Below are 57,671 nucleotides of genomic sequence, written 5' to 3'. Positions count from 1 at the left end.
AGCACCTTCTCCTGGATTTGCCCAGCGTCGACCGGGAGGAGGATGGGGGCCAGCTGCTGGCTCACCACGCGTTCTGGCAGTATCCCCAGGCCACCCGCCAGGTGGCTACCATCACCGAGCTGATTTTCGTGCCCGATGAGGTAGAGGATGGCCTATACCTGCTGAACCTGCAAGTAACCAGCCTGCAACTGGACGCCAGCCCCAGCAAGCCGGTACTCTACGCACTGCGGCAGGGGTAACCAGGAGTTCAGACACAAACCCACAGAATACAGAACGTCATGCTGAGCAGTTAGTGCTCAGGCATAAAACAACAGTCCCTCGCCTATCCAATAGGCGAGGGGCTGTTGTTTTATGTCGGATGCGTCAGATTCCGCGCGTTGCTCGGAAAGACAAACGGGCTAGTTCAGCCACACAGTCAGGAGCATTTCGAAGCGGTGGGGGCCGTAGGCGTTGTAATAGGGCGCTTCACCCTCGAAACCCAGCACGTGCACCAGTGGCATGCCCTCAGTACGGGAGTCTACTACGCGCACGGGATAGAAGTGCCCTTCTTCGGGCCAGTCGCCTACGTGGTTGTAGGGGCGCTGGCTGGCATCTACGCAACGGGCGTAATCAATGAAAGGAGCGTGACGGGTGGCTTCCGCCAGTGTAAGGTTGGCTACTTCGAATTTAGGCATGATGGACAGTTCTACAAAAACACTACCAGGATGATTCCCGGCAGGCGCGGAAAGCGTCAGCTTCAGGCGCTTACAGCAAGGTTAGAGCTTGAATTGTAGGCTCACTTTTACCCCAAAGGTACGGGCTCCGGGCGAGTTTCGGTACGTGAGGCGGTGCAGGAAATCAACACGCGCTACTTTGAAAATGTTCTCTATGCCGTAGCCAACTTCCGCGTACGGTAACCGGCCCAACGACTGAAATGAGGGCAGCAGCCCGCCATTTACGGGGTCTTCGAGGGGAATGATGCGGCGGTTGGCCTGGCTCACGCTGCCCCAGAGCACGTTGCCGGTAGCCACCAGCCGCCAGTTGAGCTGCTTGATGGCCGGCAGGGAGTTCAGCAAAAAGCCGTCGAACTGGTTTTCGGCCCGCAATGCCACGTACCGGTCACTCACAAATTCGAAATAGCGCATCAGGTTGAAGGCTCCGGAGTTGTAGAACGGCGACTGGTTGCCCAAGTGGGTTTTGAGCACCGGGTAAGGCACCGTGCTCGGAATGTAGCCCGCATCCAGGCGGTAATCCAGGCGGCCCAGCTGGCCCATCCGGATGCTTTGATCGATGAGCAAGTTGAGCTTGTGGTAGCGAAAATCGGCGCCCAGCAACTCGTCCACACCCAAGGTATAGCGCACCGTAACCACCGGCCAGCGCTTCAGCCCGATGGCCGTACGCCGGTTCTGGTTGTTCTGCACCAGCACTTCGTCGCGGGCGTAGCGCGACTCCAGCACTACTTCCGACAAATCAAACTGGTCGGCGGTGGGGGCACCGGGCTGGGCCTCGCCGGTGTAGTAGGCAAAGGGGTACAGCGGCCGGAACTGCTGATGCCGTAGTACCACACGCTGGGTAAAGCCCCGAAATAAGTCAGATTGTAGGCTCAGCGTAGTCAGGTCGCGTAGCAGAAGGCGGCTGCCGCTGATGTTGCCCAAGCGGGCCGAGGCCTCAAACAGCGGGTTATCCAGCGCGTAGTCGTTGTCCAGAAACGCTACCTGGTCCAGGTCGCGGCGGTGCTCGAAGTTAGCCACCGTCCAGTGGCGGCGGTCCAGCACACGCTGCACCCGCAGGCCGTACTTGAAGCGCCCGTCGCGGGTGCCGTAGGCCAGGTAAGTGCGCAGCAGCCAGTCACGGCTCCACTCCGGGGTAGTCCGGAAGCCCAAACGGACCCGGTGACCCTCAATGTTGTTGAAGCTGTAGGTAGAAAGCAGAGGGCCCAGATCCAGCTTGCCAGTACGGTAGTAGCCGTTCACGGCCACATCGGCCAGTTCCAGCACGGAGCGCACGGCCGGCAGCTGGCGTACGGTATCCAGCACGGCCAGCGTGGCGCGCTCCTGCTGGCTGAGCGTATCGGGGCGGTTCTGCTCAAAAAAGCCCTTGGGCACCTCAAACGCATCCGGGGCCGTTTCCAGGGGCCGGTCGTAGAAGGGCAGGGGCTTGGGCTGATTTACCTGGAAGCCGGAGTTGATGATGGTGAGGCGGGCCAGAATGCCGGTACTGCCCTTGGTAGGCTTGATGCCGATAACTACTCGGGTTTGCCGGGGCAGCCACTGGCCGGCGGGCGTGGGGGCCATTTCCTGGCGCACCCGCACCTGCTCCACAAAGTTCAGGTTAGCCTCGGGGCTCACCGCCAGTTCCAGCTTGCGCAGAGCGTAGGTGTCGGTGGTAATCCAGATGGTGCCGGTGAAGGCCAGGTCCTGGGCGCGGCGGGGCTGCACGCCAATCTGGTAGCAGAAATCCGGGCCCACCTGCACCGAATCCTGCAGCTCGTACTCGTAGGTAAACTTCCAGCCGTCGGCAATGGGCGAAATGAAATCCTTGCCCAGCAGTTGTTGCCAGTTGCGGTAAAAGTCCCAGTCCTGAAAAGAAGAGCCCATAATCTGCGACACTACCGAACCCTCCCGGGGCGTGGCCCCGCGCATCTGCGTCCGCCGGATTTCCTCCCGTTTGCGCAGGGGCTCATTGAGCTGGTAGAAGCGCGACAGTACCTCAGAGGCGAAAATGGGTACCACGGCCTTGCCATTGGCGTCGCGGGCAATGCCCAGGCTGTCGGCCACCTGCGTGAGCTGGCGCAGAGCCTTGCGGCGGCTCACCACATCGGGCAGGTTGTTCAGGGCTACTTCCGTGCGGCTGTAGCTGTCAAACTCGAAGGCCTTAAGCCGAAACTTGTCGTTGCGTGGTTTCTGCTCCTGCACGCGCCGCAGAATGCGGTAAGCCGGGTTTTCGCGGGGCCGTACCACTACTTCGCCCAGGGAAACCGAACCGCTGCTCAAAGCAAAATTCACGGCTTGTCGCTCCGTCAGGCTACTGACGCGCTTTTTGAGGGTGCCGAAGCCAATGGCCGAGGCCGCCAGCGTATCAACCGGGCCGGCTACCGTGAGCTGGTAGCGGCCGGCCTCGTCGGCGGTGGCGCCCTGGCTGGTGCCGCGCACAAATACCGAGGCAAAAGGAACCGGCTTGCCCGAGGCGGCTTCCGTTATCTGGCCACTGAAGGTGATGCGCTGTGCCCAAGCTTGTGGTACCCCCGGGACGAGCAATAGGAGTGCGCACAAGGAATAGAGAAAACGCATAAGCGAAACCGAAGCGAAAAGGGGCATACCTGGGCAAGGTAGCTGCAGTAAGATACCACGAGGGGCAGTCAGTTCCTAGTGGGGCAGAGTAGGTAGGGTAGAAGAGTTGGGTTGAACATCAGCAATGGCTAGTTGGCGTCAAGAATTAATAATTACGCAGAGGTGGGGCCGAAATATTGCGCTTGGCTGACGGCAGCAAGTACCAGGCTGGCTGAACGCAGGTAGCGCATTCCTCCCACTTCGTTCCACTGATTAAAGGTAGCCAGCGGTGAAGATGCGTCGTGGGGTAGCGCTTGAGGTTCTTATTTCAACAATATCAGTGCGCGAGATGCTTCGCTCTGCCGGATCAGTGAATCCCTCATTCACAGCTCTTCATGCAGCGCTCTACTTCGGGCACTCCTCGCGGGTCAGCGTTTCGTTGATGTTGATGGCTGCGGCACTACCCTCAGCCGCCGCCAATAGGGCTTGTTGGGTACCGGGCGTGGTGTCGCCGGCAGCATAAAGGCCCGCTATGGTCGTTTGGAGCTTTTTGTCTACCCACACCGCGCCTTTCTTGGTAAGACGGCAACCCACCTGCTCAGCCAGGGTAGTGCGCTGGTGCTGATGAGCGTGCACGAAAACCGCCGTGCGTGCCAGCTTCTCCCCCGATTCGAACACCAGGTGGCGCAGTTCCCCGCTGCGCGTGCCTTCCAGGCGTATTACTGGCTCGTCACGGACTCGGATTTTCTGTTGGCGGAGCCGGCGGCGGGCATTGGCTGTGAGGTAGGCGGGGTCTTCCACGCACACTACCACGTCGGGGCTCCAGCGGCTCACCAGTAGGGCCAGGCCGGTAACCAGTTTGGCCCGGCCATACACGGCCAGCGGCTGGTTACGCACTTCCCAGCCATGGCAATACGGGCAGTGTAATACCCCCCGTCCCCATAGGTCGCGCATCCCGTCAATAGGTGGCAGCTCGTCCTCTACACCAGTAGCTAGCAGTACTTTGCGGGCTGTAACGGCCGATATACGGCCGGATTCCCCTTCCAGCATCAGCTCAAAATAGCTCCCTACCTGCTGAATGGCTGTTACCCGCCCCGCCCGGATTTCTACGGTAGTGTAAGGAGCCAACTGCTCCCGACCCAGGCGTAGGAGCTCGGCCGGCTTGGTCCCGTCGCGGGTGAGAAAGCCTTGCACAGCCGGAGAAGGAGCGTTGCGCGGCGCACCCCCATCCAACACCAGTACCCGGCGCAGGCAGCGGCCCAGCGTCAGGGCCGCGCTCAGCCCCGCTGCGCCGGCCCCAATAATGGCAACGTCAATGTCGGTAGAGGGTTGGCTGGGAACAGAGTGGCGCATGAGGTGTAGGGGAAAAGGTGTGACAAGCCTATACCTAAAAAACTGGGTGCAGGTTGGCGGCACTGCCCGAACGACCGGGGTGGACAATAAAAAACCCCTTCTCACAAGAGAAGGGGTTTTTTGAACAAACCAAACTAAGAAGCTGGCTATTCTTTGATCAGACGCTTGGTGAAGGTCTGGTCGTTGCCGCGCACCTGCACAAGGTAGCTGCCGGTGGGCAACTGCGTTACCTGCAGGTAGTCGTTGCTGCCACCGTTCCGGGAAAGGGTGCGCACCGTGCGGCCAGCCATGTCCGTAATGGTTACCTGGTAGCTACCGGCGGGGGCACCCGTCAGGTCAAGGCGAGCATCCTGCAGGCTGGAAGCCGGGTTGGGATACACCTCAACTGCGGCCTGAGCGGCAACTGGGAAGCTCACGCTCTGTACCGCACTGAAAGACTCGGTGCCATCAGTATCTACTTGGCGCAGGCGGTAGTACACTACGCGGCCCTGAGCTTTGGCGGCTACCTGAGCATCCACTTCGGCGTATACCGTGGTAGTAGCCTTAGTACCCTGGCCTTTCACCTGCTTCACCGTAGTGAAGGCCTGGCCGTCGAAGCTGCGCTCTACCACAAAGTGGTCGTTGTTCACTTCCTGGGCCGTGGTCCAGGTTAGCTTGGCATCCTGACCGGCAGCCTGAGCCGTAAAGCTTACCAGCGTTACCGGCAGCGGGCTAGCGCCTACTGGGATAGTTACGCTCTGGGTCGTAACGCCCCCGTAGATATCGGTGGTCGTGATGCTCACCGTGTACGAACCTTGCTTGAGCAACAGGCGGTTGGCTACAAACACCTGACCGGTAATCGGGTTCAGGGCCAGACCCACGGCGCTGAGCGTATTCTGATCAGCCGTGGAAATGGTAGCGTTGGTACCCGAGGTAGGCAGACCGTTGGCAACCGACGTATTTACAAGTGCACCGGTAGTGGCATCATAAATAGTACCCGTGCTGCTGTATACTGCCCCATTGATATCTACCACGTAGGCCAGCACGTCATTGTTCTGGTACTGGTTAGCGCCACCTTTGGTAGGCGTAGTAGCGTAGCGCGAAGCATTATCGGAGGCAACCGGAATGGTGTACACGGCCGTGTTGCCCGATACAGCGTTGTCGTTATCCGTGGCCGTGTAGTTGAAGAAGGCATTGCCAACAAACGAGCTTACGGGGCGGAAGGACAGCTTGTTGGCATCAGCCAGCAGCACTACCTGATTTTCCGTAGCGGCCACTCCATTCACGAACAGCGTGCCTTGGGTGGTCGTGTTCGGGAGGTTGGTGAGCGTGAAGGACCTGATGGTACCGTCTGCATCGGTGGCGGCCAGCGTAGAAATCGGTTGAGCAACCACGGCGCTGTTTCCATCAGGAGCCGTTACGCTGTTAACCACGTTGCGGACTACCGGAGCCTGGTTGGCAATATTGGTAGTGAAAGGGTCCGTGTTGTTAGCCGTTACGCCGCCTTCCGCAGTAGTAGTCGATACGTTGGCTACCAGACGGTAAGAAGCCGCCGGGAACGGGAAGCTGATGGTGTTGGTAACGGCTTGCGCAGTGCCCGAGTAGAGGGTATTAAAATTTGGGAAAGTGACTACTCCACTACCACTATCGTAGCTGCCGCCACCTGATATTATTACGCCGGACAGGCCCACAGGCAGCTGCACCGTTTGCTGTACGTTACTAGCGGGAGAGGCACCATTATTACGAGTGATAACCGTGTATGAAACCTGGCTGCCAGCTGTAGCTGTACCCACACCATCCAGCACCGTTTGAACGTCGGCCAGCGTGTTAATTGTCACACTGTTCTGGTTGATGTTATTTGTCGTCACATTATCGGTGTTGTCAGAGGAAGTGCTGGCAACTGCTACTACTGGGCCAGCGCCCGGGGCATTCACGCTGAAAGTGTAGGTGAGCGAAGCGCCGCTGGCTAACGATACGTTCGCCGTGTTCGAGGTTACCAGAACCAGACCAGAGCCTGAGCTATAAGAAGCACCTGTCGGGCCCGAGAAGCCGGTTAGGTCGCCGGGCAAGGCTACCCGCGTCCGCACGTCGGTGGCCGTAGCCGTACCGTTGTTGGTGACCGTTACTGTATACGTGATAGGCGAGCCGGCCGCGTACGAAGTAGCGTTAGAACTAATGGTTACAGCTAGGTCGCTGATAGTCGTAGTAGGCTGGCTAATGTTAATACTCGACAGGTCTACGTTGTTGCCCAGGTTCAGGTCGTTGGTGGCGTTGGTCACGTTGGCCGTAGCTGTAGCTGTCAGGCGCTCTATGTCAGGAGCCAAGAAGCTAATGGTATTGGTTATGGTACCATCAGGGCCGGCCGGTACTTCCGTGCGGGCGGCAAACGTCACCACACCGGTAGCGGCATCATAAGTACCCCCACCCGAAACCGTCACGCCCGTCAGGCCCGTAGGCAGTTGTACCGTTGTAGTTACCGAGGCCGCTGGAGCTTCTCCATTGTTTACAGTTGTAACCGAGTATACTACTGGTGTACCCGTTACAATGGGGCTAGCTGGAGATGCCAAGTACACTTGCACATCAGAGGAACGCTGGCTAGTGGTCGTAACCGTAGCCGTATTGTTTGTCACGCTGGTTTCCGGCGTGCCGGTAGCCACCGATGACACAACGCTAATCTGCGTTTCGGTGGGCATAAAGAAGCTAATAGTGTTCTGTACCTGAGTGCCAGCATTTACCGTGCTCAGGTCAAAGGTCACCTCCCCAGTACCGTTGTTATATACGCCGTTACCCGTGATGGTCACGTTGGGAGCACCCAAGTAAGCCGGAATCCGAACCACTTGCGTGGTGCCGACAGCAGCAGCAGCACCGCTGTTAACCGCCGTAGCATTGTAGGTTACCAATTGGCCAGCTACCGCAGTGCTCGGGCCAGAAACAGTAGTCAACAAATCGGTGCGGGGCGTTACCGTTACCGACGCTTCTGCCTGGTTGTTGCCAGGTACCGGGTCAATGGTAGTACCGGCAATGGAAGAGGTAGCCAGAACTGTACCTGCAACCGGAGCCGTTACGTTGAAGGTGAAGTTTGCGGAGAAGCCGCTGGCCATAGTAGCCGTTACGGCCGAAGGCGTAACCTCACCCGTGGTTGAGTTGTATGAGTAGCCCGAGGGCAGGCCGGTAACGGTCAGGCCGGGAGCCAGCAAGATGCGCAGGCTGGTGTTCGTAGCCGTAGCGGGGCCGTTGTTGCCGTAAGTTACCGTGTAAGTATATACATCACCCGGAGCCGGTGAGGTCGTCGACGCGGTAATGGTCGAGAACAGGTTGGCCTGGTTGGTGGTAGCAGCTGCGTTAACCGTTAGCGAAGCCGTAGCCTGGTTGTTGGTAGTAGGCGTTTCGTTGCCGGTGCCGGAAATGTTAGCTACCGCCGAAAGGGTGCTGGCTGCCGGGGCTACAAAGCTGACCACGTGGTTCACGTTCTGTCCGCTGGGCAGGGTAGCCAGAGTCGGGAACGTAACAACACCGCTGGCAGCATCATAGGTGCCGTTGTTAGATACGTAGACGTTCGTCAGGTTTTGCGGCAGCGTTACGGTTTGCGCTACTGCCGTGGCCAAACCAGTACCCAGGTTCAGGGACGTAACGCTGAAGGTTACCGGCTGACCCGTTACCACCGTTGCCGGCCCGCTGATGCGGGTAGTCAAGTCGTAAGTTGGAGTCACGTTCACCGAGGCCGACATCAGGTTGTTGGTCAGCACGGTTTCGTTGCTGGCCGTGGTTACCTGGGCAGTGCCCACAATCGGGCCGCTGGCCGGAGCCGTGAAGGTGATGCCGTACGTGTTAGTGGCACCCAGGGCCAGCGTGCCATTGCTCAGCAGCGTTACCAGGCCCGTAGTGTTGTTATAAGAGCCCCCATTGGAGAAGGTAGGAGTACCCAAACCGGCGGGCAGCTGCAGGGTTTGCGTTACGCCTGTAGCAGGCGTGTTACCAGCTGTATTTACGTTAGTAGTCGTTACCGTGAAGGTAACCGACTGGCCCGCTGATACCGTGCTGGCACTGGCGCTAACAGTGGTAGCAACATCAGCCAGCGCCCGAACCGTTACAGCAATGTTAGCTTGGTTGGAAACTGCACCCGAAGTACCATTGATGGTGTAGGGAATAACGGCCGTACCAGTGAAGCCGTTTACCGGAGTGAAGGTTACTAAGCCAGTGTTGTCCACTGTAAAAGTACCCTGGCCCGTTACCGTCTTCGTAGTTTGAAGTCCAGCTGTGTTGGGGTCAAGGTCAACCGTGGCGACGTTTTTGGGGTTGCCGTCGTTGTCGGCTACGTTGAACGATACCGGCGTGTTAGGAGCAGTAAAGTTCTGGTCGTTCGCCGCAAGTGGGGCATTGCCTACTGGGATAGTATAGGTAGCCGTGTTTGACGTGGTACCGCTGTTGTCAGTAGCCTGATACGTAAAGCTGGCAGTAGTAGCACCTACTGCGGGGTCGAAGCGCAGGTTACCGGCGTTGGCAGTCGGAATTACCTGACCCACCGTAACGGCCGTCAGCGTAGCACCCGAGGTCAGGTACAGAATGCCGGCTGAAGAAGCTGGCAGCGTTAGAATGGTATAGCTGTCAACCTGCCCATCAGGATCAGTGGCGCTCAGGGCCGCAATGGCCGTGGGGCCATAGTTGTCCGGCAGAGTGGGCGAGTTGGTCACGTTGTTGGCAACCGGTGGTTGCGAAGCGCTGGCGCATAGCACCGAGTTCGGAATGATTTGACGAGCAACGTTAGCCGTGGCGCTGGCATACTCCAGCGTCAGCACATTGCCGCCGTTATTCTCCCCATAGATTACTAGCAGGTTGTGCGTACCGGCCGACAGATTGAGGGTTGCCGTACGTTCTACGGTACCGTGCAAGTTCCCATTGTTGATGGTAGCGTTGCCAATGGAGGGAGCCAGGGCAGCACCATCCAGCCACAGGTAAGAGGCGTCGTCGGAGTTCAGGTAGAACGTGTAGAAGCCAGCTGTGGCAATGTTGATGCTGCCACTGTAGCGTGCGGTAAACGTTTCCGGATTGCTGGCGCTACCCCCGGCCGTGGGCGTCAGGTTGCCCCAGCTGTTGTTGGCGGGAAAGTTCAGCGTAGCATCGTAGCGGGTTAGGCCGGCTGTTTTGTTCGTGAAGAACCCTAGGTTATCGGCGAAATAACCGTTGAAGTACTCGGCGTACAAACCGCTGCTGCGGGTGGGGCCGTACTGGGCACCGGCGCAGCCGTTGGCGGGCAGCGTCACAACCGTAGTTACGTTGGCATTGGCCAGGCTACCGTTGTTATTGGTAGCGGTGAGGTCGGTAGTGGCCGAGGTGCTGGCCGCCTTACCCGTGATAGTCGTGCTGTAGTTTGGAGCCGGGAATACGATGCGATAAGTCGGAGAGGCTCCGCTGTTTATCGTCGTGCTGGGGAAGGTCACCAGGCCGTTGTCGTTGTTATAGCTGCCGCCGTCGGGCAGGTTCGTGGCCGTCAGATTAAGTCCGGTTGGCAGTTGTACTGTGGGTACCACTGCAGTAGCCGTCGATGGGCCGTTGTTGGTTACCTGCGCCGTGTACGTAATGGAAGCGCCGGGCGCTACTGCCGTCTGCGAGGTGCTTAAGGTAGTAGCAATATCGGCTACCGGCGTAACGGCCGTAGTCGTGCTAGCCGAGTTGGCACCCGTATCTGCACCTTGACCAGTGGACGTGGTGGTATTGCTCGTAACCGTAATGTTGGCTACGTTGAGTGGCGTCAGGCTGAAAGTGTAGTTGACCGAGTTGCCCGAAGCGAAAGAGCCGCCTGGGTAAGTGATGGTCCAGCCAGTAGACTGGCTGCCAGTAACTGTGCCACTAGCCGAGGTAACTGCCGAGGCCGTGTTAGCCGGAATAGAAACCGTACGGGTTACGCTATTGGCTACGTCCGGGCCGTTGTTGGCGTATGTTACGGTGTAGTTGCCCGAGGGCTGGCCTACCAACAGGCTACCGGGAGCTGTGAGAGTGGTAGCTACATCAGCCTCTGCGCACCAAGCAAGTGAATGAATTCCCACAAATTGGTTGCCGGGGTCCGCTACTGTGGTTTGAGTGTTCCGATAGGTTAAAACAATTCTGCTTACAGCCTGCGGAAAAGTAATTACAACGTTAGCATCTGGACCAACACTATTGAAATTACCTTGTCCATTGATTAAGTTGCTGCCAGCGTATACGTTGGCCCCATTGCTAGCGGCGGCTACATCTGCAGCAGCTAGAGTAATTAGCGCGTTGGAAGTAGTATAACCATCTACCTGAAGTTGGTCTCTCCAGCCAGTATTAGCTCCGGTGCTGTTCAACTGGTCAATGTCAGAAACTGTCATTGAAAAATTGTACAGAGGTCGACTGAACGTCAGAGTAACTGTGGCAGTTTGATTAGTACCAGTGCCGTAATCAGTTTGCCAAATAAGCCCCTGGCCTGGTAAAGCAAGGTTATCCGCAATAGTAAGGTTAGTACCAGCGGGAGCAGCATAGTTGCTTGATGTAACCGTTACGCCCTGGGAAGTTGCACTAGCCCCCGTAGCCCAGTTAGTGCCAAGTGTCTGAGTAGCGAAATTCAATAAGGAGGTTTCACCACAGCCTGCCTTGCTAACAGGAATACCGTAAATCTGCTCCTCCGAGGAAGCCCCTTGGTTGTCCACGGCTACATATGCAAATGTTGCCGTGCCAAAGAAGGACGTGTTGGGAGTAAATGCAAGGTTGCCGGCCTGAACTGCTGGAATTGACTGGTTAACTGTAACAGCTGTGCCGTTCAGCGAAAGTACGCCGGATGATGCAGGCGGTAATGAGCGGACTGTGTAAGAGGCTACAGAGCCGTTGGCATCAGTAGCCGTCAGGGCCTGCGTTAATGCTGATAGTCCGCCGTTGCGTGATAGAATACCAGCAGTTAGAAGCCTTGCAACCGGCGAAACGTTGCCTACTTGCAGGGTATAAGTAGCTGTATTCGATACAGCGCCCGTGTTGTCTGTAGCAGTATAGGTAAAAGGAACGTTACCTGTATTAGCCGTCGAGATATATATGAGGTTCGGATACGTTACAGCACTATAAGTAACGTTGTTGGCTGTAATCTGCTGGTTGGCACCTGATACAGCGTTGTAAGCATACAACGCGCCTGTCGCGGGACGCGTAACAATGGTGTAGCTGGTTACAGATGTACTGTTAGTAAGCGTGGTGGAGAAGTCAGCTATCTGCGTTTGCGAGCTAACCGGCGCCCCAAACGTGATGTTGTTTGCTGAAACCGCCATTGGCCGTGCCCCAACCCCAGTAGCAGCAGGACGCACTACTGCGCTATTCAAAGGAAACCCTTTGTCAAGCAAAAGCCAGCCTCGAGGTGGGCCAGCTTCGGTGCGCCCATCACTGAGACGGAGCTGCTGCCCCCAAGTAGATGACGCACTGGTAATAAGCGCAGTGAACAACACTGCCGCTAATCGTAAGTGTGTTTTCATTTAAAAAGAGTTAGAAGAGAAAGCAAATGAAGTGTTGTCCCGGAGTGGGAAAGGTGCCTCAAAGTTACAGGGATAACTCCACAATATATCCGTACTTTATCTACAATAAAGGCGTGTTCAGCTAGTTAAAAGGCGCGTTCAGCTCTGCTCCATTCTGAAACTGAGCAGTAAAGCTGTCTGTACGCAAAAAGGTCCAACCCCGGATTTGGGATCGGACCTTTGCTGATAAAAGGTAATGGAATCGTAAAGCCCTTACTCGGCTTTGGTGAGGCGCTTGGTAATTACCTGGCCATTGCCCTGTACTTGCACTACGTAGGTCCCTTTAGGCAAACCTATAATAGGTAGACGCTCCTGGATGCCGCCGGTGCTGGAGAAAGTGCGCACTACGCGGCCTGCCATATCAGCAACCGTAATGGTATAGCGGCCTGTGGGCATGCCCGTCAGATCCAGATAGGTGGCCGTTTGGTCAGTAGCCGGGTTAGGGTATACCGTCACGTCCGCTTTGGGCGAGTTTGTGAAAGTTACCGTCTGCACGCTTGTGAGGCTGACGCTGCCATCGGTGTCCACTTGGCGCAGGCGGTAATACACGGGGCCGGTTGCTTTCCGGCCAATGCCTTCATCGGTGAAGCTGTAGGTGGTGGCCGTAGACTTAGTGCCTTGGCCCTGCACTTCGTCAATAGCAGCAAATTCCTGCCCATCAAGGCTGCGCTCTACCACGAAGTGGCTGTTGTTGAGCTCCTGTGCGGTACTCCAAGTCAGCAGAGAGTTCATGCCTGCTGCTTTGGCCGTAAAGCTTACCAGCGTAACCGGCAGCGGGGCCACCCCGATAGTGAAGGTAACGGGCTGCGTATTGGTGCCCCCGAAAACATCCACAGTGGTTACCTGCACAGTGTAGGTGCCGGCCTTAAGCTTCGTGCGGTCCTGTACCGAGATGAGCCCGGTAGTAGGGTTAAGCTGCAGGCCCAGCGACGTGAGCAGGGTAGTGCCGGCCGGGTTGGTAGCGGCACTGGCCAAGCCGTTGGCGGTAATGGCCCCGTCTGAGCTGTACTTGCCACCGTTCACGTCAAACACCGTGGCAATGGGGTCGTTGTTCTGGTAAGAGGTGGCTACTGTACCGCCCTTCGTGGGCGAATTGGTGTACAAAGAGTTGACATCCTGGCCCACCGGCAGCGTGTATAGTGCCGGAGCCGAGGTGGCATTGCCGTTGTCGGTGGCCGTGAAGGTGAAGAATACGTTGCCAACGTAACCAGCCGCCGGGTCAAAAGTGAGGAGCGCAGCATCGGCAGCCGGAATTTCTTTGTCCACGGTCAGCGGGATGCCCTGGTAGTACAGCACACCCTGCGTAGAGGCCGGAAGGGCCGTGACTTTGAAGAACGACACCGTACCATCAGCGTCCCGGCCCAGCAGCGCCGACAACGACACCGCGCCGGCCGAGTTGCCCACCGGAGCGGGCTGAGTGCTCACCACGGCAATGGCCGTGGGGGGCTGATTAGTGAGGGCCGTGTTCTGGGTGGAGCTGTTGTTGCCGCTGTTGGTTTCGGCCGTGGTGGTGGAAACTGAGCCCACCGCCGCAAAAGCCGTAGCCGGTGCCGTGAAGCTGATGGTGTTGGTTACCGCGTTGGCCGAACCGGGCTGCAGAGCCGTAATAGCCGGGAACGTTACTACTCCATTGCCACTGTTGTAGGTGCCGCCTCCCGATACTACTACGCCTGCCAGGCCAGCAGGCAGCTGCACGGTTTGCTGCACGCCCGCCGCTGCCGACGGGCCGTTGTTGAGCGTTACCACATTATACGTAGCCGAAGCACCGGGACTGCTGCTGCTGGGGCCAGTTACGGTGGTTACTACATCGGCCTGGGGCGTTACGGTAATCTGGCTGGATGCCGAGTTGTTGGCCGTGTTGGTTTCCGTCTGGCTGGCGCTGGCGAAGGCCAGCGCCGTGAACGAGCCGCTGGCTGGCGCATTCACGGTGACGGTATACGTCACCGCAACTCCCGGGGCCAGAGAACTGGTAACTGGCAGGGTCACCACGCCAGTCGTGCTGTTGTACGTGGCATTGGCGGGTAATTCTACTCCCGTGAGGCCGGCGGGCAGGTAGAGTACCGGCTGCACGTTGGTAGCACCCGTTGAGCTACCGGCGCTGTTGGTGGCCGTAACCGTGAAGGTAACGGGCTGCCCCGGCGTGCGGCTGCTGATGTTCGCCGAAATGGTAGTTACGACATCCACCGTCTGGGCCGTGGGGGCCGTAACCGTGGTAGTAGCCGTGGCCGAGTTATTAGTGGTTATTTCCTCGTTGTCTGCTGCCGTGTTGGCGGCCACCACCAATTGGGTAGTGGCCGGTGCTGTGAAGCCGATGGTGTTGGTAACGGAGCCAGCGGGCTGCGAGGCAATAGCGGGGAAAGTAACCACGCCGGTAGCACTGCTATACGTGCCCCCGCCCGATACTACTACGCCTGTCAGGCCCGTGGGCAGTTGCACCGTGGTAACTGAGTTCTGCGCCGAGGAAGTCCCGTTGTTGGTGGTGGTAACCGAGTACACTACCGGATTACCGGCTACCACGGTGGCTGGGCCCGTCAGGCTCACCGCCAGATCAGCCACTGGCGTTACGGCTGTGGTTACGGCCGAACGGTTGTTGGTGGTAATGGTTTCGGCCGTAGCCGTAGACACAGCCGCCACGTTGTTGAGCGTGCCGCCGGCCGGAGCTGTGTAAGTAATGGTATTGGTAACAGAAGCGCCAGGCAGTTGGGAGGCAATGGACGGGAAGGTGACCACCCCGGTAGCACTGCTGTAAGTGCCCCCACCCGATACCGTTACGCCTGTCAGACCCGCCGGAATCTGCACTGTGTGCTGTACGTTGCTGGCCGCCGTGCTGCCGTTGTTGGCGGTGGCCACGGTATAGGTTACTACCTGGCCGGCCGTGGCGGCCGTTGGGCCCGTGAGCGTAGTAGCTACATCCGTTACCGGGCTCACCCGCACATTGGCAGTGGAGATATTATTGGCCGGCATGGGGTCGGGAGTGCCGGATTTCACGCTGGCTCCGGCCATGAGGGTGCCGGTAGCCGGGGCATTTACTGTTACTGTATACGAAGTGCTGCTACCGGCATTCTGGGTGCCGATGGAGGGGAAAGTTACTACCCCAGTCAGCGGATCATAAGCCCCCCCGCCCGATACCGTTACACCCGTCAGGCCCGCCGGCAACGATATGGAGGTTACCACATCAATAGCCGGATTCAGCCCGTCGTTGCCCTGCGTGATGGTGTACGTTACTGCCCCACCCGGCGCCACCGAAGTAGCCGAGGGCGAAATAGTGGTGAACAGGTTGGCGCTGGTAGCAGGAGCTCTGGTAATGGCCGTAGCCGCGGCCGTAGCTGAGTTGTTAACCGGGTTAGAGTCGCCGGAAGTGGGGGTTACGCTGGCCGTAGCCGTGAACCCTGCCGCCGGGGCCAGGAAGCTGATGGTATTGTTCTGGCTGGCTCCCCCGCTCAGCGTAGCAATAACCGGGAAGGTTACCACGCCGCTGTTGCTGTCATAGGTACCGTTGTTGCTCACGTACACTCCCGTCAGGCCGGTGGGCAATTGCACCGTTTGGGTAGCACCCGCGGCCACCGAGGGCCCGTTGTTCTGGGTGATAACACTGAACGTGGTGAGGGTGCCTTCTACCGTAGTGCTCGGCCCACTGATGCGCGTTACCAAATCAAATACCGGCGTGAGGGCAATGGTGGCAGTGGACGTGTTGTTGGCCGTCTGGCCCAGCTCTACGTCCGGCGTAGCAATGCTGGCCGTAGCCGTTACCCCGCTGCCCGTAGCCGGAGTGGTGAACAGAATCCGGAAGCTGTTGGAAGCGCCGCTGGAAAGGGTGGCGAGTGTGGGGAAGGTCACCAGGCCGGTAGCCGGGTCATAGGAGCCGCCATCTGGCAACGATACGCCCGCGAGGCCCGCTGGCAGCTGTACCTGGCGGGTTACGCTGGTGGCCGTGTTGGGGCCGTTGTTGCTGAAAACGGCCGTGAACTGGCCCTGCGCCCCGGCGTTGATGGGGCTGGCCGCCGCCGTCAGGGTTACGGCCACATCGGCTACGGCCTGCACATCCAGCGCCAGCGTAAACTGGTCGGGAGCCGCGTTAGGGCCCTGGCCGGTAGTGGTGCTGGTGGTGGCCACTAGGCTGGCCGCGCCCGGAGTAGCCGGAGCTGTAAAGCTGAACTGGTACGCATTGGATGACCCCGCCGCCAGGGTTGCCGCGGTGCCGAAGTCAATTACGCGGGTGGTGGCGTTATAAGTCGCGCCGTTCGGAATAATCACGCTGGTAGCACCGGCGGGCAAGGTAACGGTTTGAGCTACCGTGCTGGCAGTGCTCAGGCCATTGTTGCTGAAGGTAGCCGTGTAGGTACCCGACGGCTGGCCGGCCAGTAGGCTGGTAGGGCCGTTGATAACCGTGGTTACATCCGCCAGCGGGTTTATTACCACAGTGCCGCTGCCCGAGTTGTTGGCCGTATTGCCGCCCTCACTGGCATCACCGCTGATAACGGCCGCTGCCGTAACCGAAGGTGCATTGGCTGGGGCCGTGAATGTAATAACGGAGTTCTGCGAAGCCCCGCTGGCCAACGACGGCAGCAACGTGTAGGTTACCACGCCGGTAGCAGGGTTGTAGGTGCCGCCGTTGGTAGCGGTTACGCCCGTAAGGCCGGCTGGAAGCTGCACCTGCCGCACCACGTTGTTAGAAGCATCGGGGCCGGTGTTAGTGAAGGCTACGTTGAACTGCCCTTGCGTGCCAGCGTTGATGGGCGTGGTCTGGGGAGTTACCGTGGTAGCCAAATCGGCCTGGGCGCAGAATGAGATATTGTTGATACCCAGGTTCTGCTCCCGGGCCCCGGTCAGGCTACCGGAAGAGTTGGAATACGTGAGTACCAAGCGCCGAATGGGCGTGGTAAAACGCACCGTCAGGTTACCGGCCGCATCACCGGCCTCCGCAGTATTAGTGCCGCGGGCGGTGTTAGGTGCAACAAACTCATTGGCCGCCCCGAACGAGAAATTAGCCGCACTCAGTGTTGCTGCCGTACCGCCGGTAGCTACCGAGTACCCGTCAAACCGCACGTTGTCAATGAAGTTGGCCGTAGTAGTGTTCCGGTCAATATCTTGGATATTCAGCGTCAGGTTATCTACTAAGCGGTTGAAGAGCAGCGTAACCGTAGCGTTGCCAAGCGTGGTAGTGGTGTTCAGCGTCCATACCAGCGTCTGGCCTTGTAGTACGCCGGCGTTGGTACCCACACTGAACACGTTGGTACCCGCTGAAGCAGCCGTATAGCCAGTGTATGTGAAGGAGGTACCACTCACGGTTTCAGTGGCAGTGCGCCGGTCACCGGTAGTGGTAGTAGTGGTGTAGTTGAGCGTGCTTACCTGGTTACAGTCACTTACCGTAAGGTTGCGAGTGGCCGTGTTGTTGGCCGTAGCACCATTTTCGTTGCCGGGGGTAGAGGTGCTGGCTACCAGGCTGTAAGCGCCCGTAGCAGTAGGTACCGTGAAGCTGAACGTAAACGAGCTGGGGCTACCGCTGGCCACCGAAGCCGCCGTGCCGAAGTTGATTACCCGGGTAGCGGGGTCATAGGTGGCACCCGTCGGAATGGTCACGTTGGTAGCACCCACCGGCAGGGTTACCTGGCGGGCTACTTGCTGGGCTGCATCGGGGCCGTTGTTGCCGTACTCCACGGTGTAGCTTACGGTATTGCCCACGTTGGCCGCTACCGGGCCCGCCGTGAAGCGGGTATACACATCCACTACCGAGCACCACGACATGGAGTTGATGCCAATCAGCTGTCCGCCGGGGTCAGCCACGCCTTCGGCGTTGCGGTAAGTAAGCTGCAGGCGCACAATGGGCTGCGGAAACGTAACCACCACGTTGCTGCTGGGCCCGAAGTTGTTGGCGTTGCCCTGGCCGGTGATGGTGTTGGGTGTAGAGAAATTGTTGGAGTTGTTAGGAGCCAGGGCCACATCCGCCGCCGACAGGGAAATCACCTGCCCGGAAGCGGTGTATCCGTTCAGCTGCAGCTGGTCGCGCCATACGTTGTTTACCTGGTCGATATCAGCCAAAGCCAGCGAGAAGTTGTCCAGCGGCCGGCTAAAAGTGAAGTCTACCGAGGAAGCGGCGCTGCTGGCGGAGGCGTAGTCAGCCGTCCAAGCCAGGCTTTTGCCCGGCAACGACTGGTTGTCCTCCACGCGCAAAGTCGTCTGGCCACTGGGGGCCGTGTAGTTGCTGGCCGTAATGGTTACGCCTTCAATCAATACCGACTGCGTGGTCTGGAAATCCTGACCAGTGCTGAGGTTGGCGAAGTTGAGTGTGCTGGCTTGGCCGCAAATGGTCTTGGCTACCGGAATGCCGTACGTGGCCGTAGTACCAGGGGTACCGCTGGCGTTGCGGCCCCGGTACGAGAATACCGCCGTACCAAAAAAGCCGGCCGCCGGGTCAAACGTCAGCTGGCTGGCCTGAGCGGCCGTTACAATCTGGCCCGCCGTGACGGCCGTACCGTTCAGGGCCAGAACGCCTTGGGTGGTGCTGGGCACCGACAGAATTGCAAAATCAGTGGCTGCAATGCTACCGGGCTCTACCGAAAGCGGCTCGGTGAGCGGAGTAGCAGGAGCACCAGCCGGCACAATCTGCGACACCAGTACGGCTGCTACCGGCGTCTGCTGCACGTTGATGGTGTATGTGGCCGAGGCTGATAAGTCAGTACTGCTGTTGCGGGCCCGCCACTGAAAGTTAGTGGTAGCGGTAGTATTAGCTACCGGCCGGATAGCTACCCGGTCGTATTGAGATACAGGAATTTCATCTGGAACAGCCGTAATCAGGCGACTTGCCCCCGTAGCTGAGTTGTAGGCGTACAGTTCTGCTACAGCCGGGTCTGGCAAGGTAATATATCGGAAGGCCGTAATCGGGAAGCCACCGTCATTGATGACGGTCAGAGTTGAAATGTAGATGAGGTTGGTAGTGCCCCCAATAGTTATGGTCTGGTTGCCTACCGTGGGGGCGGCCGTCGGCTTGCCCGCTACCGGATTACCTACCACGGAGGTGGTCACCGGATTGGCCTCTACTGCTTCCAGGCGTTGCTGCCGGAACGAAGGGGGCTGCAGGTCACTGATACTGGGCATTACAGCCGGCAGAGTGCTTGGCGGCGTAACGCGTTGGGCCTGCACGTCGGGTGATGCCAGGCAGGCGCCAGCAAGTAGCGCAACCCAGAGACGTAAAGCTTTCTTCATGAGATAAATAAGTTGGTGCAAACTGTATTCAAGCAGGAGTCAACAGCTCGGAATGGAATGTGCCAACGCCGCGGGGCCTCGCTTCTCTACCATGAAGCCCGCTAGTTTTGCCTCAGCAACTCTTCCTATCCGACAAAAGCCAACTATTGCTGTGTGAACCTACGCACGCACCAGGGCAAATGGTTCAACGGTCTAATAATGAGATATATACATTCTAATAATGGGAATTAACTGTAAAATGCGTCAAATCGGGACAAAGTATTTGCACCTGAGTAGTGCGGGAATAGGTGTAGTATATCTGCTTGATAATCAAAGAATATGAAACGGTGGCCAGCTTTATGAAAGTGGTAGCGAATTTGTATCCGGGATAGTGTAGCCCAACAGCAATTCCGGGAATGAGACAAAAAATATTGCTGCCTGTTTAAGGCCGTTTTGCAGTAATCAGAACCGTAAAAAACCTATCGGCGCAACCTAAGCGTCCTGTAGTCGGGCTAACAGGGTGCTGGCAACTGCCTACTGCGGCAGGCCCAAACAAAAGCGCCCGACCATAAGGCCGGGCGCTTATAAAGCACAATGAAAAAGGCAGGTCGAGGCTTAGTACACCTGGTTGCGGCCGCTCTGGTTTACCAGCTGCTGCACTTCCTGGTTGAAGCCGGCTTCCTGGCGCAGATCCTCCAGCGGAATATGGAAGCGGTACTTCCAGAAGTGGGTGGGGTTGGCCGGCACGTTGATCTGCTCCTCCAGTGGGTCCTGGCGGCGCAGGCGGGCATCCATGGCCAGCAAATCCTGGAGCGGGAAAATGGCCCACATAGCCGGGGAGTACAGGTGCTGTACCGTCAGTTCCCGGGCTACCCAGGGCTCACAATACTGCGGAGCCTGCTCGCCCCAGTGGCCCAGAATCGTCTCGAAGAACTTTTGGGTTTGCTCCCGGTCCTCTTCCCACCAGCCGCGCACGGTGCTCATATCGTGGGAGCCGGGGCTCACTACGCTCAGGTACGGGGCCGCGTTGGGGTGGCCAAACTCCACGGTGGGGTCGGAGGGCATGCGCTGGATGTTGAGGCCCAGGATGCCCAGCGCCTTCATCACGCCCGGCACCGACTCGGGCACCATGCCCAGGTCTTCGCCGCAGATGAGCATATCAGTGGCCCAGCGCACGGCGGGCAGCTTCACCAGGCCCTGGCGGCGCCAGAACTCTTCGTGCCGTCGGAAAAAGAAGTCGATGTAGATGTCGTGCATGCGGGGCCGGCTCTGCTCATCCAATTCTTTGAAGGAGCGGCTCAGGTACACCGTGATGCGCGGGTGGTAGAAGTCGGCGCGCAGGTCGTCGGGCACGAACAGCACCTCGTTGGCCAGCTTGTAGAGGCCGGTGCGCAGCCAGGTGTAGTGCTCGGTGTTGGCCGGGTCCTGCTGCATCTTTTCCGCAAACACGGCTTCCATCTGGCGCTGGGTGCGCACGTGGTCCTTGAGGCGGATAACGCCGTGGCCGGTATCCTCCATAAACTCATCAAACACGCTCTGGGCCTGGCCGTGGAAGATTTCCTGCAAAATGTGCCAGCGGATGTAGGGCTCACACAGACGGCCGTAATCAAACCAGCCGAGGCGCTGCTCAATCTCGTGCTGGTGCAGGGGCAACGCGGGCGAGAAGTGCCCGAGCAGGCCTTCCACCGAGTGGCCGGGAATTTCCCAGATGCGGAAGAAGCCCAGAATATGGTCGATGCGCAGGGCGTCGAAGTAGCGGGCCAAGTGGCCCATGCGCTGCTGCCACCACTGGTAGCCGTCCTCGGCCATCCGCTCCCAGTTGTAGGTGGGGAAGCGCCAGTTCTGGCCCGTCACCGAGAAATCGTCGGGCGGGGCGCCGGCCTGCTGGTGCATGTGGTATAGCTCGGGCTGGGTCCAGGCATCCACCGAGTGGCGGTAGATGCCAATGGGCAAGTCGCCTTTCACCACCACGCCACGCTGGCGGGCGTAGTCCACGGCATCCAGCAGCTGCTTATCCAAGTGAAACTGCGTGAACAGGTGCACGCCAAACTCGTCAAATTCGGGGTTGTCCTCGCGCACCAGCTCGGCGGCTACGGCCGGAGTGCGGAACTCCTCGGGCCACTGCGTGAAGTCGGCCGTACCGAAACGGTCGCGCAGGCCGCAGAAGGCCGCGTAGGGCAGCAGCCAGGATTTCTGCTCGTCGCGGAACAACTGGTACATGGGGTCGGCCAGCAGGGCGGCCTTCTCCTGCTTATACAGCTGCTTGATGAACTTCCACTTAGCGTTCATCACCGGCTCATAGTCCACGAAGTCTTTGGCGTTGAACTCTTCGCGCAGGCGGGCCAGCTCCTCGCGGGCGGCCGCATCCTGCAGTTCGGCAATGGCATCGAGGTTGAGGTACTGCGGGTGCAGCGCAAACACCGAAATGGCGGCGTAAGGGTAGCTGTCTACCCAGGTATGCGTGGCCACGGTATCGTTGATGGGCAGAATCTGCACCAGCTTGAGGCCGGTAGCCTCAGCCCAATCCACCAGCAGCTTGATGTCGGGGAACTCGCCCACGCCCAGGCCCTGGCGGCTGCGCAAGGCAAACACTGGCAGCGCCACGCCGGCTCCGCGCCAGTTGCCGGTAGGGTAGCGGAACTGGTCGTCGGCCTTCACGCGCAAAGTGCGCTTGTCCTGGCTAGCGGTAATCAGGCGGTCTTCCCCGGCTTCCAGCTGCACAATCTGCCGGGTGCGCGGGTCCCAGATACCATATTTATATTGAGCGGTGCGGTCTGGGTTTTCCAGGGCCACATCGGCCGTCCAGGTAGGGTAGGCCGCATCCGAAAGCACCACGGCCTGCTGCGCGTCCCAGCCGCCCAGAGCCGGGTCGGAGCCGAGCACGCAGAGCTGGTGGCCGGAATCGACGCGGGGGGCGGAAAGCTGGAAGCGCACCACCGCGCCGGCCGAAGCCGCGGCCGTAACGGCGGGAGCCGGCGCGGCGCGGCGCATCAGGGCCTTGGTGAAGGCGGCGGTGTGCAGCTCGTTTTCGGGCAGGGCCGGGGCCCGCCAGAAATCCTCCAGCACCACGCGGGTAAACTGGCCGGCATCGTATCCGATAGTACGGTTGGGGCCCCACTCCCAGTGCTTACCCCCATCCCGCTCATCCAGCAGCACGTATTTATACTCCACGGTACCAAGCTGGTCGTCGGGCAGGCTGATTTCCTGAGTCCAGAGGCCAGCCTCAGGGTGGTAGTGCAGGCTCAGAGCTTGGTCGAGGCTCCACTGGCCCAGGCTGGGCAAAGAGCCACATACCACCAGGCGCTGGCCCCAGGCCGTGCGGAAGGGTAGCGTAAAGCGAAGAATCATCGGGTACTGATCAGGTAAAAAATGGCCCCGAAGATACTGCATCTTAAGCTAAAACGGCACCGGTTGGTCAGCCAAAGCGAGGCTAATAGGTTAGAAATCCCCTGTTTATTTTCGGGGGATAATGCCTGGTTGACCAAGGGTTGATGTCCGGTTGATTTCCTGGAGCGGACGGCCAAGTAAGTACTCAGTAACCAGTTGGAAAGGGCTGGGTTATTCGCCCGTGCGCCGGTACTTTTTCTGGCGCGCGCGCAGGGCTTTGGAGGGTTGCTTGCCGGTACTCTGCAGCGTAATAAGCAGGTTTTTTTCGGTGAGCGGGCTGCGGATTTCTACCCGCTGCGGCTCGTGGGCCGGGAAGCCGACTAGCAATACCACCGGCTCGTTGGCCGGCAGCGTCAGCAAAAACGTCCCCTCGGAGTTGGCGCTGGCCGAAATCAGCTTCCGGCCTTCCACGCCAATGGCGGCCCCGGCCAGCGGCTGCCCGGTACTGCTCACTACTTTGCCGGTTAGCTGCACGCTGACCTGGCCCATAGCGGCGGACGGAGCTTGTTGCGCCCGGCCCGGGTGGGCCAGCAGCAGCGTTAGCCCCAGCAAAAGCAGGGCGGGCCGAAAAAGAACAGGGCGGAGGTGGGTGGAGTGGAGCATGGGGAATTGGCAATGAGGAGAGTGCGGGGAGAAAAGCGGTAATTTGGTCGGAAACTACAACTCTGCCGCGCACCATGCACAAGCTCATCGGTAGGCAGATGGTTTTTGTGGCTGGATGGTGCATGCCGGTTGTTAAAACGCCAACGAGCCAACCCGCCCCCCGATTTTACCGTTTGCCCGAGCAAGTTTCATCTATACACGCTGCCTTTTGCCGGTTACTCTACGTCGCGTTCTGTATGGCCTGCTGGGCCTAATTGGGCTGGTGCTGCTGTTAGTGGCCGGCCTGTATGTGTACATCCAAACCCCATCGGGCCAGGATTTTGTGGCCCGCAAAGCCGAGGGTTATTTGCGCGACAAGCTGCAAACGGAGGTGCGCATCGGCAAGTTTCGCTCCGACTTCAAGCACGCCATCAGCTTCGACGGGGTGTACCTGGAAGACCAGAAAGGCGACACGCTACTGTCGGTGGGCCACCTGGGCGTTGACCTGGATTTGTGGGCGCTGACAAAATCGGAAATCAACCTGAAAAGTCTGGAGCTGAATGACGGGCGGCTGGCCATTACCCGCACCGAGCCTGACAGCATCAGTAACTACGACTTCATCCTCAAGGCCTTTGCCACCGGCGACACCAGCACTGTGGCTACCACCCCGGCCGATACCACCGGCGCGGGCTTCAGGTACGACATCGGCGACCTGCGCCTCACCAATATTCTGCTCACCTACAACGACCAGGTGGACGGCATGAACGTGCGCACCCGGGTGGGCGAGTTGGCCGTAAGCATGGACGAGGTAAACGTGGACGCCTCCACCTATAAAGTGGACCAGGCGGCGCTGCGCAACACCGGCGTCACCATCGTGCAAACCAAAGTGCCGCCGGATACCCCCCAGGATACGGCCGCGTTGCAGCTGGAATTCGGGCTGAACCGGGCCCAGCTGGAAAACGTGAGTTTGAGCTACCGCAACAACCCCTCGGCCCAGTTCATCAGTACCCGCATCGGCGAGGCCGACGTGACGGCCGATAACATCGACCTAAAAAACAGCCGGGTGGCGCTGAACACGCTCAAGCTCAAAAATACCACCTTCGCCTACGCCCAGAACGAGAACGTGCCGGTGGAGCAGCGCGTGGTGAACCCCGCCGAAGCCGTGCGCGACCTGAACGCCGCCGTGGAAAACGCCACCGGCCAGGAGGCCAGTTGGGTAGTAAGCCTGAAGCAGTCGGATATCAGCGGGGTGGACGTGGCCTTTGATAACTTCAACGAGCCGGCCCAGAAAACCCGCATCCGGGGCATGGACTACAACCACCTGAAGTTCACGAACCTCACGCTCAACACCGAAAACCTGCGCTACTCCGCCGACAGCACCACCGGCCGCATCACGCAGCTGGCCGGGCAGGAGCAGAGCGGCTTTGCCATAACCCGCGCCGCCGCCGACGTGCTCTACGACGCCAACCGCATCCAGCTCAACAACCTGGATTTGGTAACGCCCCACAGCCACCTCAAGCGCCGCATCGGTATTGGCTTTAAGGACCTGGCGGCCATTCCCGACGATTTGCCCAACCTGCGGATGAACGGTGACCTGCGCGAGGCTCGCCTGGGCTTCCGCGACGTGCTGTACATCACGCCGAGTCTGATTGACACGCCCCCGTTCAGCAGCGGGCCCAACCAGTCGTTTTTGATAAGTGGGCTGGTAAGCGGGCGGCTGGGTGATTTGCGGGTGCAGAACCTGGACTTCACGGGCTTCCGCAACTCCGTGGTGCGCGGCTCGGGCCGGATTCAGGGTCTGCCCAACACCGACGACCGGCTGATTCTGGATCTGAACCTGGGCTACGTGCGCACCACCGAAAACGACCTGCGCAGCCTGCTGCCCAAAGGCACCTTGCCGGAGCTGGGCATCAACCCCAATGCCCCCATGACCATGAGCGGGCAGGTGAAAGGCCGCATCAGCAACCTGGCGCTTAACAACATCAGCTTTCAGGGCCTGCAAGGCACCCGCATCCGGACTACCGGTCGGCTGGTGGGCCTGCCGAATACGGACCGCCGCCTGTTCGTGGATTTCAACATCAAGGAGTTCACCTCTACCGCCGCCGATATTCGGGGGATTCTGCCGGCCGGCACCATTCCGGCGGGCTATAATTTGCCGCCCCGCATTTCGGCTACCGGCACGTTCCGGGGCCGGCCCACGGCGCTGGTGTTTGATACCGACCTGAAAGCCCAGACAACTTACGGCAACCTAGCCGCCAAGGTGAACGTGGGCGAAGGCCCCCAGGGGCAGGAGCCGGTTTCGGCCGTGTTCAGCACCCAGGGTCTGGATGTGGGCAAGTTTATGAATGACCCTACCATTGGTAAGGTAACCGCTAATGGTACCCTCACCGGCCGCGGTGGCCTCGACCCCAACCAATTGCGGGGGCAACTGAAAGCCAACGTGCAGCAGGCCACCTACAATGGCTATACCTACCGCGGCATCACCGCCAACGTGGACATCGACCGGAACCGCTACGTGGTGGACGCCAGCAGCAAGGACGACCCCAACCTGAACCTGGATGTGCTGGCCACCATCGACCTGCGCAACGCCGCCAACCCCACCTATACCGTGGACCGCCTGAACCTGCGCGGGGCCAACCTCACGGCCCTGGGCTTCTACTCCGGCGGCGACCTGCGCGTGCAGGGCGACCTGACCGCCAACCTCAGCGGCTCCGATCTGAACACGCTCAACGGCACGTTCTCCGGCAACCGCATCGTCATCGTAAGCAACAACCAGCCATTTGCGCTGGACTCGGTGAGCGGGCGCATTGTGCAGCGCACCGGCCGCACCGAGGTGGATTTTGCCAGCTCGGTGGCCGACGTGACCCTGCGCGGCAACACCCGCCTCGGCGACATTGCCACGGCCTTGCAGCAGCACATCGATAGGTATTTTGACCTGCCGGGCGTGCAGTTCCGGCCCGGGGGCGAGTACCGGCAGTTCTCGTTCGAGGCCAACGTGAAGCAGCCCCGCCTGATTCAGCAGTTGGTGCCCGACCTCAAGCGCCTCACGCCCTTCAAGCTCACCGGCAGCTACGACAGCCGCCAGGCCGACCTGCGCCTGAACACGGCCATCCGCCGCATCGTGTACATGGGCTACGCTATGGATTCGCTGAAGCTCAACGTCAGCTCCGACCCGCAGAAGCTGGATTACGCCCTGGGTTTGCGCCAGGTCAGCCAGGATACCACGCTGCGGATTCCGAACCCCAGCCTCACGGGTAGCATTCAGAACAATGAAATCGGGACCCGCCTGCGCATTGCGGAGTCCGACAGCGCCGAGCGGCTGAACCTGGCCGGGACGCTGCGGGAGCTGAACGGCGGCGAGGCCTACGTATTCCGCTTCGACCCCAAGCTGATGCTGGACCAGAAGCAGTGGGACACGCCCGCCGACAATGAGTTGCGCTACACCGCCAGCACCGGGGCCATCTTCGCCCGCAACGTGAGCTTCTCGCGCAACCAGCGCCGCCTCAGCCTCGAAACCCTGACCGGGCCCCAGTTCCCGTTGCAGGTAACTATGCAGAACCTCGAAATCAACGCCCTGGGCCGGGCAGCCGGCTTCCAGGATTCCCTGATTGCGGGCACGCTCAACGGGCAGGCCGTGGCCTACAGCCTGGGCCAGCCTAAGCAAGCCTTCACGGCCAACGCTACGCTGGGCGGTTTTGCTTACAACAAGGCCCTGATTGGGGACGTGGCCGTGCAGGCCACCAACCCCACCCCAGACCGTTATAATGTGGATGCCCGCCTCACCAACCAGCAGGGCATGGATGTGCGCGCCGTGGGCTACTACCTGGCCACGCCGCCTTCGCCCATTCAGTTCGACGTAAACGTGAACCGGCTGGACCTCAAAATCATCGAGCCGTTTTCCCTGGGCCAGCTCCAGCAGATGGGCGGGGGCGTAACCGGGCAGCTGGCCGTAACGGGCACGGTAAGCAAGCCCGACATCAACGGCACGCTCACTACCACGCCCGATGCCACTTTCGCGCTCAGCCAGCTGGGCGCGCCCTTCTTCCTGAAGTCCCAGGAAATTGCGTTTACCAACCAGGGTATCGGGTTCGATGACTTTGCGGTGACGGACTCCCTGGGCAGCCAGGCCATCATCAACGGCCGAATTCTGACCTCGGATTACGTGTCGGATTTCCGCTTCAACCTGCAGGCTACTACCGACAACTTCCTGGCCGTGCAAAGCTCCCGCCGCGAGAACAACCTGTTCTGGGGCAAGCTGTTCGTGGATTCCGACTCCCGCATTACCGGCACGCTCAACCTGCCGGTGGTGCGCACCCGGGCCCGCGTGGCCGATGGCTCCAACCTGTTTGTGGGCATCCCGACGGACGACCCCGTGAAGGTGGAGCGCGACGGTATCGTGGAGTTCGTGGATAAGAGCGCGCCCATTGATACCATGCTGGCCCGGCAGCTGGCCCTGGACACGGCCCAGACCGCCGGCAGCTACGATATTCAGGCCGTAGTGACGGTAACCGACAACACACCCTTCACCATTGTGGTGGATGAAGCCTCCGGCGACAACCTGAAAGTGCAGGCCAACGGCACGCTCAACACGGCCATCGACCCCGCCGGCACCATCACCCTCACCGGCCGCCTCGACGTGACCAAGGGCAAGTACCAGATGTCGCTCTACGACCTGGCTTCCCGCGAATTTGACATTGCGCCCGGCTCCTCCATTACCTGGAGCGGCGACCCGTACAACGGGCAAGCCAACGTAACGGCCCTCTACAACGTGCGCGCCGCTCCCGCCGAGCTGATTTCGGCCCAGGGCACCACCGACGAAACCCTGAACGCGCTGGGCCGCAACGCCCTGCCGTTTGTGGTGGATTTGAAAGTGACCGGGGAACTGCTTAAGCCCATTATCGGGTTTGATATCCGCCTGCCCGAAGAAACCCGCTCCGATTTGCGCGGCCCCATTGAGGCCCGCCTCACCCAGCTGCGCCAGCCCTCCCAGGAAAGTGAGCTGAATAAGCAGGTATTCTCCCTGCTGGTGCTGGGCCGCTTCCTGGCCGATGACCCCTTCCGGAGCAGCAGCGGCAACTTAGTGGCCCAGCAGCTGCGCGGCTCGGCCAGCCAGGTACTCACCCAGCAGCTCAACAACCTCACTGGCTCTTACCTCTCCAACCTGGGCGTGGAGCTAGGTGTGAACTCCTACGCCGACTTCAGCAGCGGCCAGGAGAAAACCCGCACCGACCTGAACGTGGCCGTGCGCCGCCAGCTGCTCAACAACCGCCTCACTGTGCGTCTCGGCACCGATGTACCCCTAGGCGGCGGCAACCAAGCCAGTACCGGTCAGAATGGGGCTGGTGTAAGTGCTTTTGCCGGGGATGTGAGCGTGGAATACAACGTGCTGGCTAATGGCCGTATCCGCCTGCGGGCCTTCCGCAACAACGCCTATGGCGACATTGACGGGCAGTTTGTGCGCACCGGCGCCTCGCTCATCTTCCAGCGCGACTACCAGACTTTGGCTGACCTGTTTAAGGGTATCGACGACAACGTGAAGGAAGAAGTGAAGCTGGAAAGCCGCCGCCGTCGACAGGACCGCCGCGCCGGTCGAGACTCCACCAACGCTGCCCCCAACGCCCGCCCCGATTCCCTGCGCCAGCGCCCCATGGTCCGGCCCGATTCGGCCCGGCGCGCCAGCCGCCCGGTTTCCCGCCCCGATTCTACCCGCCGCTAGTTTTTATACCGGAGCGGCAGGCTTCTCGCCGCCGCTTCTCCTTCCTGATTTCTGCCTGCATGCTGCCTCTTCTGCCTTTCCTTTCCCGACCACACAAAACGGCCGACTCTCCTCGTTGGGGGCTTGCTCCGGGCTGGAGTAGCTACCGGGCAGCCGGGCTGAGCGTGGGCCTGGCGTTGCTGGCGGCCTGCTCGGGTACCAAGTTTATTCCGGAGGGCAGCAAGCTCTACACCGGCAGCACCGTAAAGGTGAAGTCTGAGAGCCCTATCCCGAAGGAAGCGGAGTTGACCACCGAGCTGACCGGCGTGATTACGCCCAAGCCCAACGCTTCCATTCTGGGGCTGCGGCCCAAGCTGTATTTCTGGCACATGGGCGAGGGCAAAACCAAAGGCCTGGGCCACTGGCTGGCCAATAAGTACGGCGAAAAACCTGTGCTGCTCAGCCAGGTAGACACCCAGAAAGTGAAGGGCCTGATGGTGAACCGCCTCTACAACAACGGCTACTTTCAGCCGGTGGTGCACAGCAAAGTGCAGGTGAAGGGCCAGGCGGCTTCCGTTGATTACACGGCCACCGTGGGCCGGCCCTACACCATCAAGGAAATCTTCTTCCCCGAAGGCGACTCCCTGTTGCCCCGGGCCGTGCGCGCCACGCAGGCGGCCTCTCTGCTGAAAGTGGGTGACTCCTACAGCCTGCAAACCTTCACCAACGAGCGGCTCCGCATCGACCAGGCCGTGAAAAACCAGGGGTTCTACTACTTCAACCCCGACTACATTCTGTTTCAGGTAGACAGCACGCTCAATAACCAGGTGAACGTGTACCTGAAAATCAAGGGCAAAACGCCGGAGCAGGCGGCCAAACCCTACATTCTGGACCGGGTGCGGCTGAACACCGACTATACCCTGAACGATACCACGCTGGCCCCAAAGCCCATCAACTACCGGGGCTACCAGTACTTCCCGGATGAGGACGTGTTCAAGGCCAAGGCCATTGTGAATGCCGTGTTCCTGTTCCCGGACAGCCTGTACCGCCGCCGCCGCCAGGACCAGACGCTGAGCCGCCTGATGAGTCTGGGCACCTTCAAGTACGTGGATATCGGCTTCCGGCCCGCCCGCCAAAAGGCAGACTCGGCCGGTTACGGCTTCCTGAACTCCTACGTGCGCATGACCCAGCTGCCCAAGAAAAGCCTGCGGGCCGAGGTGCTGCTGGTGAGCAAATCCAACGGTTTCACGGGGCCTGGCTTTCAGGTGCAGTTCCGTAACCGCTCGGCCTTGCGCGGGGCTGAGCAACTCTTGGTAAACGTAACCGGCACCTTCGAAAACCAAACGCGTAGCAACACCAACACCATTGGTCTTACTAGTTATGAGCTGGGCGCCAATGCCCAGTTGGTAGTGCCCCGCCTCATCACGCCACCCTTTGATATTCGGCTCAAAAACTCTGATTTTCAGCCCCGAACTACGTTTGGAGTAGGGGCTAAAACCGTTACCCGCCTCGATGCTTTCACCCAGCAGGCGTTCAACGTGAACTACGGCTACACCTGGAAAACCAAACTCACCAACGAGCACGAGTTGCGGCCCATTGACGTACAATACCTGCGCCTGAGCAATCCGTCACAGGCGTTTGAAAAACTGCTGGAGGAGCGGCCATTCCTGGCTAACTCCTTCCGGCAGCAGTTTGTGCTGGCCAGCTCCTACCGCTACACCTACAACCAGCAGGCCCTGGAGCAGCGCCGCAACCAGGTCTACTTCAGTGGGGGCATAGAGGTAGCCGGCAACCTGGCCTACCTTGTCAGCTCCCTCTCGGGCCAGCCTCGCACTACCAACACCGACGGCAGCCAGGCCTACACCCTGCTCAGCCAGCAGTTTGCCCAGTACACCAAGGTGGATCTGGAGTTTCGTAACTACTTCCGCACCAGCTCCAACCCCAGCAGCGGCAATAAACTAGCCACTCGCCTGCTCATCGGGGCCGGGCTGCCCTACCAGAACTCCTCCGTGCTGCCCTACCTGAAACAGTACGGCATTGGCGGCCCCAACAGCGTGCGGGCCTTCGCCGCCCGGGGCTTGGGGCCGGGCACCTACCGCGCCCCCATTGCTAGCGAAAACAGCTCGTTCTATGACCAGGTGGGCGACATGCGCATTGAAGCCAACGCCGAGTACCGCCAGGATCTGTTCCCCTACGTGAAAGGCGCTTTGTTCGTGGATGCCGGCAACATCTGGCTGATCAACCAGGACCCCAGCCGCATTACCGTGGATGAAAACGGCAACCCTGATGGCAAAAACGGCCAGTTCTCGCCCAGCACGTTCCTGAAGGAGCTGGCCGTGGGAGCCGGGGCCGGTATCCGCATCGATGTGCAGTTCTTCGTCATTCGCCTCGACTACGCGTACCCGCTCAGCGTACCGTATAACAACAGTGACGTCGTCCGTCCCAGCCTCAACCAGTCGTTCAACAAGCGTGACCAGAGCGCCGGCCGCCTGAATATTGCCATTGGGTATCCGTTCTAAGCAATCCGCAGTCAGTATAGCCCCAAAAAAAGCCCGACTACAACAGTGTAGTCGGGCTTTTTTTGGGGCTATACTGACTGCTTACGCCTCCGCCGCCATGCGCACCTCTACCGGGGCACCTACGGTTTTGTGGGCAGGTACCACGGTTACTACCACGTATTTGGAGGTAGGCGTGTTGCTGGTTTTGGCTACGCTGCCCACTGGTACCAGCGGGTTGGCCTCCGGGAAGTATGCAGCTACATTGCCCTTCGGAATATCATAAGGTACGGCAATGAACTTCTCCACGGTGCGCTTTTCGCCCTTGAAGTGGCTGGTAATGTCGATGAGGTCCTTGGCCTTAAGGCCCCGGTCGGCCATGTCCTGCTCGTTCATAAACAGCACCCGCCGCTCGCCTAGTACGCCCCGGTACCGGTCGTTGTAATCGTAAATGGTAGTGTTAAACTGGTCGTGGCTGCGCACCGTCATCAGAATCAGCTGGTCAGGCTCATTGGTGTACTTCTCCAGCTCCGTGGTGGTGAAGTTGGCCATACCATTCTTGGTGGTGAACTTCCGTTCCCGGGGGCCGTTGGGCAGGTAGAATCCGCCGGGGCGGCGTAGCTTCTCGTTGAAGTTCTCGAAGCCCGGAATTACGCGGCTGATGTGGTCCCGGATGACGTCGTAGTTCTCCGTCATGGCCACCCAGTCGGCAATGTTGATTTTGCTACCGAAGGTGGCAATGGCTATGCCACAGAGAATGGCTACTTCGCTCATCATCTGGCCTTCCAGCGGCACCAGCACGCCCTTGTTCTGGCTGACCACGCCCATAGAGTTTTCGCAGGAAGTCATCTGGTGGCCCGACTTCTGCATGTCCACATCGGCGTGGGTGAAGCAGGGCAGCAGCAGGCTGGTTTCGCCGGTGGTCAGGTGGCCCCGGTTGAGCTTGGTGCCCACGAATACCGTCAGTTTCTGTTTGCGCATGCCCTCGGCTATGATTTCAGTATCGGGGCCGGCGGCAAGCAGGTTACCACCCAGGCTGAAGAAAACCTTGGTTTTGCCCTTATACATGGCCTTGATGGCCTCTACGGTATCGTAGCCGTGCTCATAAGGGGGCTGGAAGCTGAACTCCTTGGCCAGGGAATCCTGAAACTCCTTGGTAGGCTGCTCCCAAATGCCCATGGTCCGGTCGCCCTGCACGTTGGAGTGGCCGCGCACCGGGCAGGTACCCGCGCCGGGCTTGCCGATGGCACCCTTCATCAGCTGCAGATTCACGATTTCCTGGATGGTTTGTACACCCTGGCGCTGTTGGGTAACGCCCATAGCCCAGCAGGTTACAATCTTCTGCTTGGTAGCCAGCATGTTGGCCGCTTCCAGCAACTGAGCCCGCGAAATACCACTCAACTCCTCAATATCCTCCCAGGAAGTGTTGCGGATGTTCTGCTCGAAGGACGCAAAGCCAGTAGTGTACTTGTCGATGAACGGCCGGTCAACCACTTGGCCCGGATTCAGGTCCTCGGCCTCAAACAGGTGTTTCATAATGCCGCGCAGCAGAGCCATATCCCCATCCACGCGCACCTGCAGGAACAGGTCGGTAATCTGGGTGCCGTCGCCCAGCAAAGCGCCCAGCGCCCGGAAGGGGTTCATGAAGTCCTGGGGATTTTTGAAGGCCAGCAGGCCCGCTTCCGGCAGGGGGTTCACCGAAATGATTTTGGCCCCGTTGCGCTTGGCCTTTTGCAGGGCCGTGAGCATGCGCGGGTGGTTGGTGCCCGGGTTCTGCCCGATGATCAGGATCACCTCGGCCTCGTGGATGTCATTGAGCGTAACGGAGCCCTTGCCCAGGCCCAGCGTGGGGCTCAGGGCCGCGCCGCTGCTCTCGTGACACATATTGGAACAATCGGGCAGGTTGTTGGTACCCAAGAGCTTGGCAAACAGCTGAAACAGGAAAGCCGGCTCGTTGGGTACCTTGCCCGAGGTATAGAACACGGCTTCGTCGGGCGAGGCCAGGGAGTTCAGGTTGTCGGCAATCAGCTGGAACGCATCAGGCCAAGCAATGGGGGAGTAGTGGTTGTCGCCGGGGCGCTTTACCAGCGGGTGCGTGAGGCGGCCGGCGTTGTTCTGGTCCCGGTCAGTCATCTGGGAAAGCTGGGCCAGGCTATGCTTGGCAAAGAACTCAGGGCCGGCGGCTTTATCATCGGCATCCGAAGCGGTGGCTTTGGCCCCGTTCTCGCAGAACTCGGCCACCGAGCGGTGGTCGTCCGGGTCGGGCCAGGCGCAGCTGGAGCAGTCAAAACCGTCCTTCTGGTTCATTTTGAGCAGGCCCCGGGTGCCGCGGTTTACGCCCCCCTCACTCCAGCTAAACTCCATGGATTTGATAACCGCCGTAACGCCAGCCGCCACCTTGGCGCGCTCCTCCAGCTTGAGGCCGGTGGGCGCTTCCGGGGGTTGGGCCAGAATGGGGTGGTGGTACTTGGCGTTGGCTACGTCGGGGGCTGGTATCACGCTTTCGTCACGTTGGTGTTGAGGATCGGGGCGGTAGTGGTCGGGGGCGGGAGCAGTACCCTGATCGGGCCGTTCCCCGCTTTTAGGCTTATTCTCGGCCTTTTGCTGGTGAGAATTGCCCGCGTTGCCGGGGTTGCTAATGGGAGACTCTTCCATGGTGCATGGTGGGAATGACGGTGGAATAGAGAGAAGTACAGGGTGCTAATGCTTACAGCCCAGGTCTTTCTCTACCAAAATATGCAATACTTGATTATCGGCAACTTCGCTGGTGCCGCGCAGGCTCACCTCATCCGTTGAGGTCCAGCTGTCGGCCAGGGAGGCAGGTAGCAACACCCGGATACAGCCAGCCTCATAGCGGGTGCTAAGAGTCAGGGCGTCGGCGTCGCGCTCCAGGCTATACGTAAGTTGCTCGGCGGAGGTCGGGCCCAAGGGTACCCTGATTTTCAGACTTCCCTGCTGACGGAAAATATCCACCTCAGGTGGGTCGAGGCGCAGGCGGAGCGTGTTGTCTTCGAGGCGAAGTTTCATAAGGAATACAAGAGAAGTGCAGCGTATCAGGCAGGGACTGAACCGGCTATCCGCCAGGCGTGGCTATACACATTAAAGCGGTTCTGGCGTACAAAGCCGCACACCGTCATGCCGAAATTATGCGCCGCCTGCACCGCCAGGGAGGAGGGCGCGCCCACGGCTGCCAGCACCGGAATACCCGCCACGGCCGCCTTCTGCACCAGTTCAAATGAGGCTCGGCCACTCACCAGCAGCACCGTGTTGTGCAAGGGCAGCAACCCCTGCAGCAGGGCCGCGCCAATTACTTTATCCAGAGCATTGTGGCGGCCCACATCCTCGCGCAGAAGTAGCAGCTCCCCTTCCGGCGAAAACAAAGCCGCCGCATGCAGGCCGCCCGTTTGCTCAAATAGCTCCTGGGCCTGGCGCTGCCGCTCCGGAAGCAGGTGAATAACGCTGGCCGCCACCTGTGGCCCAGTAGTGGGCAGTACCGGGCAGGCCGCGGCGTGCACGGCCTCAATACTGGTTTTGCCACAAACGCCGCAGCTGCTACTGGTGTAGAAGTGGCGCTCGAGCCGGGGCAGGTCGGGTAACGCGGAGGGGGCCAACTCAGCCCGCACCACGTTTTCGCGCTCCTCCTCCTTTTCCACATCGGGGCAGTAGACGAGGCCCTGCAACTCCTGGCGGCTACTAATGATGCCCTCCGTAAACAGAAATCCGGCCGCCAGCTCAAAGTCGTGGCCCGGCGTGCGCATAGTAATGCTCAGAGTGCGGTGCTGCCGCTGCCCGGCCGGCCCAAAGCCCACCCGAATTTCCAGGGGTTCCTCGGCCGCCAGCACGTCGGTAGCTTCCACAGCGGTAGTGCCTTGCACGCGGTGTACGGTTACGTACTCGTAGCTGGTAGGCGGAAGAAAAACGGGAGCAGACACGGCAACAGTAAAAGAAGGAGGAAAACGCAGGTACCTGTACGCAAAACGGCACGGGCCGGTAAGAGCGGCGTATTTGGTTAACCTTATGGGCCGGAAGTAAGTTTGAGCTTGGCACGGCCCCGAGCGGCAGCGCCCGGCCAGAAACCAGCTTTGGCCCCTGCGCTGGAAGCGGCAGCCTCCTGTGCCGGCCATTATTTGCCCCCTACCCATGCTTACCCAAGAAGAACGCCAGATATACCGCCGCCACCTGCAACTGCCCGAAATAGGAGAAGCCGGCCAGGAAAAGCTGAAAGCCGCCCGCGTGCTGGTGGTGGGGGCCGGGGGCCTGGGCTGCCCTGTTCTGCAGTACTTGGCTGCCGCCGGTGTGGGCACGCTGGGCATAGCCGATGCCGATACGGTGGACCGCAGCAACCTGCAGCGCCAGATTTTGTACGGTCCTGCCGACCTGGGCCAGCCCAAGGCCGAAACGGCGGCCCGCGCCGTGCAGCGCATCAATCCCCTGGTACGCACGGAGGTATACACCTGCCGGGTTACGCTGGGCAACGTGCGCGAGCTGGTGAGCAAGTACGATGTGATAATAGACGGCTCCGACAACTTCCCCACGCGCTACCTGCTCAATGATGCCTGCGTGAGCTACGGCAAGCCGCTGGTGTCGGGGGCCATTTACAAGTTTGAGGGGCAGGTTGCGGTGTTCAACTACCAGGGCGGCCCCACCTACCGCTGCCTGTTTCCGCAGCCGCCCTCAGCCGCCGAGGCTCCCAACTGCGACGCTACCGGGGTGCTGGGCGTGTTGCCCGGCCTGGTGGGCACGGCCCAGGCCACGGAGGCCCTCAAAGTTGTGTTGGGCATAGGAGAAGTGCTCAGCGGACGGCTCTGGCTGTTTGATGCCCTCACCTTCCAAACCCGCACCCTGAAATTCGCCCGCCGCCCCGAGCAGGCCGCCCTGAACCTGGATACGGCCAACACCGCCAACTATGCCGACCTGTGCGGGGCAGGGGTCCGGAGCGTTTCGGTGGCGGAGCTGCGGGAGCAGGTGGCCTCGGCCCGGCCGCCCTTCCTGCTCGATGTGCGGGAGCCCCACGAGTACGCCGCCGGCCACTTGCCCAATGCTACTCTGCTGCCCCTGAGTGCTCTGGAAAAAGGCGTGGCTACCCTGCCCAAGCAGCACCCGGTAGTAGTATACTGCCGCTCGGGCCGCCGCAGTGCCCAAGCCGTTGAGCGCCTGCAAACCGAGTTCGGCCTAACCAACCTGCTGAACCTGGAAGGCGGTATCTTGGCTTGGGAGGATAAGATGGAAACGGTGGAAGAGGCGGCCAACCCGGAAGCGGCCGAAAACCAGGATGGGGCCTCGTGCGGAGCACGGTAGCAATGGCTGGGCATTTGCACCAGGCACACCAACTGCCGTGCTTGGTAAATGCCTGTTATCTTGAGGAGAAAAGAAAAGTAACTATACCTAACTAATCCTCAAGATTATGGCTAAGAAATTGGTGCAGATGCTACTGCTACTGGTTTTTTTGGGCGTGCTACCCATGGGCTGCTGCAAGGAGCTGCGGGACTACGCCAACGTGCGGGCGGTGCAACTGCTGGTGGCGGAAACCAGCAATGGACCCGCCTTCACTACTGGCACGCGCACCACCGCCGCCCAGCTGCTGGTAAGCATGGTGCTTAAGTACGACTACCTGGCGGCTGCCCCGGCCCGGAACTGGTTTGCGGCCAGTGCTATGGCCTTTCAGTGCGATGAGCCTGGCTCAAGGGGGCTGAAAGACAAAATATCCGAGCTGTCCTTGACCAGTACTGGGCAGTTTAACGGAGTAGCTGCCGGGCAGCCGCTAAACCAGTTTGTGCGCTGCTTGGCGGGCAACAGCAGCTACCAGGGCGTATCTTTCCCGCTGGCGCAACTGGCCGACTCTCTGAACTCCTGGAAATCGGGGAAGTACGATGAGCTGGACCGGCCAATTGAACTAGTAATAAGCCCCAAGCCCGCGGATAACGCGCAGCAGCAGTTCCGTTTGCGCATCCGGCTGCAAAGCGGAAAAGAAATTGAGCAAACCACCCCCAGCTTTATCTGGGAATAGATACCAGCGCCCTACTGGCAGCATCCCGCCCCCTAACACCATGCCCCTCACCGCTACCCCGCCGCCCCGCCCCCGTATTCGCTTCGACCGGAATGAGCTGGCGGGGGCCTTTGGCGACCTGGGTACCGATCTGCCCCTGCTCATTGGCATCATTGCCGCCTCCGGCATGGATAGCGCGGGTGTACTCATCATGTTCGGGCTGATGCAGGTGTTTTCGGGACTCTGGTACGGGATGCCCATGCCAGTGCAGCCCCTCAAGGCCTTTGCCGCCCTGGTTATTGCCCAGAAAATTCCCGGCCGCGTCATCTTCGGGGGCGGGTTGGCTATTGGCGTGAGTATGCTGCTGCTATCCGTAACCGGCCTGATTGACGCGCTGGCCCGGTTGGTGCCCAAGCCCGTTATCCGGGGCATCCAGTTCGGGCTGGCGTTGCAGCTAGCCACACTGGCCCTCAAGGAATACGTGCCCGCCGATGGCTTGGCGGGGTATGTACTGGCCGCGGCGGCCTTCCTGGTGACGGTGGTGCTCCTGGGCAACCGGCGCTGGCCGGCCGCGCTGGTGGTACTGGCTTTGGGCGTCAGCTACGGCCTGCTGTTCAAGCTCGATTTTGCCACCGCTCATCGTGCCATCGGGCTGCACCTGCCGGGCTGGCAGGTACCCACCTGGGACAATGTGAAGTACGGAGCCATTTTGCTGGCCCTACCCCAAATTCCGCTTTCCCTGGGCAACTCGGTGCTGGCTACCCGGCAGGTGGTGGAAGATTACTTTCCGGAGCGGCCTCTCTCGGTGCGGCAAATCAGCTTCACCTACGGCCTCATGAACCTGATAAATCCTTTTCTGGGTGGGTTTCCGGTATGCCACGGCTCGGGGGGCATGGTGGGCCACTACACATTTGGGGGGCGCACCGGGGGCTCGGTGGTGCTGTACGGCGGGCTGTTTCTGGTGCTGGGACTGGGGTTCAGTCAAGGGTTCCAGCAAATCGTGCAGATTTTCCCCTTGCCTATTCTGGGGGTGCTGCTGCTGTTTGAGGCCCTCACGCTGGCCACCCTCCTGCGCGATATTAGTGGCTCCCGTTCCAGCTTATTGCTGGCTTTGCTGGTGGGTTTGCTGTGTAGTGGGCTGCCGTATGGTTACCTTGTAGGCCTGTTGGCGGGTACGGCCCTGTACTATGCCATGCAGCGCGGCTGGGTAGGGCTGGGCAAGTAACTGCGTATGGAAGAACAAGTACTCTGTCGGATCTGGAAAACAGTGCGCATCGAGGCCGGCCCCCAGCCGTTCCAGGGCTACTGGAGCATGGGCGAAGGCGTGGTGTTTGACTTCAGCACCCTCAACCAGGCTCCTGATGCAAGGCTAACGGCTACGGGGTGGATGAAACAAGCCGGCAAAATCGTGCATCCCGGCAACGAGTCCTCCCTGTATCTGCTCATCAAAACCCTCTCCGACCAGCACCTCACCCTGGAGCTGCACATGTTGTACTCCGGCGAGGCCCGGCACACGCTTACCCTACACCTGGTGCCGGTGGCGGCTTAACTGGGTTGGGAGGATACGCTGATAGTACGTCATGCAGAGCCGACGGTGAAGCATCTCGCGTGCTGACGTTGCGGTAGTAATCAGACATCAGCACGCAAGGTTCTTCGCCGTCGGCTCTGCATGACGACCCGGATAGTAGCGAATAGCCAATTGCTCAAACACCCTAATCCGGCTGAGAGGGCACGTACTCCGGCGAGGCAATAGCAGTAGCCGGGCGGCCCAGGCGGTAAATAACCGACAGCACCACGTTGTTTTTAGCTACGGTAGTTTGGGGCGTGAATACGTTTTGACGGTAGTTGGCGGGCGTGTAGTTGGCCTGGTTCAGCCAGCCACCCTGCACCGTCCAGTGCTTATCAAACTGGTAGCCCACGCCCGCGTACAGGCGGTTGCGCTCGAAAAATGGACCCCGGGGGTTAAAAAACACCTCGTCGTACACCGACAGAAACGCCGTTTTGTCCGTGAAAGTAGGCCGGTTAAGGGGCAGAAACGTGTTGAAGCGGTAGCGCATGCGCGTGCGGTAGCGCGAAGAGCCGGCCGGCACCACATTGTCGCGGAAACGGTACCAGCGTTCCTCCATGCGGTAGCGGTGCTCCAGCTTAAGACGGGCGGCAAACTGCGTAAGCGTAAGCTGCTGCCAGAGGCGTCGTTCTACGTTGAGAGGGCCGGCGCTCGGGTTGCGGTAGTCGGCGGTGGAGTAGCGGCCGCCGGCCAGCATCAGGGTGAAGTTTTTGGCTACATCGTAGCTCACGCCTCCTTTCAGCTCGGTATAGAAATACTGGCGGAACAGGCTATTGGAGCGGGTTTGTACTTCCGCGTAGCCACCCCAGTGTTTGGGCCCACCCGGCAGCACCACCGTAGCAATGTGCCAGGTACCCGTTCTCGGGTCAGGAATAGCATTGGTCTGGCCCTGGGCGGCGGTGGGCACCAGCAAAGGCACAAGCAGCAGGCCAGCACAAAAAAGCAGACGGGAGGGGAAGGGCAGCATCAGGAATCGAAGGTAAATAACCTGGCTTCCTCCACCCAATTTGACCCTTATTCCAGCCTGTTCTGCACTCACCAATGAGCCCCGTCAATCTGACTTTCTCACCTACAGCCCCGCCAGAATCCGGCGCATGGCTTGCTGGTAGGCTGGGTTGTAAGTCATGCCATTATGGCCCGCCCCGGGCAGGGTAATAAACTGGTCCTGGGGTTTCAGCGACCTTTCTAGCCGCTGGGTTGACTGAGGACTGATAACCTCGTCCTGGTTGCCGTGAAAGATGACGATGGGCACTTGCACCTGCGGTAGCACTTCATCAGTGGCTAACGGGTAGCGCACGATAAAGCTCGGAACCCAGGGGTAATGCTGCCGGGCCATAGCGCGCATGCTGGCGTAGGGTGCCTGCAAAACCAGAAGTTGCGGACGGTGCCGAGCCGCCAGCCACGCCGCCGGCCCCGTGCCCAGCGAGTAGCCCAACAGTACCGTACGGTTTTCCGGGAACTCGCGCGTAAGCTGCTGGTAAGCCGTATCCACATCGGCGAGTAACTGCGCCTGGCTGCTGATGCGGCCCTCACTTTTGCCGTAGCCCCGATAATCTAGCAGAAACACCGAGTAGCCCAGCCGGGTGTAGGTAGCCGCTACTTCACCCCAGCTATCCAGCGCCCCGCCGTTGCCGTGCAGATAGAAAATGAGGCCTTTGGAAGTGGAATCGGCCGGGAACAGCAGGCCATGCAGGCGGGTACCGTCTGGAGTCGGTATCCACCGCTCTTCAAACCGGCTGTTGAACCGGAAACGATGATCAGCGGGTAGTTTGGCAGGAAAGAACAGCAGCCGCTCCTGCTGAAAGTACAGCAGCACGCATACCACCACATACAGCGCCGCTCCCAACCCAAGTATCCAGAATAGCACCTTCATAGTGGGGCAAGAATACCGGATTTACACAGAATAGTATCGGATTACACCAGTTTATGAATGACGTGCGCCGGCTGTAGAGACGCGACACTTCGCGTCTCAGCGTTGGCCGATTGCGTTCGGGCGGCGCATCCGAGGAGACGCAAAGTGTCGCGTCTCTACACTGTTTAGTGAATTGCGACAAAAAGCTTCGTCTGAAGCCAAAGTGCTTGCTCGTTACAGTTACGCAGCCACTTGTTCCGGGGAAACCAACCCCTGCAGCAGCGTCAGCGGCAGCGAGTCGCGCGCGGGGTTGCTGCTGGCCCTTTGGGTAGGCCTGTTGTGCAGCGGCTTGCCGTATGGCTACCTGATCGGCTTGGTGGTGGGTACGGGACTCCACTACGCCATGCGTCAGGGCTGGGTGGAACTGGGGAAAAGCTGGGGTTCGTAGTACAGCTCCAACTTTCGGAGGCTCGGTAAGCGCCTGAGGTTCACGGATAGTGTATCGAGGCCCGTACCTTTTATATTGAGCTCCTGCAGTTTCTGAAGCTGGTATACCGCTGCCGGGAGCGAATCCAACGGATTGTATTCTAAGCTTACTCTTCGCAGGTGTGGCAGGACCGTCAGCGCATCTACATTATGTACCTTGTTGGCTCGCTCATTACGCTGGTTTCCCACATCCATGACCTCCAGATTCCGGAGCTGTCTGGTGCTAAGCGGGAGGCGGCGGATATTGGCGTTGCCCAAATGTAATTCCCGCAAATTCGCTAAGGCGTTTACGGCTTCTGGGTACCGCGTCAGTTGATTGCTGCTGAGGTTTAGTACCCTTAGTCTTTCCATTTGCCGGATTGATGGCGGAATGCTATCCAGCCAGTTGCGCTCCAGATTTAACTCCTCTAGACTGTCGAGTTGGTATAATTCGGTTGGGAACTGCGTGAGACGGTTGTAGCTTAAATTCAGCTTCTTCAAGCGCTTCAGCTTTGTGAACCCGGGAGGGAGGACCGGCAAGTAACTGGCCTCCAAACTCAACTCTTCCAGATTATACAACTCTCCAAGCCGCGCATACAACGTGTCATAGCTGTCCTCTCCGTTGAACTTTCTGTAACGGTGGGCATAAGAATTCAGATCCAGCAACTTTACTCTGCCCGATTCCTTTAGCGCTAGACGCAGGTTGTTGTAGCGGCCCTGGTAGTCTTGGTTTGTCCGCTCGAAGTAAGTAGAATCTCGCTGGAAGCTAACCGTTGCCTTCAGGATTGTACTGGGTAGCTTGTACTTATCCAGATAGCGTAAGTCGAACTGAAACCGGGGCTGGATGGTCGAACTATCCAACCGGATAACGGTACCCGAGATGTTACTATACAGCGTATTACTATCGTAACCAGCAACGGTGAAGCTGGCATTCGGCACTGACATGATTTGTCCTACAGGAAGACTTTTCAGTTGAGCACAACGTAGAAAAATGGTCTGCTGATACTCCCTAAAACCCACATGCTGACGGTAGCGGGTACTTACGGTAAATGATTTACTGGTGTAATTCAGTACCTGGAAGCGGCCGGTATCCAGCTCTGTACCGCCCAGCACATCCGCATGGAGCAGGTGAGTAGCTGTTGTGGCAGTCTGTGTAGTGCTTTGATGAGGATGCATGGCGCGTACATACACGCGCTTCAGCGGTTTACAGCTTGATACTAGCAGCAGACTCACCACCGCCAGCCAGATGGCTCGTTGCCAATAATGCATAACGGGTAGTTTCAGGTGATGGACTAATTGCGCAAATTCTTCGCCCTAATCTACTACATCCTACACCCCTGCTAACTTACCGGAAACGCCCACGTGGCCTGCTAAACCGCCGCCTGCACATAGGGCCACACGAAATAAAGCGCCGACCCCTGCAACAGCGTCAGCAGCAGCGTGATGCTCCAGAAAGCAGCTTTGCGGTTTTTGTGGTGCAACAGCAGGATGGCTGCCCACGCGCCGGGGGCCGCGCCGGGTAGCGTGGCGAGGTGCAGCGTTTTTTCCGGGATGCGCCGCTGGCCGTGCTGGGCTTTGCGTTTATCGAGGGCGAACAGCAGAAAGCACAGCAGGTTAAGGAACAGCAGGCAACTCAGGAGTAAGGTCATGGTGTGGGAGGCGGGCTGCCGGTGGCGGGGCGGGCGAAAAACGCATTGGCAGGGCCGTAAGGTGTAGAGCTGGGTTCAGATAAAAAGCCGGAATGACTAAGCAAATTAGTGGGTACACTTGGTAGGCCATTTGAACAACAAACGGGTGCCAGCACCTGAAGCTGTCAGCGGCGCCTACCCCCCAATCGTGCTCATCGACTCGAAGCTGAGCTGGTGCAACGGGCGCTGGCTCTCGGCCTCAAAGCCATTGGCGGCGCGGTTCCGGAACGCCGACTTCAGGGCTTCCGCTACCTGCTCATTGGTGGAGCCGCCGCGCAACAGAGCCCGCACATCCAGCACACCCTGGTCATAGAGGCAGGTTTTCACGCCGCCTTCGGCCGTGAGGCGGATGCGGTTGCAGGTGCCGCAGAAGGTGCGTGAGTAGGCCGCAATGATGCCCAGGCGGCCCTGGTGCCCAGCCACGGTGTAGTGCGAGGCCGTGTCGCCGGGGCGGGTGGCCACTGGGGTCAGTTCGCCCAGGTTTAGCTCCAGATGCTGACGGATACGGCGGTGGTTCCAGGGCAGAACGGCCGCGTCGTGGCTGCCGCCATTGAAGGGCATTTCCTCAATAAAGCGCACATCCACGGGTAAGTCGCGGGTTAGCTCGGCCAAGGGCAATAAATCCTGGGTGTTTTGGCCGTCCATCACCACGGCGTTGATTTTGACCCGGATGCCGGCCGCCAGCAGGGCATACAGCGTGTCCAGCACCCGGGGCAGCTCGTCGCGGCGGGTGATGCTGGCGAAACGGGCCCTGTCCAGAGTATCCAGGCTCAGGTTCACGGCTTTTACGCCTATGCGGGCCAGCTCGGGTACGTGGGGGGCGGTGAGCACCCCGTTAGTGGTCATGGTTAGCTCCTCAATGCCCGGAATCTGGCTGAGGCGGTCCATAAACGGCACTAAGTCGCGGCGCACAAATGGCTCCCCGCCCGTCAGGCGCACTTTACGCACGCCCAGCCCAGCCATGATGGTCACCAGCCGCTCCATTTCCTCGTAGGTCAGCAGCTCCTGCTTGGGTAGGTACTTGATGCCTTCCTCGGGCATGCAGTAGAAGCAGCGCAGATTGCACCGGTCCGTTACGGCCAGCCGCAGGTATTCCAGCGGGCGGCCATGATTATCAAACAGAACGGAGGGTACGACAGCGGACATAGACAACAGAGCGAAATAACGGCGGCGCCAGCGCAACCAAACAAACAACGTAAATCAGGCGTTTCCGTTCGGGTAAACTGCAACCGAGGGGGCACCGTCGGTTGGCTGCTTCCGCCTGGCCTGGCAGCTACCCCACCTGGCGCGGGGCCTTTCCCGAACAAGAACTACTAGATAACCAATGAACCTGAAAATTGCTTTGTTTGGCATTGCCCGCGAAATCGTGGGGCAGCCTACGCTGGAGGTGGTGGCCCCGGAAGGGCAGTCGGCCCAGGGCCTGCTGCAGGATCTGCACGCCCGCTACCCCGAACTTGCCCGCCTCAGCAGCTTGGCCGTAGCCGTTAACAACGAGTACGCCGCCGATGACACTCTGCTGCAGGAACGCGACGAAATAGCTCTGATTCCGCCCGTGAGTGGTGGCTAATCTCAGTTGCTGGATAGCAGCTGCTAGTTGTCAGATAACTTAGAACGTCATGCTTTATTTGGCGTCCGCTTGTCGAAGCATCTCTACTGATTCGTCAGGATTGCCACTGCAACGTCAGCACGCGATATGCTTCGCTGCGCTCTGCATGACGATTAACCTCATCACCCCATCACCTCACCACTTTCCTTTGATTCACATCGACCTCACTGCCCAGCCCATTGATGTAGCCGCCGCCCTGCAAAGCGTGGAAGCCGATGGGGCCGGGGCCATTAACACGTTTATCGGTACCGTGCGCAACCGTAGCACCGGCCGCGCCGTGGTACGCCTGGAGTACGAGGCCTACGACAGCATGGCCCTGCACCAGCTGCGCAAAGTGGCCGAGCAGGCCGCCGAGCAGTGGCCGATGGTAGAAAAAATAACCGTGGTCCACCGCAAAGGCACCCTGCACATCGGGGACGTGGCCGTGGTGGTAGCCGTTTCCACGCCGCACCGAGCCGAGAGCTTCGCCGCCTGCCAGTACATCATCGATACCCTGAAGCAGGTAGTTACTATCTGGAAAAAGGAATTTTACGAAGATGGGGACGTGTGGGTAGCGGCTCATCCGTAGCCGTTATTTCACGAGCGGCGCACCGTTTTCAATGTAGGCAACGGCGCGTTCCAGCACCTCGTCGCGGCCCGTTTTGATGCCGGCAATGGTGGGCTTTACTTCCACATCGGGCACAATGCCAATGCGCTGGGTTTCGCGGCCATCGGGGTAATAGACGCCCAAGCCGGAAATGCGGGTGGTAATGTTGCCGGGCAGCACAATGGTTGATACGTTGCCATCGGCCCCGGCCGTGGTGCTGCCCATTACCACAGCGCCCGGCACCGCGCGCAGGGCCATGGTGGTGTACTCCGACTGGCTAACCGAAAGCTCATTCACCAGAACCACCACCTTGCCCGCGTATGGCTTGCCCTTGCCAGGAAAAACCTGTAGCGGCTCCGTAGTGCTGAACAGGCCTGGGTAAGTGGGCGTGGGTACGCTGAACCGCACAAACTCGGCGGGTTTGCTCAGGAGATATTTCGTGAGGGAAAACACCACAAAATCCGATGGGTAGTTGCGGATATCAATAATCAGGCCCTTGGTACCCTGCGCTTCCTGCATAATGCCGGGCAGCTCCTTATTTTGAATAGTGCCCAGCGTGAGGTGCCCGATGTTGCTCGGTAGCCGGCGCCAAGCAGGAGCTTTCGGGTCGGGCGTGCCCAGGTTATACAGCAGGTTTAGCTTGCTGGGTAGGTGACGCGTAATGCTAAACGGCAGCTCTTTACCATCTCGCCGTACTAGCAGTTGTACCTGCTCGGTATTGCCGCGTAGCAGGTCGCGGGCAATGTTGCGCAGCTGGGTGGGCTCGTTGGAGGCCGGGGTAAGGGGCTTGCGCTCAGTAACCAGGTCTTGCACCTTGCGCCCATCCACGGATAGTACAATGTCGCCTTTGAGCAGCCCAGTAGCCGGGCCCAGCTGCGGGTCGAAGTACTCCGTAACAACCGGCTGCCCTTCCACAAACCGCACTTGCACCGGCGCATAAAACGTACCCCGGTACCTGGCTATTACCGGGTCCCCATCCGAGATGTTGGCGTGGGTATCCTGAATGCGGGCAATGAGGGCCAGGGCCGCCAGGCGGTATTGCTCCGGGGTGCGGGCGCCCACAAACTGCGGCAGAAACTCGGGCAGCACTTGCTGCCAGTCCTCGCCCGTGGCGTAGCGGTAGGGGAAGAAATAGTCAATCATGTTCCAGTAGCGGAACAAGGCCAGTACCCGCAAGCCATCGTCGGGCAGGTTACCGGGGGCTGAGCGGTACGCCTCCTCGTGCTCAAACAGTGGGTTACCAATTTGGGGTGCTGCACCTATGTAGTAATGCGGCCCCTGGTTGCGGTTCTGGCGTAAGTACAGCAGTTGCTGGCTGAGTTCTGGACCAAGCTGTTTTGTATCGGTCAGCCAATCTAAGTCCGGCTGTAGCCGTACATCCTTGGGTTTGGGCTCCCGGCAAGCAGAGCAAGCCGCTACCGGGCCCAGGTCTGTGAGCCAGCTGCTTAGCACCTGGCTGCGGACTTTTAAGTTGGGGGCCTGTAGTACCTTGGGCATTACCCGGAACAGCTCAGCATCCATGTTGAACTGGCCCGCTGCCACGGCCGGATGGTAGTATTTCGCGAAGCCCCACACCCGGCCCAGCACCGTTAAGTTGTCGAGCTGCTGCTGGTTAAGGTTTGCCAGGCTAATGCCGGAGCCCCGCGCAAAAGCCGTGTCCTGCTCGGCCTTGAAATGTTGCTCCGGTTTTGGCGAGGAGCCGGAGCCTGAAGTTGACTGCTGCGCCTGGGCAGAGAGAGTGCAGGCCATCAGGGCCACTACTGAATAGATGCGTTTCATATAACGGGATAGAGTCAGAAAGTGGCCCTAAAGTAGCGGCAACTCCCTGACTCTATTCTGTTTATTTTGCCTAGACTACTCTACGTATTAAGCCTGACGGACTTTTTCGCTTCTTACTCCAGCTCCTGCCGCACCTGGGCCGCCTCTTCGGGCGTGTTCACGTTGCGCAACTCCTGGGGAGCGGGGGCCGGTAGTAGCTCAATATCGGAGTTGATGAGCGACTTGCGGGGGCAGCTGTAGCCCAGGCTCAGGAAGCGCAGCAGCGTACCGTAGCTGCGGGGCTCCCAAATGGTAATCAGCGGCTCGGGCCACTCGTTCTCGGGGCTTTGGAAGGCCGTAGCCATGCGGCCCGCGTGGCGGTTTTCCAGCAGGTGCTGCAGGGTAGCGGCCGAGAGAAACGGCAAGTCGCAGGCCACTACCAGCCAGGCGGCATTGGGGTCGAGGCGGAAGGCGGAAAGCAGGCCGCTCAGCGGGCCCAGGTCGGCAAACGTGTCGGGCAGGGGGCGCAGGCCGGCGTACTCCAGCTCCGTTACCTGGTCGGGGCGGCAGGATACGTGCACATCCTGGCAGAAAGGTGCCAGCAGTTCGGCGGCGTAGGCGCGCTGCTCCTGCCCGTGATGGTAAGCGAGTTTGCCCTTATCCTGGCCCATGCGCTGGCTGCGGCCCCCGGCCAGCACCAACCCGCGCAGAGGAGGGGCGGCAGCGCGCCATTCTTCCAGAATCAGCTCGGCCAGGGCGGCCGTATCGTGCAGGGGCAGTACAGGCACATTGGCCTCCTGCAGGTGGGCGCGCAGGTAAGCGGGCACTTCCGTCACGTCTTCGGGTAGCAGCAGGGCGCGCACATCAGTCAGGCGGTCCAGCTTCTTCTCCACTGGTTTGGCCGGGTCGAGAATGACGAGTTGCTGCCGGGCCCGGAAGTGGTTGCCGTTCACCAGTACCAGGCTCTGGTGGTGCAGCAGCTCCGGCTGGCTGAATCGGTCCAGGGGGCGCTTCACATCCAGGCGAGTGAAGGTGATTTTGTCGGTCAGCTCGGCGGCTGCGCCAGCCTGCAGAATGGCATCCTGGCCGCCGCTGCCGCCCTGGGCCGCGTCGTCGCCGGCGGCGTGGTCGGCATCCACGTAGGCCACGCGCAACGTGTCAGAAAGCAACGGTATCAGCCGGGCCGCCAGCTCCTTAATGCGGCCGCAGGGCGCACCCAGAATGGCCAGCTCATGGCGCCCAAACTCCCCCAGGTTAGGTCGGGCTAGTTGGGCGTGTTTGCGGCGGGGCTGGTCGGCGGCGTGGGCGTTATCCGGCATGGTGGAAGTCCTGTTTGCCGCCGGTTTTGCTCACCAAGCGGGTTTCCTGAATCAGAATATCGTGGGAAAGGGCCTTGCACATGTCGTAGATGGTGAGGGCCGCTACCGAAGCGCCAGTCAGGGCCTCCATTTCCACGCCGGTTTTGCCGGTTACCGTGGCCGTACACTCAATCAGTACGGCGTCCGGCCCATCCACCTCAATGGTTACCCGGCAGTTATCCAGGCCCAGCGGATGGCACAGCGGAATCAGCTCCGAGGTGCGCTTGGCCCCCATAATCCCGGCCAGAATGGCCGTTTGGAACACGGGGCCTTTGCGGGTGGGCAGGTCGCCTTCCTGCACCAGGGCCATAATTTCGGGGCCCAGCACCACGCGGCTGCGGGCCCGGGCCACGCGGCGGGTGGGCTGTTTGGCGCCCACATCCACCATGGCGGGTTGGCCGGCGGCATTGAGGTGGGTAAGTTTGGGAGAATCGGACATAAGTAGCACAAGCTTCCGCTCGTGGTTGGAGGAAAAGTAAAAAGTAGGGAGTAAGTGCTGTACGAAGGGCCTGTCGGAAAGTAGCGCGAACTTTGTAGTTCGCGTCCGCATGCCGTTAGGTCTTCAGCCATTCAGTTAACGTGCGAAGGCGCGAACTACAAAGTTCGCGCTACGGCTTTCCTGCCTGAACAACCAGCCGGTTTCCTCGTTGGTTAGGGCGCAAGCTACGGCTTGTTCTACCTTCGCACCTATGATTTCCGTTGAAGAAGCCACCCGCCTCGTTACCGCCACCGTCCGTTCCCTGTCCGTTGAGTACCTGTCGTTGGGGTTGGCCGCGGGCCGCATCCTGCGCGAAGACCTTCGGGCCGACCGGGACTTCCCGCCCTTCAACCGGGTAGCCATGGATGGTATTGCCCTGCAGTTCGCCGGTTTAGCGGCGGGCCAAACGGAGTTCCGTATTGAAAGCATCCAGTTTGCCGGTCAGCCCCCCGTGCCGGTGCAGGATGTTGAGGCCGCCGTAGAAATCATGACCGGGGCCGCGCTGCCGCCCAACCTCGACACCGTTATCCGCTACGAAGACCTCACGTTCCGCACCGATGCAATTGGGCAGCGCTGGGCCACCGTGCAGGTGCCCGCGCCCCATGCCGGTCATAACGTGCACGCCCGCGCCGCCGACCGCCAGCAGGGTGACTTGCTGGTGCCCGCCGGCACGCGCCTGGAGCCGGCCGAAATGGCGGTGGCCGCTACCATAGGTGCCGCTACCGTGGCCGTATCGCGCCGTCCCCGCCTGGCCGTGGTCAGCACCGGCGACGAGCTGGTGCCCATCACGCAGCAGCCCCAGGCCCACCAGATCCGGCGTTCCAATGCGCTCATGCTGCAAGCCGCTGCCTGGCAGGCTGGGGCCGAAGCCGAGGCCTTTCACTTCGACGACGACCCGGCTGCCCTGCGCCAGGGCCTGCCGGCTTTGCTTGTGGGTTACGACGCCGTTATTCTGAGCGGGGGGGTATCCAAAGGCAAGGCCGATTTGCTGCCGGAAACCCTGCGGGAGTTGGGCGTGGAGCAACGGTTTCACGAGGTGGGGCAGCGGCCTGGCAAGCCGTTCTGGTTTGGAGAGCAGCCGGGCGGCGCGGTGGTATTTGCCTTGCCTGGCAATCCGGTTTCCACCTTTGTGAACTTCTACCGCTACGCCCGGCCCTGGCTGCTAGCCGCGCAACAACCTGAGGGCGCAGATTTTGCTGCCACGACCCTAGGCGGCCCCGTACCAGCCGTGCTGACGGAGGATGTAGCCTTCAAGCCGCGCATCACGCACTTCAAGCTGGTAAGCCTGGCCCCTGGCCCCAATGGCCACCTGCTGGCCACCCCAGAGCGGGCCGGCGGCTCCGGCGACATGGCCAGCCTGCTTACCTCCAGCGGCTTCCTGGAGCTGCCACCGGAGCCGGAAGTTTTTCCGGCCGGAGCGGTGCTGCCGCTGTGGCGGTTTCGGTAGCCTCATGGTGGCATCCTGTTGGGGTGGAATAGGGCGTGCATGCTTTCCTGATGGATCAATCAAGTAGAGCGTAGCAAGGAGAGAATAGTAACAGAAGGAAAATCTAGGGTCTGGTTCCAGGGCCAGTTGATTGCACGTGATGACTGCTCATACTCAATCGGCCACACTTCGGCCTAGCCTTTCTCAGCATGTGCGAGCTTACTGGCCAGAATATCTGTTTGGGTTGGTACTGCTGTTGCATCTGCTGCCAATCTGGGCCCTGTCCCATTTTCCTACCACCGATGGTCCGGCCCACGTGTACAACGCTTGGCTACTGAAACTACTACTCACAGAGCCACAGCACCCATTTCATCAGTATCTGGCAATCAACTCGGTACCAGTACCCAATTACCTAACCAGCGTGTTACTGGCGGGGGCATTACAAGTGCTTCCTGCCTGGGTGGCCGAGAAAGTAGTGCAGACGCTCTTTGTTATGGGTCTGCCTTTGGCAGTCCGGTACGCGTTACGAGCCTGGCACTCTGATACTGGGTTTTTGGCATTTTTGTCGTTTCCACTGATTTACAGCGCGGTATTCCAGCTCGGCTTTTACAACTTCTGTCTGAGCTTGGTGCTGCTGATGACGGTACTGGGCTATTGGCGGCGGCATTTTTACCGGCGAGTAGTTGGGGCGCATTACGTAGTTGGCCTGGCCGTATTATTCGTGCTACTCTATTTTGCGCATCCGCTCACCTACCTGCTAGCGGGTCTAGTACTCGGAGTGTTCCTGCTGGGGGCCTCTTGGGGTGGGCATCCCAAGTTGGCGGCCAACAGGCAAATGGCTACGTTCAGAACGGGTTTTCTGCCCTTGTTGCTCGCCTGCCTGCCATCTCTCTTGCTGCTAGGTTGGTGGTTACTCCAGCCTGCGGCCGAGCAACAGTTATCCTTACCGCCACCCGGCATCGGCCAGCTCCTGCATGATTGGCTGTTGTTGGAGCCTTTGCGTTTCATGGGCTCAGTGGAGGGTACCTACCGGCTATTACTGGCCGCTCTGCTATTTGGCCTAGTGGCGTACGTGGTATGGCAGCACTGGCAACGCAAAGTAGCCGGGGGTATGGTTTGGGGAGGCATCATTGGGATGCTGCTGCTGGGCTACGTCTTTCTGCCTGATGCTCTATTGGGGGGCAGCATCATTCGTCCGCGGTTGGGTTTACTCAGCTATTTATTCGTGTTGGGCCTGCTGGGCGCTGGGCATTACCCGGTTTGGCTGCGCCATGCAGTGGTGTGTGCTACCGTAGTGGTGGCCGTATTGCTCCTAAGCTTTCGATTTACTAAGTACCGAACCTGGGCAACTGGCCTAGTGGAGTATCAGGCTGCCGCGCCTTATCTCCGTCCTGGTACCTCCGTGGTTTCTTTCACGTACGGCCCCGCGCTCAGGATGCCCAACGGCAAAGAATACAGAAGCTACATTGACGTTTTCTCGCACGCGGCCAGCTACCTGAGCGTTGACCGCCAATTGCTTGATCTGGAAAACTACGAGGCCCATACCGGCTATTTTCCTCTGGTGTGGCGCCCCGGCCAGGAGCTGGTGCTAGAGCAGGCCACCCATCCGGCTCGGGCCCATTGGTCTGTCTACCCGCACCCGCAATGGCCGAAATACATTGTTGTATGGGCCCGCTCTGAGCATCCCCAACCTTCCGCCCAAGCCCAGGAACTGACTACCCACTTACGTCACAATTACCGCCTCGTCTTCATCTCTCAAACCGGCCTGTTGGAGCTATATGAGTATAAGTTGGGTTCCGGTTTCTCAAATAGCAGGTAACATGATTGTTACCCCTCAAAATCATAGCCGCACTGGAAGCAGTGGCACTGGGGCCGCTCGGGGGCCAGCAGCCAGAGGCGTAGCTTCACGAAGAGGTTGTCGTGGGGCTGGGGCTGGTGACGGCATACCACGTCGGGGTGGTGGCAGCGGGGGCAGCGCGGAGTAGTGGCCATGGCCGGCTCATCCGCAAGGGTGTGCATAACGGAATGATGGGGCTGCAGGGCCTGCTGGGCGGCAGCCACGTCCTCGGCCCGCACAAACAGGCGTACGGCTCCCAGTACGGGTCCATATGGGCGGTTTTCGTTGCCCAGGAAACAGGGAATATCGGCGGTGTCCAGCTGGTTTTTGGCCAGATGCGCGGCAATGGTATCCGTAAAAGAAGCCAGCAGGACAATTTGGGAAGGCTCGGTGGAGCTGGAGTGCATGAGAAGAAGCGCAGGAAAGCAGCCGCGCCGGGCCAAAAACAACAGAAGCACCCACTTGGGTGCTTCTGAAGATGAAAAAGTTAGCGCAGAAAAGCTACTTAAACAGGGCCAGCGCTTTAATAAACGTTTGGGATACGCCCCACAGTAGCGGGACGCCCACGTACAGCCAGGCAATAACGGCCGACCCGCCCACTGCTGCGGGCTCGGCGGCTGGGGTGGTAGAAGGGGTGGGGGAGTTAGATGGGGTGCTCATACGAAAGTTGCTGGTTAGGAGTGAATGATTGCCTAGTGGCCGCCGGCTTCAACTGTTACCGGGCCTTTCTCATAGTATTCCTCCTTCACGGGGCGCACGGCCAAGTTGGCTAGCAGGCCCAGTACCAGCACCCCGGCCATGGTGTAGAATACGTTCTGGTACGCCGCTGCCCCGGTCAGGCCCTGCTCTTTGGCATGCTCATGCAAGGTGTGCACGATGAGCGGGCCCAGTACGCCAGCCGTACTCCAGGCCGTGAGCAGGCGGCCGTGAATGGCGCCTACCTGGTACTTGCCAAACATATCGGAGAGGTAAGCCGGCACGGTAGCAAAACCGCCGCCGTACATGCTGATAATTACGCAGGCTACTACTACGAACAGCGTGAGCTGCAGGCCGTGGCCCAGCGTAGGTACCAGCGCATACAGCAGAATGCCCAGCCCGAAGTAAATGGCATACGTCATCTTGCGGCCCAGCTTATCGGAAGCCGACGACCAGAAGAAGCGGCCCAGCAGGTTGAACAGGCTGAGCAAGCCCACAAAGCCCGCCGCCGCCGCCGCCGTCACGCCCCGGCCCTCGCCCATGGCCCCATCCGAGAAGGTTTCCTGAATCAGGGGCGAAGCCGTTTCCAGCACGCCAATACCGGCCGTTACGTTGGTAAGCAGCACTACCCACAACAACCAGAATTGCGGCGTTTTGATGGCGTTGTCGGCCGACACGTTGGCCGTGGTAATCATGGCGTTGTGCTCGGTGCTGGGCACGTAGCCGGCTGGTTTCCAGTCGTCGGCGGGCACCCGGATGCTCCACACCCCGAACTGCATAAACAGCAGGTACACAATGCCCATCACAATGAAGGTAGGAGCTACACCCTGCGGAGCCGAGTCCTTGAAGTAGCCCATCAGGTTGTTGGCCAGCGGGGAGCCAATCATGGCGCCGCCCCCAAAGCCCATAATGGCCATGCCGGTAGCCACGCCCTTGCGGTCGGGGAACCACTTAATGAGCGTACTCACCGGCGAGATATAGCCAATGCCCAGCCCAATGCCGCCCACGAAGCCGTAGCCGAAATACACCAACCAGATACTGTGCAGGTGCACGCCCAGCGAGGCAATCAGAAAGCCCCCACCGAAGCAGAGTGCCGAGGCCAGCATGGCCTTGCGGGGCCCTACCCGCTCCAGCCACTTCCCAAAAATAGCCGCCGATAAGCCCAGCAGCACAATGGCAATGGAGAAGGTGATGCCGATTTGCGTAGGCGTCCAGTCGTCGGGAGCGGGCTTGTTCACGTCGCCGCTGATAAGAGCGCCCAGGGGCTTGTTGAATACGCTGAAAGCGTAAGCCTGCCCAATAGCCAGGTGAATGGCCAGGGCCGCCGGCGGCACCAGCCAGCGGTTGTAGCCTGGTCCGGCCACGGTGCGACTCCGGTCCAGTAGAGAATCGTTTGCCATAAAGAGTGTGGGTGTTTGGGGAGAGTGAAAGAACGAACTGGCCGCCGGAGCAGCACCGCCTGTGCAGGGGCTGTACGCATTGGCCACCAATAAGGTAGAGTTGCTAGCTCCGCTTTGGTACCCGCCGGCAACTATTTTTTGCTAAAAAGCTATAGCAACACTAGCGTGGGAGCGAGGCCCCTACCTCCTGAAGCTAGGACCCGGCAGCTCCCTGTCATACGATCCTAAAGGATGTAGGTACACGCCACTGCCCTCCAGGAGGCTCTTTTTGACAAAATACTTCCCAGAACTGTGCCTGCGGTAAGCTGAGCTACGAGGCGTGTGTGGACGCAATGGTCGAGAAAATCAGTGGTTTTCGGTAGCTGGCTCTTGGCCTAGCCAGCCCCGAAGCCCGGGTGCCCGGGTGCCCTTCAGAAATTGCTCCAGCCCCCGCTTCATGGCTTCGGCCATGCGCTGCTGAAACTGCGGGTCGGTGAGCCGCTTCTCATCCTCGGGGTTAGATATGAAAGCCGTTTCTACCAACGCATTGGGGTATTCCGTGGGGCCATTCAGGCCGAAGTTGAAGCTGCCCACATTCCCAAAACCGGCCAGCCCAGTACTGCGCATCTGCTCGTACAAGGCCACCGACAGCGGCCGGAAAGCCACGTAGCGGTAAAACGTGCTGGTGCCGTGGGCACTAGTGCTACCCGCCGAGTTAACGTGGATGCTGACCAGCACATCGGGGTTGAGGCGGCGCAGTAGCAGTACCCGGTCGCCGTTGTCCACGGTGGCATCGGTGGTGCGCGTCATCAGCACCCGGGCCCCGGCCTGCTCCAGCTCCCGCTGCAGCTTCAGGGCAATGGCCAGGGTCAGGTCTTTCTCCCGAGCACCACTGGCCCCAACGGCTCCAATGTTGGTGCCACCGTGACCGGCATCAATGGCCACCGTGAGGCCGCGCAGGCGTAGCTTCCGGGGTGGCCGCTTCACCCGGATTTCCAACATGTTGCCCCGGTAGCCAATGTGGTAGCCCCAGCTCTGGCGGTGGCGCAGGGGCAGAATCATTCGGAACACGTCGGGCTGTAGCTGCTCATAGGTTACGTCGCCTAACTCCTGCAGGCCCTCGCGCTGGGTTATCCAGTTGGTATTGGAGGTAGCCCCGAATACATCCACTACCAGTCGGCTGGGCCCGGTGAGCAGCTGGGAGCGGTAGGGCAGGCGCTGGGAAAGGGGTACCCGCACGTAGTCATACGCCGAGTCGCCCTGCACGCTCCAGGAGCCGGTGAGGGAGTTGGGCACGAAGCCACCCGGGGGCAGTAGGCGCACTACCTCCTGGGGCACCCAGGCCACGTTGGTTTCCGAGAGCTGCACCCGGTACTGGTTGCCCACGCGCCCGGTCAGGTGCAGCACTACCGCCGAGTCGAGGTAGCCCAACTTGGCCCCGCCCAATCGGTCTTCGCCCAGCCCGTAGTTCAGGTAGGCCAACTCCCCTTTGGTCAGGGCTAGCTGGGGCTCATGGGGGCTGAGAAACCGGACTTTACTTTTGCTGTACGCCGTGGCCTGCACGCTGTCGGGGGTAAGCAGCTGGAAGCTGATGCGGCGGTTACGCAACGTGTCGGTGGGCTGCACCACGTAGGTTCCCTGGTACACGCCGCGTTTGCCCTGGGTTTGGGCGGGCAGCAGTTCTACGAGCGGTTGCCCATTCAGGAAGGAGGCGCGCAGGCCCGGTGTGCCCACCAGGCGCACCTGCAGCCGGTCGCCGGGGTACAGCCATTGGTCGGTGGCTGGTACGGTTTCGACGGTGGTAATAACTGGCGCTGGCTTGGTTAGGGCAGCAACAGGCCGCCTCTGGGCCGGCGCCGCCAGCAAACAAATCCAACTTAGTAAAACCAAGCAGTATACACGAAGCAGCATAGGCAAAGGCAAAGAAAAAGCCCCGCGTAGGGCGGGGCTTTCATTCAGATACTTCCAACGCAGGAAACGGGCTACGGTTGCTTCACGGCGTCGCCCAGGTCCTTCACGTCGCGGCCGGTTTCCAGGGCCGTAAACTCGGTCTGCAGAGCTCTGATGTGCAGTTCGTCGCGGCCTTTAATATCGAGGCGGATGTTGCGAAACTGCGCGTTGAGGCGGCGGCTGATAGCGGTAGCATAGTCCCAGTCGCGCTGAGTCCACTGGCGCCGGTTGGCCCGCACCTGTTGCATAAACTGCACAAAGGCCGGCTCAATGGTGGTCGGCGTTAGGCCTTCAACGGCCGAGTAGGTACCCAGCAAGTCATTGGTGAAGGCCGCTTCCGAACTTTTGTCCAGGGGCTGGCGGCTGCGAGATTTCGACACCGAGTCGAAGCGGGCAGCGCGGCGGCCAGCCACGCGCAGCTTGGCGGCGGCCTCGTCTACGGCCGTATCCAGCTTGCGGGCTTCCTGTTTCACCATTTCCTGCCGCTCCCGCGGGGTCGAGTCGCAGGCGGCCAGCAGCAGAACGCCTACCGACAACCCAAACAAAACGTGCTTTTTCATGGCCGTAAGATACGAGAACGGGCAGTCAACAGTTAACCCCCACAGATGGGCTCCTGTGTTCGGGCTGGATATGCGCCGTTTTACTGCTGGCTTAGCCGAAACGTAAAGGGCAACTCAAATTTTGATACGACGGCCCGGCTGCCCACGCGGGCCGGAATCCACTGGTTGGGAATACTGCGGGCAATGCGCAGGGCTTCTTCGTCGCAGCCCGAGCCAATGCCCAGCAGCACCTGCTGGTTGGAGGCTCGGCCCAGCGTGTCAACCACAAAAGAAACGACTACCCGGCCCTGCACGTTTTTGGCCTGGGCCGCCGGCGGGTAGTTCAGCTTGCTCATATACGGTGCCAGGGCAGCATCTCCACCCACAAAAAACACCGGATGCGTAACCCGCTGCCGCGTCCACTCGCCGCTGGCCGTCTGCACCGGGTAGGGCACATCATCAAAGGGCCGGAAGAACAGGAGCTTGTTGGTGGAGTGGTCGTACTTCTGGGTGATTACCTGGCTGCCGTCGCGGGTGTAGGCATAGTATTCCCACACGCCTACTTTCTCGCCCTTATCCAGCAGGCCACTGGCAGTGTCTGTTTTGCGTAGCTTCTGAGCCTGGGTGCTGAAGCAGATGAGTACTAAGCTGAAGAGTAAGAGTTGTTTCATGAGCGGTGGGAATGGGGTAGTGCAAGCAGGGCAAGATGTAGGAACGGCCGGCTGGAAACCCAGTCGGCCTACTTGGTTGTGGAAAGAAAATTATAGTTTTAGTACAAAGCAGGCCTGGGCCTGTAGGGGTGGGAAAAGAAGTAAAACCAACAGAACTATCGGCCTGAAGCGGCAGACATACGCAAAATTACGTCGGGGGGATTGACGAGCTTGCTCTCCTAGTCCGGGAAATATACAACTATCCGTGCAACTACCCAAAGCCTAAAGTTCCAGGCAGTTGAGTTAGCGGCAGTTACTCTTCCAGCGCATCACGCAAACTGCGCAGCTGGTTTTGCAGGCCCGGCCAGCCGGGGCACAGCTTCTCCAAGCGCTGCAGCACCAGCAGCGCCCCCCGGTTATC

At 59.9% G+C, this 57,671-nt stretch carries 36 protein-coding genes and 1 pseudogene (2 of these 37 only partly in view); 11 read left to right on the top strand and 26 right to left on the bottom strand.

Annotation, left to right across the window (positions count from 1 at the left end):
* On the top strand, positions 1-239 hold the final stretch of the coding sequence (locus ROI90_RS05765) for a cyclase family protein (RefSeq protein ID WP_315997383.1). 535 nt of this gene lie to the left of the window's left edge; 239 of the gene's 774 nt are visible here — the last part of the coding sequence; its start codon lies off the left edge, out of view; it ends in the stop codon at positions 237-239.
* 159 nt (positions 240-398) lie between these two features.
* On the opposite strand, the gene ROI90_RS05760 is transcribed toward ROI90_RS05765, so the two are convergent.
* The 8 genes and pseudogenes from ROI90_RS05760 to ROI90_RS05730 all read right to left on the bottom strand — a co-directional run bounded on the left by ROI90_RS05760 (position 399) and on the right by ROI90_RS05730 (position 23,260).
* Entirely contained in the window at positions 399-674 is a 276-nt protein-coding gene (locus ROI90_RS05760) for a hypothetical protein (RefSeq protein WP_315997382.1), read from the bottom strand.
* A gap of 81 nt (positions 675-755) precedes the next feature.
* Positions 756-3,269 (bottom strand): DUF5686 and carboxypeptidase-like regulatory domain-containing protein, encoded by a 2,514-nt coding sequence (locus tag ROI90_RS05755; protein WP_315997381.1) that lies wholly within the window; start codon positions 3,267-3,269, stop codon positions 756-758.
* Between the two features lie 384 nt (positions 3,270-3,653).
* On the bottom strand, positions 3,654-4,601 hold the full coding sequence (locus ROI90_RS05750) for an NAD(P)/FAD-dependent oxidoreductase (RefSeq protein ID WP_315997380.1): 948 nt from the start codon (positions 4,599-4,601) through the stop codon (positions 3,654-3,656).
* 146 nt (positions 4,602-4,747) lie between these two features.
* Positions 4,748-10,624: a T9SS type A sorting domain-containing protein gene (locus ROI90_RS05745; protein ID WP_315997379.1), complete on the bottom strand. Its 5,877-nt coding sequence runs from the start codon at positions 10,622-10,624 to the stop codon at positions 4,748-4,750.
* 600 nt (positions 10,625-11,224) lie between these two features.
* Positions 11,225-11,848, bottom strand: a pseudogene (locus ROI90_RS21175) (hypothetical protein); the annotation flags it as partial.
* 453 nt (positions 11,849-12,301) lie between these two features.
* On the bottom strand, positions 12,302-19,291 hold the full coding sequence (locus ROI90_RS05740; RefSeq protein ID WP_315997378.1) for a T9SS type A sorting domain-containing protein: 6,990 nt from the start codon (positions 19,289-19,291) through the stop codon (positions 12,302-12,304).
* A 594-nt stretch (positions 19,292-19,885) separates the two neighbouring features.
* Positions 19,886-22,618 carry a 4-alpha-glucanotransferase gene (locus tag ROI90_RS05735; protein ID WP_315997377.1) on the bottom strand — a complete coding sequence of 911 codons (2,733 nt, stop codon included), beginning with the start codon at positions 22,616-22,618 and terminating at the stop codon, positions 19,886-19,888.
* Between the two features lie 210 nt (positions 22,619-22,828).
* Positions 22,829-23,260, bottom strand: a complete 432-nt coding sequence (locus tag ROI90_RS05730) for a peptidase associated/transthyretin-like domain-containing protein (RefSeq protein WP_315997376.1) — start codon at positions 23,258-23,260, stop codon at positions 22,829-22,831.
* Between the two features lie 208 nt (positions 23,261-23,468).
* Between ROI90_RS05730 and ROI90_RS05725 the strand changes: the two genes are divergently transcribed.
* On the top strand, positions 23,469-28,955 hold the full coding sequence (locus tag ROI90_RS05725; protein ID WP_315997375.1) for a translocation/assembly module TamB domain-containing protein: 5,487 nt from the start codon (positions 23,469-23,471) through the stop codon (positions 28,953-28,955).
* 59 nt (positions 28,956-29,014) lie between these two features.
* On the top strand, positions 29,015-31,453 hold the full coding sequence (gene tamL / locus ROI90_RS05720) for a translocation and assembly module lipoprotein TamL (protein WP_315997374.1): 2,439 nt from the start codon (positions 29,015-29,017) through the stop codon (positions 31,451-31,453).
* A gap of 81 nt (positions 31,454-31,534) precedes the next feature.
* Here the strand turns inward: tamL and ROI90_RS05715 are convergent, their stop codons facing one another.
* From ROI90_RS05715 to fdhD, 3 genes are read right to left on the bottom strand one after another with little or no spacing between them, the layout of a single operon-like run.
* Positions 31,535-34,084 carry an FdhF/YdeP family oxidoreductase gene (locus ROI90_RS05715; protein ID WP_315997373.1) on the bottom strand — a complete coding sequence of 850 codons (2,550 nt, stop codon included), beginning with the start codon at positions 34,082-34,084 and terminating at the stop codon, positions 31,535-31,537.
* A 45-nt stretch (positions 34,085-34,129) separates the two neighbouring features.
* Positions 34,130-34,456 (bottom strand): DUF7009 family protein, encoded by a 327-nt coding sequence (locus ROI90_RS05710; RefSeq protein WP_315997372.1) that lies wholly within the window; start codon positions 34,454-34,456, stop codon positions 34,130-34,132.
* Between the two features lie 26 nt (positions 34,457-34,482).
* Positions 34,483-35,361: a formate dehydrogenase accessory sulfurtransferase FdhD gene (gene fdhD, locus ROI90_RS05705; RefSeq protein WP_315997371.1), complete on the bottom strand. Its 879-nt coding sequence runs from the start codon at positions 35,359-35,361 to the stop codon at positions 34,483-34,485.
* A gap of 208 nt (positions 35,362-35,569) precedes the next feature.
* Here fdhD and moeB point away from each other — a divergent pair, with 208 nt between their 5' ends.
* The 4 genes from moeB (at position 35,570) to ROI90_RS05685 (ending at position 38,964) form a co-directional block, all read left to right on the top strand.
* The gene (moeB, locus tag ROI90_RS05700) at positions 35,570-36,727 is read left to right on the top strand and encodes a molybdopterin-synthase adenylyltransferase MoeB (RefSeq protein WP_315997370.1); all 1,158 of its coding nucleotides are present in this window, start codon (positions 35,570-35,572) and stop codon (positions 36,725-36,727) included.
* A gap of 106 nt (positions 36,728-36,833) precedes the next feature.
* The gene (locus tag ROI90_RS05695; protein WP_315997369.1) at positions 36,834-37,436 is read left to right on the top strand and encodes a hypothetical protein; all 603 of its coding nucleotides are present in this window, start codon (positions 36,834-36,836) and stop codon (positions 37,434-37,436) included.
* 40 nt (positions 37,437-37,476) lie between these two features.
* Positions 37,477-38,640 carry a putative sulfate/molybdate transporter gene (locus ROI90_RS05690; protein WP_315997368.1) on the top strand — a complete coding sequence of 388 codons (1,164 nt, stop codon included), beginning with the start codon at positions 37,477-37,479 and terminating at the stop codon, positions 38,638-38,640.
* 6 nt (positions 38,641-38,646) lie between these two features.
* Positions 38,647-38,964, top strand: coding sequence for a hypothetical protein (locus ROI90_RS05685; protein WP_315997367.1), 318 nt, complete (start codon positions 38,647-38,649; stop codon positions 38,962-38,964).
* A gap of 163 nt (positions 38,965-39,127) precedes the next feature.
* Here ROI90_RS05685 and ROI90_RS05680 read toward each other — a convergent pair whose 3' ends face one another.
* The 5 genes from ROI90_RS05680 to moaA form a co-directional block, all read right to left on the bottom strand.
* A complete protein-coding gene (locus ROI90_RS05680; protein ID WP_315997366.1) occupies positions 39,128-39,949 on the bottom strand; it encodes a DUF2490 domain-containing protein in 822 nt (273 codons plus the stop codon).
* A 102-nt stretch (positions 39,950-40,051) separates the two neighbouring features.
* A complete protein-coding gene (locus ROI90_RS05675; RefSeq protein WP_315997365.1) occupies positions 40,052-40,855 on the bottom strand; it encodes an alpha/beta hydrolase in 804 nt (267 codons plus the stop codon).
* A 387-nt stretch (positions 40,856-41,242) separates the two neighbouring features.
* Positions 41,243-42,568 carry a leucine-rich repeat domain-containing protein gene (locus ROI90_RS05670; protein ID WP_315997364.1) on the bottom strand — a complete coding sequence of 442 codons (1,326 nt, stop codon included), beginning with the start codon at positions 42,566-42,568 and terminating at the stop codon, positions 41,243-41,245.
* 101 nt (positions 42,569-42,669) lie between these two features.
* Entirely contained in the window at positions 42,670-42,948 is a 279-nt protein-coding gene (locus ROI90_RS05665) for a DUF1294 domain-containing protein (RefSeq protein ID WP_315997363.1), read from the bottom strand.
* A gap of 174 nt (positions 42,949-43,122) precedes the next feature.
* Positions 43,123-44,133 carry a GTP 3',8-cyclase MoaA gene (moaA, locus tag ROI90_RS05660; RefSeq protein ID WP_315997362.1) on the bottom strand — a complete coding sequence of 337 codons (1,011 nt, stop codon included), beginning with the start codon at positions 44,131-44,133 and terminating at the stop codon, positions 43,123-43,125.
* Between the two features lie 178 nt (positions 44,134-44,311).
* On the opposite strand from moaA, the gene moaD reads away from it, so the two are divergent.
* Together moaD and ROI90_RS05650 are read left to right on the top strand one after the other, a co-directional pair.
* The gene (moaD, locus tag ROI90_RS05655; RefSeq protein ID WP_315997361.1) at positions 44,312-44,554 is read left to right on the top strand and encodes a molybdopterin converting factor subunit 1; all 243 of its coding nucleotides are present in this window, start codon (positions 44,312-44,314) and stop codon (positions 44,552-44,554) included.
* A gap of 187 nt (positions 44,555-44,741) precedes the next feature.
* Positions 44,742-45,161: a molybdenum cofactor biosynthesis protein MoaE gene (locus tag ROI90_RS05650; protein ID WP_315997360.1), complete on the top strand. Its 420-nt coding sequence runs from the start codon at positions 44,742-44,744 to the stop codon at positions 45,159-45,161.
* Between the two features lie 3 nt (positions 45,162-45,164).
* Here ROI90_RS05650 and ROI90_RS05645 read toward each other — a convergent pair whose 3' ends face one another.
* The 3 genes from ROI90_RS05645 to moaC form a co-directional block, all read right to left on the bottom strand.
* On the bottom strand, positions 45,165-46,958 hold the full coding sequence (locus tag ROI90_RS05645) for a S41 family peptidase (protein ID WP_315997359.1): 1,794 nt from the start codon (positions 46,956-46,958) through the stop codon (positions 45,165-45,167).
* A gap of 113 nt (positions 46,959-47,071) precedes the next feature.
* Complete coding sequence (locus tag ROI90_RS05640) at positions 47,072-48,256, bottom strand: NTP transferase domain-containing protein (RefSeq protein WP_315997358.1); 1,185 nt, start codon at positions 48,254-48,256, stop codon at positions 47,072-47,074.
* A complete protein-coding gene (moaC, locus tag ROI90_RS05635) occupies positions 48,246-48,734 on the bottom strand; it encodes a cyclic pyranopterin monophosphate synthase MoaC (RefSeq protein WP_315997357.1) in 489 nt (162 codons plus the stop codon). Before moaC ends, ROI90_RS05640 begins: the two co-directional genes overlap by 11 nt.
* 250 nt (positions 48,735-48,984) lie before the next feature.
* On the opposite strand from moaC, the gene ROI90_RS05630 reads away from it, so the two are divergent.
* Positions 48,985-50,220 carry a molybdopterin molybdotransferase MoeA gene (locus ROI90_RS05630; protein WP_315997356.1) on the top strand — a complete coding sequence of 412 codons (1,236 nt, stop codon included), beginning with the start codon at positions 48,985-48,987 and terminating at the stop codon, positions 50,218-50,220.
* A gap of 190 nt (positions 50,221-50,410) precedes the next feature.
* A complete protein-coding gene (locus ROI90_RS05625; protein WP_315997355.1) occupies positions 50,411-52,018 on the top strand; it encodes a hypothetical protein in 1,608 nt (535 codons plus the stop codon).
* 8 nt (positions 52,019-52,026) lie between these two features.
* Here ROI90_RS05625 and ROI90_RS05620 read toward each other — a convergent pair whose 3' ends face one another.
* From ROI90_RS05620 to ROI90_RS05590, 7 genes are all read right to left on the bottom strand, one after another.
* Positions 52,027-52,443, bottom strand: coding sequence for a putative signal transducing protein (locus tag ROI90_RS05620; RefSeq protein ID WP_315997354.1), 417 nt, complete (start codon positions 52,441-52,443; stop codon positions 52,027-52,029).
* A 94-nt stretch (positions 52,444-52,537) separates the two neighbouring features.
* On the bottom strand, positions 52,538-52,696 hold the full coding sequence (locus ROI90_RS05615) for an MFS transporter small subunit (RefSeq protein ID WP_315997353.1): 159 nt from the start codon (positions 52,694-52,696) through the stop codon (positions 52,538-52,540).
* 32 nt (positions 52,697-52,728) lie between these two features.
* Complete coding sequence (locus ROI90_RS05610) at positions 52,729-54,132, bottom strand: L-lactate MFS transporter (RefSeq protein WP_315997352.1); 1,404 nt, start codon at positions 54,130-54,132, stop codon at positions 52,729-52,731.
* A gap of 345 nt (positions 54,133-54,477) precedes the next feature.
* Complete coding sequence (locus tag ROI90_RS05605) at positions 54,478-56,022, bottom strand: N-acetylmuramoyl-L-alanine amidase (protein WP_315997351.1); 1,545 nt, start codon at positions 56,020-56,022, stop codon at positions 54,478-54,480.
* A gap of 71 nt (positions 56,023-56,093) precedes the next feature.
* On the bottom strand, positions 56,094-56,621 hold the full coding sequence (locus ROI90_RS05600; protein ID WP_315997350.1) for a hypothetical protein: 528 nt from the start codon (positions 56,619-56,621) through the stop codon (positions 56,094-56,096).
* 80 nt (positions 56,622-56,701) lie between these two features.
* Entirely contained in the window at positions 56,702-57,271 is a 570-nt protein-coding gene (locus tag ROI90_RS05595) for an energy transducer TonB (protein ID WP_315997349.1), read from the bottom strand.
* A 292-nt stretch (positions 57,272-57,563) separates the two neighbouring features.
* On the bottom strand, positions 57,564-57,671 hold the end of the coding sequence (locus ROI90_RS05590) for a tetratricopeptide repeat protein (RefSeq protein WP_315997348.1). 363 nt of this gene lie beyond the right edge of the window; only the last 108 of its 471 coding nucleotides appear in the window; its start codon lies off the right edge, out of view; it ends in the stop codon at positions 57,564-57,566.

The sequence above is a fragment of the Hymenobacter endophyticus genome, assembly GCF_032464715.1.
In the GTDB taxonomy this organism is placed as follows: Bacteria; Bacteroidota; Bacteroidia; order Cytophagales; family Hymenobacteraceae; genus Hymenobacter; species Hymenobacter endophyticus.
Note: the sequence above shows the minus strand (reverse complement) of the source record. Positions and strands in the feature narration are given on the sequence as shown.

Coding starts and splice junctions, on each gene's coding strand:
- ROI90_RS05760 (WP_315997382.1), bottom strand. CDS start 674: ATGCCTAAATTCGAAGTAGCCAACCTTACACTGGCGGAAGCCACCCGT.
- ROI90_RS05755 (WP_315997381.1), bottom strand. CDS start 3,269: ATGCGTTTTCTCTATTCCTTGTGCGCACTCCTATTGCTCGTCCCGGGG.
- ROI90_RS05750 (WP_315997380.1), bottom strand. CDS start 4,601: ATGCGCCACTCTGTTCCCAGCCAACCCTCTACCGACATTGACGTTGCC.
- ROI90_RS05740 (WP_315997378.1), bottom strand. CDS start 19,291: ATGAAGAAAGCTTTACGTCTCTGGGTTGCGCTACTTGCTGGCGCCTGC.
- ROI90_RS05735 (WP_315997377.1), bottom strand. CDS start 22,618: ATGATTCTTCGCTTTACGCTACCCTTCCGCACGGCCTGGGGCCAGCGC.
- ROI90_RS05730 (WP_315997376.1), bottom strand. CDS start 23,260: ATGCTCCACTCCACCCACCTCCGCCCTGTTCTTTTTCGGCCCGCCCTG.
- tamL (WP_315997374.1), top strand. CDS start 29,015: ATGCTGCCTCTTCTGCCTTTCCTTTCCCGACCACACAAAACGGCCGAC.
- ROI90_RS05715 (WP_315997373.1), bottom strand. CDS start 34,084: ATGGAAGAGTCTCCCATTAGCAACCCCGGCAACGCGGGCAATTCTCAC.
- ROI90_RS05710 (WP_315997372.1), bottom strand. CDS start 34,456: ATGAAACTTCGCCTCGAAGACAACACGCTCCGCCTGCGCCTCGACCCA.
- moeB (WP_315997370.1), top strand. CDS start 35,570: ATGCTTACCCAAGAAGAACGCCAGATATACCGCCGCCACCTGCAACTG.
- ROI90_RS05695 (WP_315997369.1), top strand. CDS start 36,834: ATGGCTAAGAAATTGGTGCAGATGCTACTGCTACTGGTTTTTTTGGGC.
- ROI90_RS05690 (WP_315997368.1), top strand. CDS start 37,477: ATGCCCCTCACCGCTACCCCGCCGCCCCGCCCCCGTATTCGCTTCGAC.
- ROI90_RS05685 (WP_315997367.1), top strand. CDS start 38,647: ATGGAAGAACAAGTACTCTGTCGGATCTGGAAAACAGTGCGCATCGAG.
- ROI90_RS05680 (WP_315997366.1), bottom strand. CDS start 39,949: ATGCTGCCCTTCCCCTCCCGTCTGCTTTTTTGTGCTGGCCTGCTGCTT.
- ROI90_RS05675 (WP_315997365.1), bottom strand. CDS start 40,855: ATGAAGGTGCTATTCTGGATACTTGGGTTGGGAGCGGCGCTGTATGTG.
- ROI90_RS05670 (WP_315997364.1), bottom strand. CDS start 42,568: ATGCATTATTGGCAACGAGCCATCTGGCTGGCGGTGGTGAGTCTGCTG.
- ROI90_RS05665 (WP_315997363.1), bottom strand. CDS start 42,948: ATGACCTTACTCCTGAGTTGCCTGCTGTTCCTTAACCTGCTGTGCTTT.
- moaA (WP_315997362.1), bottom strand. CDS start 44,133: ATGTCCGCTGTCGTACCCTCCGTTCTGTTTGATAATCATGGCCGCCCG.
- moaD (WP_315997361.1), top strand. CDS start 44,312: ATGAACCTGAAAATTGCTTTGTTTGGCATTGCCCGCGAAATCGTGGGG.
- ROI90_RS05645 (WP_315997359.1), bottom strand. CDS start 46,958: ATGAAACGCATCTATTCAGTAGTGGCCCTGATGGCCTGCACTCTCTCT.
- ROI90_RS05640 (WP_315997358.1), bottom strand. CDS start 48,256: ATGCCGGATAACGCCCACGCCGCCGACCAGCCCCGCCGCAAACACGCC.
- moaC (WP_315997357.1), bottom strand. CDS start 48,734: ATGTCCGATTCTCCCAAACTTACCCACCTCAATGCCGCCGGCCAACCC.
- ROI90_RS05630 (WP_315997356.1), top strand. CDS start 48,985: ATGATTTCCGTTGAAGAAGCCACCCGCCTCGTTACCGCCACCGTCCGT.
- ROI90_RS05620 (WP_315997354.1), bottom strand. CDS start 52,443: ATGCACTCCAGCTCCACCGAGCCTTCCCAAATTGTCCTGCTGGCTTCT.
- ROI90_RS05615 (WP_315997353.1), bottom strand. CDS start 52,696: ATGAGCACCCCATCTAACTCCCCCACCCCTTCTACCACCCCAGCCGCC.
- ROI90_RS05610 (WP_315997352.1), bottom strand. CDS start 54,132: ATGGCAAACGATTCTCTACTGGACCGGAGTCGCACCGTGGCCGGACCA.
- ROI90_RS05605 (WP_315997351.1), bottom strand. CDS start 56,022: ATGCTGCTTCGTGTATACTGCTTGGTTTTACTAAGTTGGATTTGTTTG.
- ROI90_RS05600 (WP_315997350.1), bottom strand. CDS start 56,621: ATGAAAAAGCACGTTTTGTTTGGGTTGTCGGTAGGCGTTCTGCTGCTG.
- ROI90_RS05595 (WP_315997349.1), bottom strand. CDS start 57,271: ATGAAACAACTCTTACTCTTCAGCTTAGTACTCATCTGCTTCAGCACC.